The 57,004-nt window shown below is 62.8% G+C and carries 62 protein-coding genes and 1 pseudogene (2 of these 63 only partly in view); 14 read left to right on the forward strand and 49 right to left on the reverse strand.

The genetic code is table 11. The features are described 5' to 3' along the window. From HPY55_06440 to HPY55_06450, 3 genes and pseudogenes are all read right to left on the reverse strand, one after another. Positions 1–822, reverse strand: the 5' portion of a protein-coding gene (locus HPY55_06440) for a 2-hydroxyglutaryl-CoA dehydratase (protein ID NPV70269.1). It extends 165 nt beyond the left edge of the window; only the first 822 of its 987 coding nucleotides appear in the window; its start codon is at positions 820–822; its stop codon lies beyond the left edge, outside the window. 65 nt (positions 823–887) lie between these two features. Next, positions 888–1,901: pseudogene (locus HPY55_06445) on the reverse strand (CoA protein activase). A 59-nt stretch (positions 1,902–1,960) separates the two neighbouring features. Further along, positions 1,961–3,055 carry a hypothetical protein gene (locus HPY55_06450; GenBank protein ID NPV70270.1) on the reverse strand — a complete coding sequence of 365 codons (1,095 nt, stop codon included), beginning with the start codon at positions 3,053–3,055 and terminating at the stop codon, positions 1,961–1,963. Between the two features lie 21 nt (positions 3,056–3,076). On the opposite strand from HPY55_06450, the gene HPY55_06455 reads away from it, so the two are divergent. Together HPY55_06455 and HPY55_06460 are read left to right on the forward strand one after the other, a co-directional pair. Then, complete coding sequence (locus HPY55_06455) at positions 3,077–3,433, forward strand: DUF192 domain-containing protein (GenBank protein NPV70271.1); 357 nt, start codon at positions 3,077–3,079, stop codon at positions 3,431–3,433. A 364-nt stretch (positions 3,434–3,797) separates the two neighbouring features. Beyond that, positions 3,798–5,738 carry a diguanylate cyclase gene (locus HPY55_06460; protein ID NPV70272.1) on the forward strand — a complete coding sequence of 647 codons (1,941 nt, stop codon included), beginning with the start codon at positions 3,798–3,800 and terminating at the stop codon, positions 5,736–5,738. A 35-nt stretch (positions 5,739–5,773) separates the two neighbouring features. On the opposite strand, the gene HPY55_06465 is transcribed toward HPY55_06460, so the two are convergent. The 31 genes from HPY55_06465 to HPY55_06615 all read right to left on the reverse strand — a co-directional run bounded on the left by HPY55_06465 (position 5,774) and on the right by HPY55_06615 (position 34,609). Then, entirely contained in the window at positions 5,774–6,628 is an 855-nt protein-coding gene (locus tag HPY55_06465; protein NPV70273.1) for a pantoate--beta-alanine ligase, read from the reverse strand. 165 nt (positions 6,629–6,793) lie between these two features. Next, positions 6,794–8,173, reverse strand: coding sequence for a hypothetical protein (locus HPY55_06470; protein ID NPV70274.1), 1,380 nt, complete (start codon positions 8,171–8,173; stop codon positions 6,794–6,796). Positions 8,174–8,289: 116 nt separating this feature from the next. Beyond that, positions 8,290–9,585 carry an acetyl-CoA hydrolase/transferase family protein gene (locus HPY55_06475; protein NPV70275.1) on the reverse strand — a complete coding sequence of 432 codons (1,296 nt, stop codon included), beginning with the start codon at positions 9,583–9,585 and terminating at the stop codon, positions 8,290–8,292. Positions 9,586–9,611: 26 nt separating this feature from the next. Then, a complete protein-coding gene (locus HPY55_06480; GenBank protein NPV70276.1) occupies positions 9,612–11,066 on the reverse strand; it encodes a 4-hydroxybutyryl-CoA dehydratase in 1,455 nt (484 codons plus the stop codon). A 244-nt stretch (positions 11,067–11,310) separates the two neighbouring features. After that, positions 11,311–13,131: a sigma 54-interacting transcriptional regulator gene (locus tag HPY55_06485; protein ID NPV70277.1), complete on the reverse strand. Its 1,821-nt coding sequence runs from the start codon at positions 13,129–13,131 to the stop codon at positions 11,311–11,313. Between the two features lie 135 nt (positions 13,132–13,266). Then, the gene (locus HPY55_06490) at positions 13,267–14,328 is read right to left on the reverse strand and encodes an asparaginase (GenBank protein NPV70278.1); all 1,062 of its coding nucleotides are present in this window, start codon (positions 14,326–14,328) and stop codon (positions 13,267–13,269) included. Beyond that, the gene (locus HPY55_06495) at positions 14,256–15,659 is read right to left on the reverse strand and encodes a HAMP domain-containing protein (GenBank protein NPV70279.1); all 1,404 of its coding nucleotides are present in this window, start codon (positions 15,657–15,659) and stop codon (positions 14,256–14,258) included. Before HPY55_06495 ends, HPY55_06490 begins: the two co-directional genes overlap by 73 nt. Next, positions 15,656–16,375: a response regulator transcription factor gene (locus HPY55_06500; GenBank protein NPV70280.1), complete on the reverse strand. Its 720-nt coding sequence runs from the start codon at positions 16,373–16,375 to the stop codon at positions 15,656–15,658. The genes HPY55_06495 and HPY55_06500 overlap by 4 nt, the downstream gene beginning before the upstream one ends. Before the next feature lie 192 nt (positions 16,376–16,567). Then, positions 16,568–17,035 carry a hypothetical protein gene (locus HPY55_06505; GenBank protein ID NPV70281.1) on the reverse strand — a complete coding sequence of 156 codons (468 nt, stop codon included), beginning with the start codon at positions 17,033–17,035 and terminating at the stop codon, positions 16,568–16,570. A gap of 14 nt (positions 17,036–17,049) precedes the next feature. Beyond that, entirely contained in the window at positions 17,050–17,352 is a 303-nt protein-coding gene (locus HPY55_06510) for a peptidoglycan-binding protein (GenBank protein ID NPV70282.1), read from the reverse strand. 716 nt (positions 17,353–18,068) lie between these two features. Next, entirely contained in the window at positions 18,069–18,260 is a 192-nt protein-coding gene (locus tag HPY55_06515; GenBank protein NPV70283.1) for a hypothetical protein, read from the reverse strand. After that, positions 18,257–18,769 (reverse strand): hypothetical protein, encoded by a 513-nt coding sequence (locus HPY55_06520; GenBank protein ID NPV70284.1) that lies wholly within the window; start codon positions 18,767–18,769, stop codon positions 18,257–18,259. Before HPY55_06520 ends, HPY55_06515 begins: the two co-directional genes overlap by 4 nt. An 11-nt stretch (positions 18,770–18,780) precedes the next feature. Next, positions 18,781–19,959: a hypothetical protein gene (locus tag HPY55_06525; GenBank protein NPV70285.1), complete on the reverse strand. Its 1,179-nt coding sequence runs from the start codon at positions 19,957–19,959 to the stop codon at positions 18,781–18,783. 11 nt (positions 19,960–19,970) lie between these two features. Next, positions 19,971–20,456: a hypothetical protein gene (locus tag HPY55_06530; GenBank protein NPV70286.1), complete on the reverse strand. Its 486-nt coding sequence runs from the start codon at positions 20,454–20,456 to the stop codon at positions 19,971–19,973. Next, the gene (locus HPY55_06535) at positions 20,450–21,931 is read right to left on the reverse strand and encodes a hypothetical protein (GenBank protein NPV70287.1); all 1,482 of its coding nucleotides are present in this window, start codon (positions 21,929–21,931) and stop codon (positions 20,450–20,452) included. The genes HPY55_06530 and HPY55_06535 overlap by 7 nt, the downstream gene beginning before the upstream one ends. 4 nt (positions 21,932–21,935) lie before the next feature. Further along, the gene (locus HPY55_06540; GenBank protein NPV70288.1) at positions 21,936–23,759 is read right to left on the reverse strand and encodes a hypothetical protein; all 1,824 of its coding nucleotides are present in this window, start codon (positions 23,757–23,759) and stop codon (positions 21,936–21,938) included. A gap of 128 nt (positions 23,760–23,887) precedes the next feature. Beyond that, a complete protein-coding gene (locus tag HPY55_06545) occupies positions 23,888–24,361 on the reverse strand; it encodes a hypothetical protein (GenBank protein ID NPV70289.1) in 474 nt (157 codons plus the stop codon). 11 nt (positions 24,362–24,372) lie between these two features. Then, positions 24,373–25,311: a hypothetical protein gene (locus HPY55_06550; protein NPV70290.1), complete on the reverse strand. Its 939-nt coding sequence runs from the start codon at positions 25,309–25,311 to the stop codon at positions 24,373–24,375. Between the two features lie 15 nt (positions 25,312–25,326). Further along, positions 25,327–25,785 (reverse strand): hypothetical protein, encoded by a 459-nt coding sequence (locus HPY55_06555; protein NPV70291.1) that lies wholly within the window; start codon positions 25,783–25,785, stop codon positions 25,327–25,329. Positions 25,786–25,789: 4 nt separating this feature from the next. Next, entirely contained in the window at positions 25,790–26,221 is a 432-nt protein-coding gene (locus HPY55_06560; protein NPV70292.1) for an HK97 gp10 family phage protein, read from the reverse strand. Beyond that, a complete protein-coding gene (locus HPY55_06565; GenBank protein ID NPV70293.1) occupies positions 26,218–26,625 on the reverse strand; it encodes a hypothetical protein in 408 nt (135 codons plus the stop codon). Before HPY55_06565 ends, HPY55_06560 begins: the two co-directional genes overlap by 4 nt. Before the next feature lie 3 nt (positions 26,626–26,628). Next, positions 26,629–26,886, reverse strand: a complete 258-nt coding sequence (locus tag HPY55_06570) for a hypothetical protein (protein ID NPV70294.1) — start codon at positions 26,884–26,886, stop codon at positions 26,629–26,631. Between the two features lie 40 nt (positions 26,887–26,926). Further along, positions 26,927–28,096, reverse strand: a complete 1,170-nt coding sequence (locus HPY55_06575; protein ID NPV70295.1) for a phage major capsid protein — start codon at positions 28,094–28,096, stop codon at positions 26,927–26,929. A 65-nt stretch (positions 28,097–28,161) separates the two neighbouring features. Next, positions 28,162–29,442, reverse strand: a complete 1,281-nt coding sequence (locus tag HPY55_06580) for a hypothetical protein (protein NPV70296.1) — start codon at positions 29,440–29,442, stop codon at positions 28,162–28,164. 13 nt (positions 29,443–29,455) lie between these two features. Further along, positions 29,456–30,295, reverse strand: coding sequence for a minor capsid protein (locus HPY55_06585; protein NPV70297.1), 840 nt, complete (start codon positions 30,293–30,295; stop codon positions 29,456–29,458). Continuing rightward, positions 30,292–31,725: a phage portal protein gene (locus tag HPY55_06590; protein NPV70298.1), complete on the reverse strand. Its 1,434-nt coding sequence runs from the start codon at positions 31,723–31,725 to the stop codon at positions 30,292–30,294. Before HPY55_06590 ends, HPY55_06585 begins: the two co-directional genes overlap by 4 nt. Positions 31,726–31,842: 117 nt before the next feature. Further along, on the reverse strand, positions 31,843–33,126 hold the full coding sequence (locus tag HPY55_06595; protein ID NPV70299.1) for a hypothetical protein: 1,284 nt from the start codon (positions 33,124–33,126) through the stop codon (positions 31,843–31,845). Continuing rightward, positions 33,116–33,655, reverse strand: a complete 540-nt coding sequence (locus HPY55_06600) for a DUF3486 family protein (GenBank protein ID NPV70300.1) — start codon at positions 33,653–33,655, stop codon at positions 33,116–33,118. Before HPY55_06600 ends, HPY55_06595 begins: the two co-directional genes overlap by 11 nt. Before the next feature lie 2 nt (positions 33,656–33,657). Further along, positions 33,658–33,966 (reverse strand): hypothetical protein, encoded by a 309-nt coding sequence (locus tag HPY55_06605; protein NPV70301.1) that lies wholly within the window; start codon positions 33,964–33,966, stop codon positions 33,658–33,660. Further along, the gene (locus tag HPY55_06610) at positions 33,957–34,304 is read right to left on the reverse strand and encodes a hypothetical protein (protein ID NPV70302.1); all 348 of its coding nucleotides are present in this window, start codon (positions 34,302–34,304) and stop codon (positions 33,957–33,959) included. Before HPY55_06610 ends, HPY55_06605 begins: the two co-directional genes overlap by 10 nt. A 167-nt stretch (positions 34,305–34,471) precedes the next feature. Continuing rightward, positions 34,472–34,609, reverse strand: a complete 138-nt coding sequence (locus HPY55_06615) for a hypothetical protein (GenBank protein NPV70303.1) — start codon at positions 34,607–34,609, stop codon at positions 34,472–34,474. A 251-nt stretch (positions 34,610–34,860) separates the two neighbouring features. Between HPY55_06615 and HPY55_06620 the strand changes: the two genes are divergently transcribed. Next, positions 34,861–35,226: a hypothetical protein gene (locus HPY55_06620; protein NPV70304.1), complete on the forward strand. Its 366-nt coding sequence runs from the start codon at positions 34,861–34,863 to the stop codon at positions 35,224–35,226. A gap of 541 nt (positions 35,227–35,767) precedes the next feature. Here the strand turns inward: HPY55_06620 and HPY55_06625 are convergent. The 12 genes from HPY55_06625 to HPY55_06680 all read right to left on the reverse strand — a co-directional run bounded on the left by HPY55_06625 (position 35,768) and on the right by HPY55_06680 (position 42,969). Further along, complete coding sequence (locus HPY55_06625; protein NPV70305.1) at positions 35,768–36,271, reverse strand: hypothetical protein; 504 nt, start codon at positions 36,269–36,271, stop codon at positions 35,768–35,770. Between the two features lie 18 nt (positions 36,272–36,289). Then, positions 36,290–36,511: a hypothetical protein gene (locus HPY55_06630; protein NPV70306.1), complete on the reverse strand. Its 222-nt coding sequence runs from the start codon at positions 36,509–36,511 to the stop codon at positions 36,290–36,292. Then, a complete protein-coding gene (locus HPY55_06635) occupies positions 36,489–36,947 on the reverse strand; it encodes a DUF1018 domain-containing protein (protein NPV70307.1) in 459 nt (152 codons plus the stop codon). The genes HPY55_06630 and HPY55_06635 overlap by 23 nt, the downstream gene beginning before the upstream one ends. Then, positions 36,895–37,194 (reverse strand): hypothetical protein, encoded by a 300-nt coding sequence (locus HPY55_06640; GenBank protein ID NPV70308.1) that lies wholly within the window; start codon positions 37,192–37,194, stop codon positions 36,895–36,897. Before HPY55_06640 ends, HPY55_06635 begins: the two co-directional genes overlap by 53 nt. A gap of 133 nt (positions 37,195–37,327) precedes the next feature. Continuing rightward, the gene (locus HPY55_06645) at positions 37,328–37,825 is read right to left on the reverse strand and encodes a host-nuclease inhibitor protein Gam (protein ID NPV70309.1); all 498 of its coding nucleotides are present in this window, start codon (positions 37,823–37,825) and stop codon (positions 37,328–37,330) included. Beyond that, positions 37,812–38,270 (reverse strand): hypothetical protein, encoded by a 459-nt coding sequence (locus HPY55_06650; protein ID NPV70310.1) that lies wholly within the window; start codon positions 38,268–38,270, stop codon positions 37,812–37,814. Before HPY55_06650 ends, HPY55_06645 begins: the two co-directional genes overlap by 14 nt. Positions 38,271–38,402: 132 nt before the next feature. Further along, entirely contained in the window at positions 38,403–38,669 is a 267-nt protein-coding gene (locus tag HPY55_06655) for a hypothetical protein (GenBank protein ID NPV70311.1), read from the reverse strand. Beyond that, on the reverse strand, positions 38,666–39,076 hold the full coding sequence (locus HPY55_06660) for a hypothetical protein (GenBank protein ID NPV70312.1): 411 nt from the start codon (positions 39,074–39,076) through the stop codon (positions 38,666–38,668). The genes HPY55_06655 and HPY55_06660 overlap by 4 nt, the downstream gene beginning before the upstream one ends. Before the next feature lie 262 nt (positions 39,077–39,338). After that, complete coding sequence (locus tag HPY55_06665; protein NPV70313.1) at positions 39,339–40,316, reverse strand: AAA family ATPase; 978 nt, start codon at positions 40,314–40,316, stop codon at positions 39,339–39,341. Positions 40,317–40,330: 14 nt separating this feature from the next. Further along, entirely contained in the window at positions 40,331–42,223 is a 1,893-nt protein-coding gene (locus tag HPY55_06670; protein ID NPV70314.1) for a DDE-type integrase/transposase/recombinase, read from the reverse strand. Next, on the reverse strand, positions 42,220–42,564 hold the full coding sequence (locus HPY55_06675; protein NPV70315.1) for a hypothetical protein: 345 nt from the start codon (positions 42,562–42,564) through the stop codon (positions 42,220–42,222). Before HPY55_06675 ends, HPY55_06670 begins: the two co-directional genes overlap by 4 nt. 171 nt (positions 42,565–42,735) lie before the next feature. Next, positions 42,736–42,969, reverse strand: a complete 234-nt coding sequence (locus tag HPY55_06680) for a hypothetical protein (GenBank protein NPV70316.1) — start codon at positions 42,967–42,969, stop codon at positions 42,736–42,738. Positions 42,970–43,107: 138 nt separating this feature from the next. Between HPY55_06680 and HPY55_06685 the strand changes: the two genes are divergently transcribed. Continuing rightward, positions 43,108–43,737, forward strand: a complete 630-nt coding sequence (locus HPY55_06685; protein NPV70317.1) for a helix-turn-helix domain-containing protein — start codon at positions 43,108–43,110, stop codon at positions 43,735–43,737. 1 nt (position 43,738) lies between these two features. Here the strand turns inward: HPY55_06685 and HPY55_06690 are convergent, their stop codons facing one another. Next, positions 43,739–44,002: a hypothetical protein gene (locus HPY55_06690; GenBank protein ID NPV70318.1), complete on the reverse strand. Its 264-nt coding sequence runs from the start codon at positions 44,000–44,002 to the stop codon at positions 43,739–43,741. 844 nt (positions 44,003–44,846) lie between these two features. Here HPY55_06690 and HPY55_06695 point away from each other — a divergent pair. Beyond that, on the forward strand, positions 44,847–45,737 hold the full coding sequence (locus HPY55_06695; GenBank protein NPV70319.1) for a radical SAM protein: 891 nt from the start codon (positions 44,847–44,849) through the stop codon (positions 45,735–45,737). 67 nt (positions 45,738–45,804) lie between these two features. Here the strand turns inward: HPY55_06695 and trxA are convergent, their stop codons facing one another. Then, positions 45,805–46,137, reverse strand: a complete 333-nt coding sequence (trxA, locus tag HPY55_06700) for a thioredoxin (protein NPV70320.1) — start codon at positions 46,135–46,137, stop codon at positions 45,805–45,807. Between the two features lie 1,453 nt (positions 46,138–47,590). Continuing rightward, positions 47,591–49,009, reverse strand: coding sequence for an MATE family efflux transporter (locus tag HPY55_06705; protein NPV70321.1), 1,419 nt, complete (start codon positions 49,007–49,009; stop codon positions 47,591–47,593). A gap of 186 nt (positions 49,010–49,195) precedes the next feature. Between HPY55_06705 and cotE (HPY55_06710) the strand changes: the two genes are divergently transcribed. The 9 genes from cotE (HPY55_06710) to HPY55_06750 all read left to right on the forward strand — a co-directional run. Continuing rightward, on the forward strand, positions 49,196–49,699 hold the full coding sequence (cotE, locus tag HPY55_06710) for an outer spore coat protein CotE (protein ID NPV70322.1): 504 nt from the start codon (positions 49,196–49,198) through the stop codon (positions 49,697–49,699). Between the two features lie 48 nt (positions 49,700–49,747). Further along, on the forward strand, positions 49,748–50,407 hold the full coding sequence (gene cotE, locus HPY55_06715; GenBank protein NPV70323.1) for an outer spore coat protein CotE: 660 nt from the start codon (positions 49,748–49,750) through the stop codon (positions 50,405–50,407). A 141-nt stretch (positions 50,408–50,548) separates the two neighbouring features. Then, a complete protein-coding gene (locus tag HPY55_06720; protein ID NPV70324.1) occupies positions 50,549–50,767 on the forward strand; it encodes an amphi-Trp domain-containing protein in 219 nt (72 codons plus the stop codon). Between the two features lie 87 nt (positions 50,768–50,854). Beyond that, on the forward strand, positions 50,855–52,042 hold the full coding sequence (locus HPY55_06725) for a glycosyltransferase family 4 protein (protein NPV70325.1): 1,188 nt from the start codon (positions 50,855–50,857) through the stop codon (positions 52,040–52,042). Beyond that, positions 52,039–53,364 (forward strand): UDP-glucose/GDP-mannose dehydrogenase family protein, encoded by a 1,326-nt coding sequence (locus HPY55_06730; GenBank protein ID NPV70326.1) that lies wholly within the window; start codon positions 52,039–52,041, stop codon positions 53,362–53,364. The genes HPY55_06725 and HPY55_06730 overlap by 4 nt, the downstream gene beginning before the upstream one ends. Continuing rightward, entirely contained in the window at positions 53,300–54,382 is a 1,083-nt protein-coding gene (locus HPY55_06735) for a CotS family spore coat protein (GenBank protein ID NPV70327.1), read from the forward strand. The genes HPY55_06730 and HPY55_06735 overlap by 65 nt, the downstream gene beginning before the upstream one ends. A 5-nt stretch (positions 54,383–54,387) precedes the next feature. Continuing rightward, complete coding sequence (locus tag HPY55_06740) at positions 54,388–55,452, forward strand: CotS family spore coat protein (protein NPV70328.1); 1,065 nt, start codon at positions 54,388–54,390, stop codon at positions 55,450–55,452. A gap of 34 nt (positions 55,453–55,486) precedes the next feature. Then, positions 55,487–56,497, forward strand: coding sequence for an NAD-dependent epimerase/dehydratase family protein (locus HPY55_06745; protein NPV70329.1), 1,011 nt, complete (start codon positions 55,487–55,489; stop codon positions 56,495–56,497). Between the two features lie 237 nt (positions 56,498–56,734). After that, positions 56,735–57,004 carry the start of a hypothetical protein gene (locus HPY55_06750; GenBank protein ID NPV70330.1) on the forward strand. 378 nt of this gene lie beyond the right edge of the window, so 270 of the gene's 648 nt are visible here — the first part of the coding sequence; its start codon is at positions 56,735–56,737; the stop codon falls past the right edge of the window.

A 57,004-nucleotide genomic window follows, 5' to 3' on the forward strand; every position in this document is an offset into this window, starting at 1 on the left:
GCCGGCCGCCTCGAAACCCCTGAAGCGGGTCCCGGCTGCCGTGGCAGACTCACGCGCGATTATGGCGGCCCCAATGGCGCCCATTACGCTGTAGTACCGTGGGATGATGACCTCGACGCCGAGCGCGTCCTCGAACGCCCTCTTTATCCCGGCGTTCGCAGCTACACCACCCTGGAATACGACGGGGGGCTTTATGTCCTTGCCTTTCGCCACGTTGTTCAGGTAGTTTCTCACGAGCGCCTGGCAGAGCCCGAAGAGAATGTCGGGTATCTTGTGGCCCATCTGCTGTTTGTGTATCATGTCGGATTCGGCGAACACGGCGCACCGGCCGGCTATCCTGACCGGAGACGTGCTCTCCAGGGCGATGCCCCCGAAATCCTCTATCGGGATGCCCAGCCTGGCGGCCTGCTGGTCAAGGAATGAGCCGGTCCCAGCCGCGCAGATGGTGTTCATGCCGAAGTCGGTGACCACGCCGTTGCGGAGGACTATGACCTTGGAATCCTGCCCGCCTATCTCGAGGACTGTGCGAGTGCCCGGCACGGCCCATAGCGCCGCCACCGCGTGGGATGTGATCTCGTTCTTGACGACGTCGGCCCCCGCGATGACGCCGGCGAGCTCACGGCCGCTTCCGGTGGCGCCGACACCCGCCACGACACCGCCCGCGGGGACAAACCGGATTGTCTCCCTGAGGCCCTCCTGCACCGCATCTATGGGCCTGCCCCTGGTGCGTATGTAGAGGGAGCCCAGTACGTTCAGGTCGTCGTCAAGCAGGGCCACGTTGGTACTGACCGACCCGGCGTCTATTCCAAGATACAGATTCATGAAGCAACCCTCCCGCACGACCCCGCCGCCCCTCTACCGGAGCGGCCCCTCTTTCCTCGGCCCTCCCGCCTGCGCTTGAGGAGGTCGACAAACGCCTCCAGCCTGGTGCGGACCCCGGCCTCGCCCGTCTGCTCGTCCAGGAAGAACGAGATGACCGGGATGTCAAGGTCTTCCGAGACACGTGGGAGTATCGACTTCGCCACTATTTCCGGTATGCACGTGAATGGCGCCAGGTGGACAACCCCGTCTATGCCCTCGGCGGCGTAGATGACGGTGTGACCGACCGAGTCCTGGCCGTGCCCGCCGACCATCTCGGGGAGATAGCGCAGCGCCGCCTTCTTTACGTCGTGGCCGCCACCCTCGTGTATGGCGTTGTCCATCGTCCACCCCGAGAGGAAGATGGACCTGTGAACCTCAACGCCGAGGTTGCCGAGGATCCCTTCCATGTTCAGGTTCGTCGCAGGCTCGAGTACGACGTAAACCTCGCCCACTATACCCACCTTCACCGGGTCGGCGCCACGGTCCCAGTCCACCGAGTTCATGGACTCGAGCCCGGCCTCCCTGGCGTCGCGGATGTCTCGCACAGTCCTGGCGCGGCCGACCCAGTTGACCGCCTCGTCGAATGCCTTCTCCACCTCACCCTTGACCGCCTCGCGCGGCCTCAGGAAATGCAGCCGGCGCTCCAGGTCGTCGAACGCCTTCACCTGTTCCCAGCACCTGTTGACGAGCTGGGCAACGGCGAGCGGTGACCGCCTCGCGGGGTTCAACCTGGCCATGTTGGAGAGGAACCTGAAGACGCCGCAGCTCAGCGGCTCGAACGTCACCATCTCGAACGAGTAGCCGGCTGCCTCGAGGATCGGCCGTTGTACAGCCGTGTACCAGCCCGCCCTGCACGGGCCCACTCCGCCGGTCGCCACTATGAGGCCGGCTCCCCTCTGAAGCGCATCGACGTACGTGCCGAGGGTGATCTTGAGCGGCAGGCACGCGAACTCCGGCGCGAGGGACACCCCCAGCGAGAGGGTCCGGCGGTTCGGCCTTGCTGGCAAGACGACCTCATTGCCGAGGTCTTCAAGCAGCATCTTGAAGGCCAGCCGCGACGCGCCGAGGTACGGGAACGTGACCTTCTTCGAGGAACTGTTCAAGCAAATCCCCCCACGCGGTGGGCGGCGGGGCGTCTTGATAAGGCGCCGGACCTCCTGACCATGTCGACGAATGCCTCGAGCCTGGTGACGAGTCCGGCCTCGCCGGAGTTCTCGTCTATAAGGAGCGGCATGAATGGCATACCGTTCTTCGAGGACTCAAGGTCGATGAGCCTGTCCGCGAGGGCGTCGGGCCCGCACCCGAATGCCGTGACGTGAATGAGCCCCGCCACGGAGGAGGTATCTATCAGGCGAAACGCGGCCCGCACGACGCGGTCGCTATAGTGCCAGAACAGCCTCTTCGCCAGCCTACCCGCGCTGCTGTTCAGCAGGGTTGACGGGAGAGACTCGACCGTGAGCACGTCCACACCGAGCCGCGCAAGCTTCCGGAGGAGGTCCATGTTCAGGAAACGGTCGTATACGGCGTACGGATACCCCAGGACCGCTATCCTCAGGCGCGAGCCGGCCGGCGCGGCGCCGGCGCCCCCTTCCCGCGAAGACGCCGCAACGATGGCCGGTTCCTCGCCCGCCGCGCGCGCGGCGGCGGGCCGCCCGGCTGAGGCCTGCGACCTCGTGGCATAGAGCCAGGCGGATATCGCCCGGGTCCTCGGAAGCCCCAGCTCGGATGCGACCGAAAGGCACGCGAACCCGAGTCCCAGTCTACCTTTGCGCATGTCAACCCTGGGCGAAACCACACGCGGGATGTCCTTCATGGAGAACCGTATCATGTCTGGGAGTCCGAGGAACTTCGGGCAGAAGACCGTGCCGCGGTCCACGCTCACGTATCGGGGTATGAACAAAGCATCCGATCTGGACGCCAGGTTGCGCACGTGACCGTGGTAAACCTTGATGGGGACGCAAGCCTCGCTGACAGCCTCGCGGACGCCGTCGTCCAGCATCTCCCTCGTGGTAGGGCCCGAATGGACGACTTCGACTCCGAGCGCCTCGAAGAATCGCTCCCAGAACGGGTTGAAACTGTATGAAAAGAGGGCTCCCGGCAGACCTACGCGAATTGACGTAACCGACACTCCCATGGGCTTATTGACCAGAAGGATATTCGTCCCGCCGGGTGTGATTCCTTCAGGGACTGCCATCCGCTGGGAGGGTGGGATTACTTGAGGATCCTGAATGCCACAACAGGCGATGTGCTGGCCCAATGTGCGGAGACGGCGAGCACACCGCTCCGGCGTCTCCGGGGGCTGATGTTCAGGGCAGGCATGCTGGCAGGTTCGGCCCTGGTAATCGAACCCTGCAACGGGATACACACGTGCTTCATGCGGTTTCCGATCGACGTCGTATTCGTCGCGCGGGACATGAGGGCAATCCTGTCAGCGCGCTCCGTCGCCCCGTGGAGGTTCATACCGTGGGTAAAGGGTGCGCGGCTTGTCGTGGAATTCCCCGCAGGGACCCTCTCGCGTGCTCCGGTAAGGCCCGGAGACGTGATGGTGCTCGAGAATCCACCGGTGGGATAATTTTGCAGGAGAACCGTAATCCGCACCGAACACGGTAATTATGACAACGGCAAAGGAACGATTGCTCTGAGCGGGAACCACACTCCTGCAGCGTCCAACCCCCGGAAGTGGTTCGACCTTCGCTCCCTTGGGGCGAAGACCGTAGTCCTTCTACTCATCGGAACCCTTCTCCCCATCACAGGCTACTACCTGTCAGTCACCCGGATCGTGACCTCGGCCCTGATCCGCCTGGAGGACCAGGAGGCCGCCGCTGCGACGCAAAGGGCGGTAACGGCGTTTTCGGAGGAGGAAACTCATCTGAAGAGGCTCGCTCTCGTCTACGCAGCCTGGGATGACACGTACGCGGCGATGTCCCGGGGGGGACATGGGCTGGATCAGGGAAAACATCACCGGTTGGCTGCCCAGCGGCCTCGGTGTGGACATAGTGCTTGTAGCGGGCAGGGACGGGAAACCCGTCGCCATCTACGGTACCCGTAACCTCGACCACGATGTCGAGGTTACGCGCGCGCTCCGTGGGGAAACCGTGAGCGGTATCCAGGGTTACTCACAGGGCATCTATCTCATGGTGGCGATGCCCATCGTTCACACCGACGGTTCGGGGCCGCCATGCGGCTGCCTGCTCATCGGAAGGCTCGTTGATGGCAGGTATCTGGCGGGTCTGGAGAAGGTCGTAGGCAGTCACCTGGCCGTATCGTGGCAGGGAACTTATTCGCCCTCGTCCTCGTTCTCCAGGGCCATCCCGCAGCCGCCGTTCGCCGGCGCCGGGGATGATCCGGGACCGGTGCGGCTGGGAGACGAGTTCATCGTGGCAAGGACGGACCTGAGGGACGCGCGAGGGCAGAACGCCGTGACTGTATACGCCGCCAGCTCCCGTGTGATGTTCAACACGACGCTGAAGAACATCAGCGGGATCGCGGCGGCAATGGCCTGGGCCGTCATCCTGGCCGTACTCCTGGCCAAGGCGCTGCAGGTCATCGCGATAAGGCCGCTGAGTCAGCTCGAGTGCGGCATATCCAGCATACGCGAGAAGAAGGCTTTCGAGAGGCTCGATGAGGCGGGCCCAACTGAGGTAGCCTCTCTCGCCCGGGCGTTCAATGAGATGGCGGCGTCACTCGAGGAACACATGACCAAGAACGCGGCCCTGACCGCGCTATCGTACACGGACCCTGTGACCGGGCTATACAACTACCGGTACTTCCACGAATACCTGTCCAAGGAGATAGAACGGGCCAAGCGACACCTTAAACCACTTGCCCTCGGGCTTCTCGACGTGAATTACTTCAAGTACTACAACAGCACGTTCGGCCACGCCCGCGGGGACGAACTCCTGCACGCGGTCGCCGCCATCATCACGGAAGCCGCGGCCGGCCGCGCGATCCTTTCGAGATATGCCGGCGATGACTTCGGGCTCGTGTTTCCAGATATGGACGCGAGTTCGTGCAGACAAACCCTGCAGGAGACGGCGGCGAAGATCGAGCAGTTCCCGTTTTACGGGCGAGACCTGTTGCCGAACGGGCGCGCGACCGTCTCGTTCGGTGTCTCGGTCTTCCCCGACGACGGCACGACCAAGGAAGCCTTGATAAGATCGGCCCAGATGGACCTGAACCTGTCAAAGACCACAGGGATAGGCAGGGCTTTAAGATATTTCAACGCATTCACCAGCGTCCTCCGGCCCGGCGGCGATCCCACCGACCTGCTTGCATCCGCGCAGGTACTGCTGGCGATCATCGACAGCGTTGACCGGTACACATACTGGCACACCCAGCGCGTCGTCAGGTACACCGGCTGGATAGCCTCGAGAATGGGCCTGGACCCTTCATTCGTCGAGAACCTCCGCCTGGCCTCATTCCTTCACGACGTGGGTAAGATCGAGATCGACAGGGAGATACTCACGAAGGCCGGCGCCCTGAACGCCGAGGAGTGGAGCCTCATGAAAATGCACCCCACCTGGGGGGCGGGGATGGTCAGACCCGTCGAAAGGCTCACCCTTACTGCGCCGGTGATCGAAACCCACCACGAGCGGTACGACGGGAAGGGGTATCCGAATGGAATAGCGGCGGACGACATACCATTGGGAGCCAGGATCATCGCGGTAGCGGACGCGTTCGACGCGATGACCACCGACAGGCCCTACAGGAAAGCGTCGAGGCCCGAAGAGGCGCTGGCTGAACTACAGCGGTATTCCGGAAGCCAATTCGACCCCCGCGTGGTGGACACGTTCGTGTCCTCGGCCAACGACCCCACCGTCATGCAGAAGCTGTTTGACGAGCCTTCCAGGCGCCGGCAGCAGGCTGAGTACGCGTAGTAGACCACCCGCGGCGGAGCCTGGGCCCTCTACTCTCAGCCGCGGAGGGGCGGCAGCGCCACGTTGTCGATGAGCCTGGTCTTTCCGAAGTACACCGCCACAGCCAGCACTGCGCCATCGCCGAGGTCCTCGATCTCTTTCAGGGTGACAGGGTGCCTGATCTCGACGTAATCGATCCTCGCCAGTGGCTCGCGGGCGATGCTGTGCGCTACCAGGTCACGCAGTCTCCGGGCGACGCGTTCTCCCGAGCGCGCCATCTCCAGCGCCTGTCGCAGGCTGCGATTCAGGACGAGCGCGGCGCGCCGTTCCTCGGGCGACAGGTATACGTTCCGCGAGCTCATCGCGAGCCCGTCCGGCTCGCGGACCGTCGGGACGGGGACTATGTCGAGGGGCATGTTGAGGTCCCGCACCATCTGCGTGACCACGACCACCTGCTGGTAGTCCTTCTCTCCGAAGAACGCCACGTCGGGCTGGACGATGTTGAACAGCTTGGTGACGACGGTGGCGACACCCCTGAAATGCCCGGGTCTCGATCGACCGCAGAGGACCCCGGTAATCTCGCCGACCTCGACGTGCGTCTTGAAGCCTTCCGGGTACATCTCTTCAGTTGACGGTATGAACAGCACGTCTATTCCGGTCGACTCTGCAAGCCGGGAGTCCCGCTCGGGGTCCCTGGGATAGTGGGAGAAGTCTTCGGACGGCCCGAACTGGAGCGGGTTGACGAATAGGCTCACGACCACGAACCCGCACCGCTCCCTCGCCCGCCTCATGAGCGTGAGATGCCCGTCGTGGAAGTAGCCCATCGTCGGGACGAACCCCACGATCTTGCCGGCCGCGCGCGCGGCGGCCACGTTTAGCCGGACATCCGCAACCGTGTTCACGACCTTCACGAGCAACGCCTCCAGATGTGCCGAGTACCGTCTACCCCATTGTAACTCACGGGGACAGGCCCCGTACACAACCAGCGCAGGCGACGGGCCTTTCACATAAGGCGGTTCCGGCCCCATGGCGGGGCCGGAACCATTCGTGGAGTGTGTGATTGCATGTGGGCTCATTCAGCCGGCGGTCGCCTTCGCGGACACCGCATTCCAGACCTTCTCCACCACCAGGTACAACACGACGCCCGCGCCAAGTCCCCAGGCGGAGCCCTTGAGCACGAGCATGGCGCCGGTCAGCACCGCGACGGCGATGGAGTTCTTATTGCCGCCGAGCGCCAGCATCGAGATGTACGCGCAGGCGAACGCCTGGACGAGCAGCGTAACCGAGTACGCGATCGGGAGGGCCGGACGGACGACGCACACGATCGGGTAGATGAACAGCCCGAGGAACGTCATCGTGCGGAACGTGCCTACGCCACCCCAGATGGAGTACATGGCATCCTTGCCTTCCTTGTAGCGCTCCGCGACGGCCACGGTCATTGCGGCCCACAGCGGGCCGGCGTTCTGGGTGTACGGCGCGAACAGGCCGAGGCAGACGTTGCGGACGCCGCTGATGATGCTGGACCTGTTCACGTTGAATTCGATGTACTCGTCCTTGCGGGCCCTGTCGGCCTCGCCGATGACGGTCTTCGCGAAGACGAAGTCGCCGAACGCGATGACGTACACCGCAACGAGCAGGGGCAACGCCTCAATGAACAGGTTGGGAGCCGGGAATCCGATCCCGAACGGCGAGAACCTGGAGAATACCTCGCCGAACCTGGTCGGGGTGATGCTCCAGATGATCTGCGGGACTTTCAGCTCACCGACCATCGGACCTACGATAATGCACGCGATGATCGCGGGCACCATGCCGAGGTTCCCCAGCATCTTGAGTATCGGGTTCTTTGCCGCGAGATTCTTGTACCAGCCCGCGAACAGCGTCACCATGGCAATGCCGATCCCCACGAGCACGCTGACAGGGGCGTTGTCAAAACGGCCGCCCTTGGCGAATATCGAGTTGAAGGCCGAAAGGCCGGCGCCGAAGATGATACCCGACTTGAGCGACTCAGGGATGAGGTTCGCAAACCACTCGGCCAGGCCGGTAACACCCAGCACGATGAGCAGGATGCCCAGCATGAGGTTCAGGGCGATGAGGGCCTGGGTACGCACGGGGCCGATCGGGTACCTGGTCAGGTGCACAACCACCAGCGGGATCGCAGGTGTCACCCAACCCGGGATCACGGCGTCACCGAAGTACGAGTGAAGCATGTACAGGAAGCCGTTGATGATGACCATCGTCACCGCAACCTCAAAAGAGCAACCCAGGGTCTCCGTCAAGACCGGAATGGCGCCCAGGCAGGTAGCCATCATGACAAGAGCGGAAATCGCCTCGGGCCACTCCCACTCATAGTGGACAAATGGCAATCTCAGTTTGAATATCCCGAGCGGGATATACGGCTGTTCATTTTCAGGGCCTTCCTTGCGCTTCAGGATCGCTGGAACGTATACTCCCACAATTTGGCCTCCCTTCGCTCATTTCTGGTTCCACACAGAATTGGAGCCTGAGACGACTTGCGCGAGCCGGTAACCACCTCCTTCGAAAAGGACCCCGGGCGGGGCCTGCAGCCGGGCAGCTACAGGATCCCCGCCTTCTTTGCGCCTTCCTTGAGGCTCTCCCGGAAGTCCGGGTGCGCGACGGCGATGAGCTCCTGCGCGCGCTGCTTGATGCACTTGCCCCTGAGCCGGGCTATTCCATACTCGGTCACCACAACGTCGACGTCGTTCCTCGACGTTGTGACCGCGGCCCCCTGGTCCAGGGAGATGACTATCCTCGAGTACTTCCCGCCGCCGGCGGTCGACGGCATCGCGATGACGCCCCTGCCGTTCTTCGCCTTGCCGGCGCCGCGAATGAAGTCAACCTGGCCGCCGGTCCCACTGTACTGCCTGAACCCGATGGACTCGGAGCAGCACTGGCCCTGCAGGTCCACCTGAAGGGTGGAGTTGATTGCGACGAGGTTATCGTTCTTCGCGATGACCCACGGATCGTTGGTGTAATCAACCGAATACATGCTCACCATGGGGTTGTCGTTGACAAAGTCGTACAGCTTCTTCGTCCCCATGAGGAACGTGCACACCATCTTACCTGGGTGGAGGCTCTTCTTGCGGCAGGTGACCACGCCGGCCTCGACGAGCTCCACGACGCCGTCCGAGAACATCTCCGTGTGGATGCCCAGGTCCTTCTTGTCTTTAAGGAAGCTCAGGACCGCGTCCGGTATTGCGCCGATGCCGAGCTGAAGAGTCGACCCGTCGGTGACGAGCGAGGCGACGTTCTCGCCGATGGCCCTCTCCACCGGCGTTATTTCCGGCCTGGGCAGCTCGAGCAGGGGCGAGTCGGCCTCGACAATGAAATCGATATCCGACACGTGGATGAACGAATCACCCAGCGTCCTTGGCATATGTTTGTTGACCTGGGCGATAACGTATCCCGCCCCGTCGGCCGCGGGTTTGGTATAGTCCACCGAGACTCCGTAGCTGCAGAACCCCGACGCATCAGGGGGCGACACCTGGATCAGCGCGACGTCAACAGGAAGATAGCCCTCCCTGAACAGGTTCGGGATCTCGTGGAAGAAGCATGGTGTGTAATCGGCGCGCCCCTCGTTGACGGCCTTCCGCGTGCTACCGCCGACGAACAACGCGTTGTGCCGGAAGTGGGGGGCCATTTCGGGCTTGCAGTACTCCGCCGGGCCCATCGCCACCATGTGTACGACCTCGACGTTCTCGAGCTCGGCCGCGCGGTTCACCATGGCCGTGGTCAGAACCTGCGGTTCACCGCACGCGTGGCCGACCACTACCCGGTTGCCCGGCTTGATGGCCCTGGCCGCGTCTTCCGCGCTGCAAAGTCTCTTCCTGTATTCGTCTCTCCAGTGCAACCTCTTCGTCCCCCCTGCTCAGGCGGTTATTCCTTCTCGATGCCCGCGATGACTTTAGCCAGCTTCTTCTTTGCGTCGATGTTGGCTTGCCTGTTGATCATGATCCTCTGTGCCTGCGGCGAGCCGGCGCCGTGCATGGATTCGGTCCTGTAGCCGACGGCGGCCGCGCCGAGCGTGAGGTTCTCGACCAGGCGGAGCATCCTCATCCTGTGCTCGGTCGGGATTCCCTTGACGCCGCAGAGGTACTTGTCGATGAAGGGCCCGATCTCGGGGTTCTTGTAGTCCTGCTCGGACGGCATCGTCACCATGATACCGCCCGCGATGTCCTCGGCCAGCCTGGCGATCTCGTACGGAAACCTGGTGACGTTCTGCTTGCAGACGTTCGCGAGCAGGAGGTCGATCAGGTAGGTGCCCGACGACATCTTCTTGCCCTCGCAGGAGCATGCAATGCCACAGGCGTACAGGGTCTCGTTCAGGTGCACCATTTCGATGAGCTTCTCCCTGATGTGGGAGACCTTCGCGCAGCCGTTGTAGTCGGCCATCGTGGCCGCAGCACCGATCAGGATGTCGCCCACGCCGACCTTGCAGCCGCCGTAGCTCTGCCTGTGGTAGCCCGCGAACCTTTCGACGAGAGCGCCGGAGAACTCGTACTCCCCGCACATGAATACCCTGTCCCACGGGACGAAGACGTTCTCGAATATGACCAGGGCTTCATGCCCGCCGTACTTCGCGTTTCCGACGTCGATGTCGCCGCCCTCAATCTTGCGGGTGTCGGATGCCTGGCGGCCATAGATGTAGATAATCCCCTTCGTGTCGGTCGGCACGGCGAAGCACACCGCATAGTCCTTGTCCTCCTCGCCCATCGTGACGGTGGGCATCACGAGCACCTCGTGGGAGTTGAGGATGCCGGTCTGGTGACACTTCGCACCCTTGACGACGATGCCGTCGGATCTTTTCTCCACGATGTGGAGGTACAGGTCGGGGTCTTCAAGCTGGAACGGCCTGAGCGACCTGTCACCCTTGGGGTCAGTCATGGCCCCGTCAACCGTGAGGTCCTTCTCCTGGACGTACTCGAGGTAGTCCCTGAACTTCTTGTTGAAGTTAGTTCCGAGCGCCTGGTCCATTTCGAATGTCACGGTATCGACGGCATTGAACGCGTCCATGCCCACGCAGCGCTGGAAGCACGAGGCGGTCTTCTGCCCCATGATCCTCTGCATCTTAACCTTGCTAATGAGGTCGTTAGTGTTCTGGTGGAGATGGGTGAAGCGGTTGACAACCTTGCCGTTGATGCTGGATTTAACCGTGAACAGCTCCTGGTACTGAGGGTCCTGCGCCATCTCGTACGTCTTCGCGACGGAATTCAGCGAGGGCCTTACCATGGGGTGGTCGACCACGTTGTCGACCTTCTGCCCGAGGATGTAGATGTCTCTCTTCAGTCTCCTCAGGCTGTCGATGTATTGCTCTCTGGTCATCAATGCCATGAAGGCAATCCCCCTTTCGGTCCGGGTGAGTAGCAAGGTTCATGCCGTGGGAACCACAGCCGGGGATCGCGCCGCCAGCCCTGCTGGCAGGCGGTTCGCCGGGGGAAGGCCTGGCAACTCGAGGCGACACGCAAAACGGCGCTGTGCAAACTGGCACAGCGCCGCGCGCGCTTCGTCCCAAGATCATCATCGATTTACCCTTGTAGCGGCACGGACTCCGGTGTGCCGAATTGCACACACCGGATCAGATATGCACAATCCTGCCCTCACCCGGCACATTCAGCTTGTGCCTGGCAGCCTTTCTTATGAATGTCGTTCGGTGCATCCCCAGGGCTTCGGCCGCCTTGGTCGGGTTGCCCCACGTGGTGAGGGCGTGAAGGAGGAGACTCTTCTCCGCTTCCCTCATCGTAGCGCGGTAAGAGACCGGAGCAGCGTTTCCCGTGGGTCCGGACGTGGCCGAGATGATCGCGGCGGGGAGCGACTCCGGTTCGATGACGTCCCCTTCAGTGAGTACTACCGCTTGCTCCACCACGTTCTCCAGCTCGCGGACGTTCCCCGGCCAGTGGTACTGGATCAGCCTGTCCATCGCCCTCGGCGAGATGCGCTTGTCCAGGCCGTACTTGGAATTCAGTCTCGCGAGAAGATTGAGTACCAGCGGCGGGATGTCGTCGCGCCGCTCGCGGAGCGGCGGGATCCTTACCATTACCACGTTCAGCCTGTAGTACAGGTCCTCGCGGAATCTTCCCTCGTCGACCATCTTCTTCAGGTCCCTGTTCGTAGCGGCGATTATCCTGGTGTCAACCTGGATCTCCTTGGAGCCCCCCACTTTCATGATCTCGCGCTCCTGCAGGAGCCTGAGCAGCTTCACCTGGAGGTTGGTGGAGAGCTCCCCCACCTCGTCGAGGAACAGGGTCCCGCCAGCAGCCATCTCGACGAGCCCGATCTTGCCTTCCCTGCGGGCGCCCGTGAACGCGCCCCCCTCGTAACCGAACAGCTCGGACTCGAGCAAGGATTCGGGTATCGCCCCGCAGTTGATCTTCATGAACGGGCCGTCACGCCGCCTCGACCTGAGGTGTATGGTCTTCGCCAGCACCTCCTTGCCGACCCCGGATTCACCGAGTATCAGCACTGTGGAGTCAACCCTCGCCACTCGAGCCGCCAGATCCAGCGCCTTCCGCATCTCGGCGCTCTGGGCGACCACGTGACCGACGTCCAATTGCTGCGACCGGAGTTCCTGGAGCTCCGAGTAGTATCGTTCGCTCAGTCTCATGGTCTCCTCCAGCTGGGTCTTGAGGTTCTCCAGCTCCGTGAGGTCGCGGACGTTGGTGACGACGCCGACGATGTTCCCCCACTCGTCGTATATGGGGTTACCGGTGACGATTACGCTCTTGCCCGTAGGCCTTATCTCCTGCATGATCGTCACCGACTTTTTCTCCCTGAGGACGATCAGCGTCACAGACTGGTCGAAGAAGCCCGCGTCGACCAGGTCCTTCATGTGACGGCCCAGGACTTGCCGGCGCTTGAGACCGGTTATCCGCTCGTAACCGGAGTTCACCCTGGTGGTTACGCCCTTGCCGTCGGTAACGTAAATCCCGTCGAAGCTCGACTCGATGATGGCGTCGAGCTCCTTGGATATCATCTTGTACGATTGCAGCTCCTTGCTGATAGATTCCAGTTCGGAGACGTCCTGAAATATGCCGACCGCGCCGACGACGCGGCCGTCCGATGCGAATATGGGAGTCCTGTTAGTGATGCACAGCCTGTCGTTGACGAATAATTTGCCACCCACCTGCGACTGGCCGGTTTTCAGCACCTCGGGGAGGCCCGTGGTGGGAATGATCTCGGTGATGTGCTTACCCAGGACCTCCGCCGCAGGTTTCCCCACCAGCCTCTCAGCGGCTGAGTTGAATATGGTGATCAGGCCACGGTCGTCGATGGCGACGATACCGTTGTGCGCCGACTCGAGTATCGCCTGGAACTGGGCGCGGCGTGCCGCCTCGGTGGGGATCTCGCCGTGTGGGGTCGCGGGTGGATTCCCGATAAAATCCTCACCGGGTTGGCGCATCCCCGAAGGATTCAGCGCCATCGTCGTGTTCGGCTGATGCTTGTTCATTCGCGAGCTCTCACCTACCTGGCTTCGCCTATTGCTTCCGTATGTCCGTGTCGAACAGTCCAGAGCGTTCCGGGTCGGGCAACGGCGCTAGTAACGCCCCTGCTCAAACGCCTCCCGGATCTGCCGGCGATCGAACCCCGCACCGAGGGCCGCCATGAGCTTCATTCGCGCCTTCTGGCCGTTGAGATTGTCGCCGAAGATGACCCCCATCTCCCTCAGGCGTCTGCCCCCGCCATCATAACCGTAGGTGTCGAGGACGCGCCCCCGGGGACACCTCGATACGAGGACGACTGGTATGTTTCGTGAGATGGCGTAGCGTATCCCTTCCGCCATGGGAGGCGTCACGTTGCCGCACCCCGTGCCCTCCACCACGATCCCGTGTGTCCCGCAATCGACCGAGTACCTGATCAGCCTGTCGTCGACGCCTATAGCCGCCTTAAACAGGTCAACCCTGGCGTCCAATCGCGCGGTGGGGATGTGTACCCGCGGCGGAGCGTCCCTGTAATACAGGACGCGGCCCTTTTCAACGATGCCGAGCGGGCCGAAGTCGGGGCTGCGGAATGCGTCGACGCATTCGGTGTGGGTCTTGGTGACTTCCGCCGCGGCGTGGACCCCCTCATTCATCACCACTAGCACTCCCCTGCCTGTGGACGACTGGGACGCGGCTACGACCGCGGCCGCCATGAGGTTCCCGGGACCGTCCCACGACAGCTCCGAAGCGTTGCGCATCGCCCCGCAGAATACCACGGGTTTCGCGGGGTCGAGTACCAGGTCAACGATGAAGGCGGTCTCTTCCAGCGTGTCGGTCCCGTGAGCGACGACAACGCCCGTGACGCCAGAATCCGCCAGGGCCGAGCCAATATCGCGGGAGAGCCTGAGGCAGTCATCGGGGGTCATGTGCGGCCCAGGCAGCCGGGCGAAGTCGCGGATTTCCACCTGGGCAATGCTACGTATCCCGGGCGCGCTGGCGACGATCTGCTCCCCGGACAGCGCGGGGATCACCCCGCCGGTAACGGGGTCGACCACCATCGAGATGGTCCCCCCCGTGAAGAACAATACGAGCCTCGCGGTCACGTTTAGCCCTCCTTTTCGGGCGCCACGGGAAGTGTAAAACAGAACCTGGTCAGCCCGGTGGAGGCGTCGACCCATATCCGGCCGCCCATCGCCTCCACGAGCGCCCTGGCGACGGCGAGCCCCAGACCCGTGCCGCCGCTTTGCCGGTTCCTGGACTTGTCACTCCGGTAGAACCTCTCGAACAGGTGGGGAATTTCCTCCCCCGAGATGGGCTCTCCGTTGTTGGATACGCACACCTGGACGAACCCGGCGTCCGCCGGCTCCGCCTCGATTCGCACCTCCCCGCCCTCCAGGGCATAGCGCAACGCGTTGCTGAGCAAGTTCATCATCACCTGCATGAGGCGGTCCCCGTCCGCCAGGGCAGCCGGGACTCCCGCCGGGACGGCGACGCTGACCTCGATTGAGCGCGAGAGCGCCTGCGGCCCGACCGCCTGCGCCGCGCGCTCCAGCGCGGCCGCCAGTTCGATTTCTTCAGTCACCAGTGGCAACTTGCCGGCCTCACTCAGGCTGAGGTCCTGGAGATCAGCCACCAGCCTCGACATCCTCAGAACCTCGTCGTGGAGGGACGCGACCGCGTCGGGCGTCGGCTCGACGAGGCCTGCCTGCATCGCCTCGAGGTTCGACCTCAATATGGCCAGCGGGGTGCGGATCTCGTGGGCCATGTCGGCAACCATGTTGCGCCTGACGGCCTCGGCCTTCTCAAGGGCCCCGGCCATCTCGTTGAACGCCGACGCCAGCTGTCCGAGCTCGTCCTGTTCCCCGGTGGGCAGCCTCACCGAGAGGTCCCTCGCGGCGAGCCTGCGCGACGCCTCCGCGAGCGAGGCGACCCTTCGCATCAGGTCCCTGCTGTATGAGGCGCCAAGCACGAATGAGAGCAGGATGCCGGCCGCCGCTGCCAGCAACGCGGCGGCAAGCACCGACCTCCTGAACGTGTTCTCCAGGGACGCGACCACCCTGCCGGAGGGGTCCGGCGCCCCTGGAACTATCGCCACGGCTCCCACGTTGCGCCCTCCTGCGGTCACCGGCACGGAGTCCAGACCCCGCAACTGGATCCTGTCCCCCACCTGCATCCCGTATGAGTCGGCCACAACGATACCGGTTTCATCCATGAGCAGGATGCGGTCGATCATCCCGCCGGGGACATTTGTTGCCCACCGTCTCTGGCCGTACATGCCCATCCCGGGGCCGCGAAACACGAGCAACGCCTGCACGCCTTCCCACGAGCCGGCCCGCTCGTAGTACAGAGAGAACAGCGCGGCGAGCTCCCTGGCGCGGGCGCGGCGCTGGTTCGATGCGTAGTCGGAGAAATACACGGAAGTAGCGAACAGGGAAAAGCCGGCGGTCACCGCCGTCGCCACCAGCGCCACAACGAGTAGTGAAACGAGGATCCGCGACCGGAATTTCACCCGTTATCCCCTCCGGTCTTGCCCGCCTGAAACGCCTGAGGGACCATCTTGTACCCTATCCCGTAGACCGTGAGTATGTGAGCCGGGTTTGACGGGTCAAGCTCGACCTTCTTCCTCAAGTTGAGGATGTGCGTGTCGACCGTGCGCTCGTATCCTTCAAAAGCGTCCCCAAACACCGCGTCGAGTATCTGAAGTCGCGTGAGCACTCTTCCCGGATTGCGCATGAGTAGCGAGAGTATCTTGAACTCGGCCGGGGTCAGCGCTACCTCCTGCCCACGCACCTTTACCGTGTGCGACGGCACGTCGAGCTCGATGTCCCCGGCCTCAAGACGCTCTATGACGCGGGCCTGCTCGGACTGGTATCTTCGCAGTACAGCTCTAACGCGCGTGGCGAGTTCGCGAAGGCTGAACGGTTTGGTTATGTAGTCGTCGGCGCCGATCTCGAGGCCGACGAGCTTGTCGGCCTCCTCGGACCGCGCGGTAAGCATGATGATGGGGACGTTGCTGGTCCGCCGGATCTCCCTGCAGACGTCTAGCCCGTTCATGCCGGGGAGCATGAGGTCCAGCACGACGAGTGATGGGTTGCCGTTCCTGACCGCGGCCAGGCCGGAGGGGCCGTCGGACGCGACCTCGACGGTGAAACCCTCCGACTCGAGGTACCGTGCGATAACGGAACTCAGTTTGCGCTCGTCCTCAACCACGAGTATCTTGGGCAACAATGCCGCCTCCCCAGTGCGCTAACGCCGCACCCCAACCAACCAGTACTTCCTCACAGTGCACTCCTCCTTCTTCATTGTTGCGTCTCACGCGGTTTGCGACAAAATCTCAGACCCATGCGACAGACCCATGGGCGCATACCTATGCACAGCGAGTGCATAAGCATGCGCCCCTTGTGTATAGCGCATGCATTAAGGTGACGAGCCCACGGCGTCGGCGGCCTCGGTGGAACGCTTCGTCTCACCCGTCATATCGCCCCCATATAGCGTCCGACGGGGCGGCGTGGTGGCCACGAAGGGATTCGCAGGTGCCGTGTGCTGCTCTACCTGTTCCTCCCCTGCAGGCGGAGCGGAGGCGTAGCCGAATTTGCCCGCGATGTCCTTCATGAACTTCAGGGTCAGCGCTGTCACAGCGGCCCAAAAGACGGCCAACAGGGGTGCATAGAACATGCCCCCCAATCCGAGGACCGCTACCAGGTAGCAATCCTGGTAGTGCGTTGCCAAAGCTTGCGGCAGCTTAGTCCACGAGAACTCGCCCTGGAATAGGGCTCGTCCGATCCCGAGGAGCCAGTCGATGGTGGCCAAGGCCACCAGCAGCAGTATGCCATTGACCACCCATGGATTGTACACGAGCTGCAGCGGAATATAGTCGGTCGGCACGATCTCAACCTCCCTTAGTTGATTATCTCTCTAACACGCGTCAGCTTCTCCTCCGCCTCCAACGCCCTAGCCCTCCATGCCGCAGCGTCGCAGACGAGAATCTCCTCGATGATGCTTCCCCAGGTCTTCGGTCCCACGATGCCATCCACGACCAGGCCGTGCTCCCGTTGGTAGTCCCTGACGGCGCCGTCGAGCGCGTCGTCGAAAACATCCCTCTGCAGGCGGAGTGCAGCTGCCAGGAGCGGCACAGCGCCGCCGACCATCCCCTTCTTGAGCGTCGGAAGACCTGGAGCGGGCGTGATTCCTTGCGCCGGCATCGTCAGCGCCTCCCAGTATTCCGCCCGCATATGCTGCCAGGACCACAGACTGTGCCCTGGCAATCCGCGGCCAGCGACCAGTGAGCGGAACAGCGCGATCTCCGCGGCGCCGGCAAGGTCGTATGCCTGCCCTGCGGGGGCGATTGGCCTCTTCAGCCCCAGGTCGGCGTGCGACCGGAGCGACTTCTCAAGGCACGCGGCTGGGTCCGTCCCGATCGTCGCCCAGTATACCTGCGGGATTGCCACGTCGCAGAGGGCATCGTACACGGCGTATGGCAGCCGGCGGTGCAGGATTGGGTAGGCGAACGACGAGTACCCAACGCACGCCTGCGGTGCCTTGTTCCTGATTGCCTCCAGGAATCTCCTGGCCAGGTCGACGTTCCCCTGCGCGCGCTCGATCTCCGCTTCGACGTCGGCTATGTACCAGTCCGCGCCGTTCGCCAGGGCATCCAGGGCCAGCGCAGCTTCTCTATCGGGATACGAGTGATAGAGATATCCCCAGGCGCCCACCACGAGGCCGGCCGCCTTAAACACCGGGAGAGCGCGGAGGAACGGTTCTCTGAACTGCTGGGGACCGCCGCCCTCGTGGAACTTCACCAGCAGGCCACGGATGCCGTGCTCCCGTGCTTTTTCGGCTATGGCACGGGCGTCGCCACCCTCGCACTTCTCCAGTTCCCAGATCCAGACATGCCCGCCCTCATAAGGCTTCATGGAGTTCACTCCTGTCTCCGTTGCAGCCCCTGCGGCGGGTCTGGGACGCGGAACTGCGGGTTCTTCCGCCGCGCCTCGGCCTCCAGGGCCTCCAGGCGGGCGAGCAGGTCCTGGCGCTCCAGTTCCTCCTGCGTCGGCTCGCGGTTGATCTTCACGGCCACCCTGCCAGCGGCTTTCATAATCACCTGCTTTTTCATTCAGCCCTCACCTCCACACCCGCACGCCCGTGTCTGGCAGATATCGCCTCGATGCCATACACCCCGGCTTCCGCACTCGAAAACTCAAGGGTCGCCATGCGATTGACCGTTGTCGTCACAGCAGCCTGCTCTCCGTTGACCTCGAAGATAACCTCGCCGTCCTCTGCCCCATCCGGCAGCATGACGGTCACTGTTGCGGTATCCACGCCATCTGCAACGATCTGTGCCTTGTCAGTGACCACGGCCAGCCGCTCGTAAATGATGACGCCGGATGGTTGCCCCGCCTCGTCGAAGGTCAAGTCATACGAGCCGCTGGCGAGAATCGCGGCGACAGTCTCAGCACTCTCGTTGTCGTTGAGCCGGTATTCCCCATAGTCCTGGGCGGTTCCGCCGAGCTTGCGGATAGCGTTCTGGACCTCGGCCTCGAACGCAGGGCCGTCGGGCAAATTGGAATTCGTGCCCGAATTGGAGGCAATCGCTCCATCGGTCCTGCGATAAACGACAAGCATCGGTATCCCTCCTAGCCGAATGCGACCCAGCTGTATGTCTTTCCGCTGTAATTCGTCCACCCGCTGCCGCCCACACCGTCAACTTGAAAACCGTTGGCAGTAATGATAGGAGCCTGTGTGTCGATCACTTCTCCGGCCGTCACCGAACCAGTGGTGCCGGTGGTACCAACCGCATACATACCGCAAGAGACCCCCGTATCAGATCCCAACCCCCAGTAGAATCCAGCACCGCCCCAATCAGAACCGAGGACTACGAGTTTCGGCCGGAAACCCACTGTAATCACCCTATCCGCAGCGCCATCCCCGACGTATGAACCGCTCGCCTGCCTGCAATAGGCAGAGGCCGCGACCCCGCCGAGCTGATCCGCAGTCGCCGCCGCCCCCACCCTCCCGCTCGCGTTGGTCACAGGGATCCTTCCCGCCTCGGTCCCGCCGGGGGAGGTCAGAGCTGCCGACGCGATCTTCGCCAAAGTCACCGAGCCGTCGGGGTGGTCGATGGTGGCAGCGGTCTTATGAGTCGTCAGACTGGTAGACACGGCGTCCACTGTATCCTTCCTCGCAATATCGTCCGCCGCCGCCGGCGCCGCCACCTTGGCCCGGCCCTGGGCGTCGCGCTGCATGATTGCTCCAGCGGTCGCCGCCGATGTGGAGGCATCCAGTTTCGCCTTGTCGGCGGCCGCCATGAAGCCGGCAACCGATCCAGTCGCGGCGGGATGCTCGGAGCCGCCGGCAGTCCTGTGACTCTGCAAGTCGGAGTCAAGGGCGTACTGCGGGTGCGGGTCGCCCGCGCCAATATGAGACTCAACAACATCGAGGGCCTTCCTGCCCATGGCGTCAGGCAGCATGCTCCGACCATCTGCAACGGTGATCTGGGAGAGCGTCGCGCCTGTGGCCACCGTCCCGAGCAGCACGCACCCTGTAGCGGCCGCCGCGTTCGTCGTGTACTGGAATGTGGAGTCGCTCAACCGGAGCCATATGTAATAAGTAGTATTGGGGGCCGGAGCATTGATATCCAGGGTTGAGACGGCCGCCTTGGACACCGTGACATCTCCATACCTGGCGCGCCCACGGCCGATCGTGACGACTATCTTCGAGCCGTCATAGGCAGCCGAGCGGACATCGAACGGCTCGTTCAGCCGCTCAGCCGATATTCCCGGTGCTCCCCCGTTTGTGAACCTGTCGAAGAACATGGCCGCTCTCCTTATGGCGCAACGCGCCTGAGATAGTCACGCCTTGTTATGGTGAGGCTTTCCTGGTCGGTCTTGTTGATGTCCACAATGGCCCTGGCCACCAAGATCCCACTGTTCGGGTCCAGGGTCGCACTGGCCCCGCCGAAAAGGCCGATCTCCCGTATGTGCACGTTCGCTTCACTATCAAGGTAGAAGACCGTTCCGAGCAGTTCTCCGAAGGTCGACTCGAATGACATCTGCTTTCGGGTACCCGCGACCTCGGCGCCCAGACGTGTATCTCCATCGGCCGCCGGCGTCGGGTCTGTCCCGACCGCTATGTACTTGAACCCTTCGGCTGCGGTTCCGGCCCATAGGTCCTGGGTCAGCTGGATGCCGGCATCGGTGATGTGATTGGCCACCCGGTAACGTCTAATCTCACCGCATGGCCCCCAGAGCGTTATCTCGAACGCCCCTCGCCAGGCCCATCGCTCGCTGAACCCCAGTCTCCGCCTCAGCATGGTAGCAACTCCTCCGACGGATAGAGATCCTCTGACGGGATCGGGCAGGCGTGCCTCACATAGATAACCTCACCGGCCCATCCCCAGTCATCCGACACGTCCATGTAGCGTTCAATCCGCTGGTTGCGGCTTGTCTCCTTTGCCTCCAATCGGTTGACCCTCTGAAAGAGGTCGAATACTGCATCCTCATCGGTCACCGGGGCCTGGTTCAGAGTGACGGTTATGTGGAGCTGCCCGCCAGCGGTCTCCCTGGTGACCGAAACACACGGCATGAGATGATCGATGCCCTCGGAGGGAATCCGAACCTGAGCATACATACCCGACCTCAGCCCGAACGCCGTTATTCCCATGCCAACCGGCCTGATGGGATAGGCGCGCTCACGCAAGAACGCGTCGGCGATCTGCTCCGCCTCCGCTCTGACTGGCCGGGGGTCCTTGACGACCTTCTCATGGCGCTCACCAAACAGCGCGATGCTACCGGCATCCTCCCGGCGCACGATAACCGGCATCTCAGCAGTGTAGACCGCCTTGACTTCCTGGCCGTCTACCGCCGGCGCCACAGCGAACCGGATGAACCGGTTCTCCACGTTATAGACCACCTGGGCGGTAGCCGCGTCGGCGGACCCGTCCTCGGCGACCGTCTGTTCGACCCCTCCGAGATATACCTGGGGCGGGGCATCCAGGTAGACAGTCTGGCCGCCTGCCTGGAATTGTCGGATAAGGGGCTGGTACTGAAGCATATATTGCGCCTGGCCAGCCTTCGAGGCTTGTAGGTCCTCGAAATCCGTATCCCTGACTTTCGCCGGCACAAAGACGACGTTTGCGACCTGGGGCATCTCCTCGGTTATCACTAGGGAGTCTGGTACGATGTTCATTTCCTCGTCCAGGACGGTCCCGAAGACTGACCTCTGGGGATCCCAGAATTCTAGAGCGTCGTTCCGGATGCGCCAGGCCCAACCGGTTCGCCGGCATATCTCCTCCATGAAATCAAACAGGGTATCGAGGTTCGAACTGATAGCCCCGATTCTCTTGGAGCAGACTCCAACGCTCGCTAGGCTCACGCTGGCAGGGCCGTACCGCGTCCAGGCGTCGATGACGATATCGGAGGCGGTCTGGACATCCTGCTTCGGCCACGAGTCGATGAACCTGTAGTGGGAAGCAAGTATGGTGTCATCCACGCAACTCAGTTCAAGGACGGGGACCCCTTCGAGTCGCTTTCTCGGCTTTGTGACGACAGTGCCGGTGAATTCGTCAATGGCGGTCCCGACCTGCTGGAAGACCTTGACCCGCGCATTCAGCGTGAGCGCGTTCCATACCTCATCAGGCACGTCGGGAGTCTTCACCACGCTGAAGGAAAACGCCGACACGCGGCTCTTGGTGCTGTCCTCTATCTTGAGACCTTGAGCCGGGATCGCCGCCCACGCGCCGGCGACGTAGACTGAGACTATCTCGGTAAACGGTTCAGTCACCGGCATGCGCTCACCCCGCTACTCCGTAGCCCAAGCGAATTCCACGCCTACCAAGACCTCGCACGATCTGGTTTGCCGCGTCGCGTCCATCCTGGAAGGTCGAGCCCCTCATATCGATGTAGACTTCCGTCGCGCTGCCGGCAGCCCTCACGCCCTCGGCCACAATGGGCACGATCCTGTCGAGCGGGAGGATCGCCTCATCGCCAGCCTCACCCATCATGCCGAGGACCGGCTGTGTAGCAATACCGCCCGCGGCGAGGAGAGGGATCTCGCGTATATTGAAGCCCCACGACCTGCCCCCGAGGACGGGAACCCAGTCCGGAATGGAGAAATGCACTCGGTTGAGGCCCCTGATCATAGAGTTAATGGCCCCGACAATTGAGTTAATGACCGACTTGATTGACGAGAGAATGCCGTTCCAGACGCCGGCGGCAGTATCCTTGATTCCCTGCCAGGTCTTGCCCAGGAAGGCGCTGATGCTGCCCCAGGCATTGACGAGCCAGTCCCAGGCCCCCTTTACCGGCGTGATGATGTGCTCCTTTATCTCGCTCCATACAAGGGCGGTCTTCTCCTTGATCCAGTCCCAGTTGGCGACGATGAGTGCGACGAGGCCGATGACGGCCGCAATTACCAGCGCCACCGGGTTGGTGGCCAGGGATACCAGCGAAGCGCCCATGCTTTTCACCGCAGGTATAACGCTTTTCCCGATTCCACTTGAGAAGAACTCATGAGCCTGGTTGGCCGCGAGGATCGCGGGACCCAGGGTTGTCATTGCCTGGCCGACGTCGTCCAGCGGCTGCAGGTAGTCACCCATGGCGACCTTTGCGATGTCAAGTTTAGCCTTCAGCGCATCGTACCAGCCGAGGTTCTTCTCATTTGCCGCGGACAGCCTCTCGGTCATGCCGGCGGTCTGTTCGAGGCTTGCCCTTTGCTGGTCGATGATGGGTTGAGCGATCCCGAGCGAGGCCCAGAACTGCTCACCACTGCCCTTCGCCTCTGTGAGCGCCTGGCTGAGGAGAGTGATTGCCGGCCGGCCTCGAATGCCGCTGGCCTCGATGGATGCCAGGGCCACCGCGACATCCTCCATGGAGAGGTTGGCCGCCTTGATGTCGGGTGCCACCCTCGACATGTACATGCCGAACTCCTGGACCCCCACGCTGGTCTTCTTTTGCAGGAATGTGAAGGTGTCCAAGTGCTCGTTTATCTGCGTGAGAGGGATATCGAATGCCGAGAGGGCCCGGTCGGCGCTGTCGAGGTTGGCCGCCATCTCGCCGCCCAGGGCGTCCGTCATGAGGTCCACCGCGTTGACCATCGACTCAATCTCCTGGGCAGTGAAGTTGCCGCGGCGTCCGATCTCCTCGATGGACATGGCGATCTCGCCTGCGGACAGTCCGGCGTTGGCATTGCTGTAGGTGAGCTGCCTTATCTGCTCGTTAGTCATACCCGTAACGATTGCCGCCCGGTCCATCGCCGAGCTCACGTCGAAGGTATCGGAGGTGAGCTTGCCCAGGCCCACTCCAAGCGCGGTGACGCCGGTACCCAACTGGTTGATCGGGTCGCTCAGCCACTGCTTTATGACATCACCCAGGCCCTTCGCGCTGTTGCTGGCCGTGCCCATGGCGTCCGACATCTGTTGCCCGGCGCCCTGAGTAGTGTCTCCGACGTTCCGAATGGCCTCGGCTGCCGTCGCGGAGGCCTGGTCAATCTCGCTGCCGGCTTTTGAGTAAGCATCAGAAGCAGTGCGCGCCGCGTCGGTCGCGTTTCCCATGACCGCCTCGATGGCAGAGGAAGCCTGGTCTATCGCTCGCAGTGCTATCTCAACGACGGTTGCCACGCTTCCCCTGCCTCCCCTTCGCGATTTGCTTCGCTACCTGCTCATGCTTCCAGGCCCAGCCTTTCAGCAGGATCCGGCGCTGCAACGGGGTCAACTCTGCGGCCGTAGACGCCAGCGGCATCCCCAACTCACTGAGGATCAGCGACTCCTGGACCACTGCTGACGCCGCGAAAGGTATCCTCCTCGGCTGCCTCCTGGGCTGCCACCTTGGGACTTGAGACCTGGATACCCGAGATCCGGTAGACGGTCTTGGCTAAGTCGGCTACCCATCCCGGGGGCCAGGCCGCAGCGATCTCCGCCTCGGTCCATTTGTCATCGCTGACTATGGCCCTGGCGACAGCCTTTCGGGCAGCCAGCGCCTGGCTCTCGGTGATCTTGCTCAGGTCGCCCTTGACGAGGTTCTCTCCATCCTTCCGGGCGGCAGTGGGGTCTCCGGAAAGCTCGAGTCCGCCGGCGAGGAGCCCCCGAATGTCATGGGACTCTCCATCGGAGAGAGGACGGACCTGGACCGTCACCTTATCGCCGGTCGCCGGGTGCACGAGCTCGACCGTCTCGATATGCTTGATACCCCCCAAGAAAGCCTTTGTAAGTCTGTTCGTCATGTCATACCCTCCTACACAGCATCATACCTGGCCTGGTCGTTTGTGAGCGTCGCCTCTATGGGTCCATCTCCCGCGGTGGTTACGAGGGCGCGGAGGCTGCCCTTCTGGACGATCCTGTCACGCCCCGCAAGGGGCTGCCCCATGGCCGTGTACACGCACCTGGCTAATTCGATGACCAGCGACGTGCCAAAGTTAAGGGACAGCGGAAACTCAGTCAGGGTGGTGGACGTGGGTCCGGTGGCCGTGCCCCAGAATCGCTCAAGTTCGGCGGAGTCGATGAAGGACAGAGTGAGATCACCCGTTACCTCCAGGGCCCCGCGGTACCCGCGCCTGGCGAACCTGGACCCCACTGTCCTTCCGGACTTCAGGTCCGCGTTGTTCTTGATGGACAACTTCAGATCCTCGACCCTGGCCGACGCGTCAACCGAGTCTATCTCCGCGGTCACCTGATGGGGAGCGAATATGTTGCCCTCGCTCCAGGCAATCGCCCCGGCGAGCGCTGCCTTCTCATCCTTGGAGGCGAGGATGCCGAGGGTGGCCTTCACGAACTCCGCGCCGACTTCTATCTGGAGGGAGTCCAAGACGCACCCGGCGAACACATGCTCGAAGATGTCCTTGCCGAGCCTCACGGTGAATGGCGTGAGCAGCGGCGCCCTGCTCGGCGTGAACACGTGCGTGTAAGGCCCGGTACCGGTGGTCTCGTTCGCGCCCAGGAGCCACTTCAGGATCCATCCGGCCACGACGTCGTCGAGGGCGACGACCAGATCGCCGTCCATGACGTATGGCGCGGGGGCCACCTGGCGGTCAAGACCGGAGGCGCCTGGCCAGAAGAGCGCCTGATCTCCCGGGCTGTCAAGGCTACTCGACTCCGGATCCACGGTGACCGCGCCAGCCACCGCAGTGCCGTGCACCGCTTCCTCTCCCAGTTTCGCGTAACGCAGATAATTCATGCTGTTCCCTCCTGTTTACTCGCGCCGGCGCACTATGGCGTTGAACACGGCGGCCGCCGCGAAGGTGTTCTCCGAGAGCTGGTCGCCGTAGGACTGATCGAAACGAGCGGGCTTAAAGTCATGAACGGTGTTCCCGAGGAGCCTGTCCTCCAGCAGGACGGTGTACGCGCGCGCGGCCAGGTTGTTGGCCGCCTTCTGACCCTCCTCCGGGTCCGTGTTGCTTACGAGTGCAACGATGATGTACTCGATTTTGTGGACGTTCGTCGTCCCGCCGGCGCTCTCGATGTTGTCAGGACTGGGAAATACCCACAATGATGGCGGTCTAACCTTGCTCGTGCGCACCCTATCCCCTCGCACGATATGAAGGACATCGCTAAGAGCGCCTCCCGCCTGGCGGGCAGCCTCCAGGCGGTCCAGGATCGCCTGTATTATCTGCTCAAGATGCTGGTCCAGCGGGGTCTCAACGGTCTGCACTCTATCACCCCAGAGAGGCGCTTACCGCGCGCCCCACAAACTCGTCTATCCGTTTCTCAGTGCGGGAGATCGCCCGGTCTATGTACGGGTTTGCCTCAGTGCCCGGGTGCCTTACCCGCTTGGCGAATATGACCTGATTGCCGACCACAAACCGGAGAGACTTGGCGTTCCTGGGCCGGATCTCGTGCGGCTTCGACCCCTGGTTGACGGCCAGGGCATAGGAGACCGCGCTCCGGATCCGCCAGTCCAGATCGTCCACCTGTTCGATTTCCCAGGAGCCGGCCAACCGGCCATGTCTCACTGGAGCCTCCTCACGGATGTTGCCCCAGAGGTCGAGGGCCATCATCCGGAAGGCGCCGCCCAGGGCCCCCATGACCTTCTCCCTGAGGGCCCCGAGCTCGGACAGATCGATTTCGATGCCAAAATCAAGGCTCATAGCGTCTCCTCGTCGGGCTGGCCAACCAGGTAAAGCCCGATCCTGCTGCGCTTCTTGAACGGGGCCAGATCCCTCCGGAGCGCGGGCGTAAAGACGTCGTCTCCGCTTATCTGGATCTCGAACTGGCCCATCTGCACGACCGGGCTCCTTCTCCGCTGCAGGGAGACCGCGACCATGTTAGCCACCAGGCGGACGGCGACATGCTTGACGCCGCGAGGGACTTCCGGAATTGTCCCGGCCGCGACCTCGGCGTCGAAGTCCCTGCGGGTCTCCGCGTCAATAAGCGCCTTGGCGTCTTCGAGCCAACCGCCAATGAGCGTCTCCAGGGCGGCCTGGTCAGCGCACTCCAGGTCCTCGGGCTTGACGCCTGTTATCGCGATTACCTCCGCCTGGCTGCCGTACATGCTCTACTCCTTGCCGGTGTCGTCGCCGGCCTTCTCGTCGGTTGGTTCACTGGCCGCCTGAGCCTTGGCAGGCCCGCGCTGACCCTTCCCCTTGACCGCGGGCTTCTCGGGGACCGGGCGAACCTCGAGGCGGACAACAGCCTTGAGCGCGCGGTACTCGGTATCCGTGACATCAAGGGTGGTCTCCGACTTCGGCGGGAACTGCTTGCCGAGCCTGAAGACCGGCCGCTTCTCGTCCTTGTTCCTGACGGTCACTTTCACGCCGCTTACCTCCCGGTTGAGTCGCCTATGCTAGAGATGCCTAAACCCTGGGCGGGACCTCGTAGCCGGAGGCCACGACCGCGCCGTCCTCCTCCTCGTAGTTCGCGCCGGCCCTGAGGGACGCGACGAAGTCGGTCTGGAGGAGCTTGGCCTCGCGCTCGGGCTCAATCCTGACATCCCGGTAGACGCCGTAGGCCATGTTATCCGGATGGGCGAGGAGAGCCTTGCCAGCGGGCACTGAAGCGCAGGCCCTGATGGGCACGCCCTTGAATGCGAGCGGCGCCGAAGCCTGCTGCGCCTGGTCCCCGAGAGCCGTGCCGCGCGCGCGGAGCTTGTCGCGGTATGCGTTCTCGGTTGCCCACGGTACCCAGAACCGAAGCTGAGACGGGTCGGCCTTGTACTGCTCCGGAAGAGCCGAGAGCATCGCGTCAAACATGTCCTCCACGTCGTAGAGGTTGAAGTCGGGGAGCTCGGTGATCTCCACGACGGCCTCGCCCACGTAGTGAGCATGCTTGAGCTCCGAGGTGAACGTGAGGACCGCGCCAGCGACGCCCTGGATCTTGGCGTACTCGCGAGTGAGCCCCGCGCCGATCCGGACGAAGTCGTCCGCCGCGAAGTTGGCCGCGTCGGCGACTGTCATCTGCCTATCGCCCTTGGCGGTAGCCACGGCCACGGTCGAGTTCCCGCCGCCGACCTTGTCGGTGACCGCACCGCTCACGGCGTTGCCCGCGAGCTTCAGCCACCCGTCGAACTGCGCGAGGAAGGTGTCGCCCGAGCCTGTGTCACCCTGGAAGCAGACTTCCTGCAGATCCACACCGCAACGGTTGCCGATGAGCTCGTTCAGGCTGTCGGCGAAGTCGGCCTTCTCGATGTTGTCCTCCATCGTGGAGTCCTTGACTCCGACTACGGCCATGAACTCTTTTGCGACGATCTGGTTGGTGCCGATGGTCGGCTTTCTGTCCTCCGGGGCAACGCCCGCTGCGGGCGGTACCTGAAGGATCCTTGACCCGAACCCGATGCGGTCGATGTCCGCCGTATGCGACTTCATGTCGAGCCGGCGGCATTCGGCCAGTGCGACGGCCTTGGCCTCCATCGCCCGCACGAACTTCTGCTGTTTCTCGGGCTGGAGGACGGCCGATCCAAGGTCAGCCACCGTTATCGCCTTGATTGCGGCGTTGACCTTGGCCAGCAACTCTTCAGCAGTGTACATGCGCTTGATACCTCCATTGGGCCATCTGGCCCGATTCTCAGTGCCGATACCTCCGAGCCGGAACCCTAGCGAATCTTGCGGCCGAACCCGTCACGGTCTGGGGCCGCGGACTTCTTCGCCCCGCCGGCAGCGTCGCCAGTGACGCCGCCGTCCTGGCCTACGAGACCCTTTGTCGCCGGCGTGATGAGCCTTGACAGCTCATCGACCTTTGCCGAGAGCTCCTTGAGCGGGTCGTCCTGAGACTTCCCTGCGGCGCCGGCGTTCCCGGCCGCCCCAGCGGTACCCGCAGCGGCGCCATCCTGGCCGGCGGGCTTCCCTGCGGCCTCAACCGCCTTGAGCCTGTCGTCCAACGGCTTCAGGGCGGCCTCGACTGCCTGCTGAACCATGGTCTGGACCGTCTGCTGGACCGTCGCTTGAACGGTCTGCTGCACGAGCGCCTTGATTTCATCCGGAGTCACTGTCTCTACCTCCCCTGTGGACTTCTCTGCTCTTTCCGCTTCCGCGTCGGCGAGCAGCTCACCGATCAACCGGGCCGCCTCCTGCAGTTTCGAAAAGTCCTTGTCGCTGTACTTGCGGCCCGCCTTCGACGCGCCGGTACCCACCACGGCCGCGACCGCCTTCGTTATCCTGGCGAGCAGGCCGTCCTTTCCGGTCTCCTCCTGATGCTTCACGGCGATCCATTTTGCCTTGGGTACCGCCGGGGTCTTGACCAGCGACACGTGCGTCGCGATCCAGTCCGGACCGAGGTCCCTGAGAAGCACCCGTTTTGGCTGTGGCTGTGCGCCCGCCTTGGTGGCTCTCGACTGGGGCACTCCCATCACGCTGAATCCGGTCAACTCTCCGGATTCGACCCGCGCCCAGGTGGCGTCATCATTCACCTTGACGCCGAGCATCCACGACCCCTTGGGCACCAGGTAGTTGCCGAAGGTGAGGTCCATCGGCGTTATGTACGACTGGCAGGGCTTCCCGACGTTGTTGAGGCTGTGGATGACATCCACATTGCCATAGTCGGTGAGCCACGTCTCCGCGACCTCCGCTATCTTCTCGGCGGTGACGGTCTCGCCATCGGTGTCCGGCTCGCCCGGTACCAGCACCGGTCCGTAGACTTTCCGCTGCGCCGCGTCCTTGTGGACGATGGGGCCGGCAAGGGCGGCGCCCTGGGCGGGTACCCACTTCCCGTCCACGAGCTGGTATCCCATCTCGGCCACCGCTGCCCAGGCCGCCTTCTCGGCGACCGCGGGTTCGACCCCCTCCGGGATCCCGTTCGCAACCTCCAGCCACAGCGCCTGGATGTCGCCCGGGAGCGACCGCGCGCTATCGGGGAGCTTGTCCGCCGCGAATCTCATCGCATCTGCCTCCTCATGGCACGTAGGGGGTGGAGGTGATTACCTCGCCCGCCCCGGGTATGTACGGCCTCTGCCTGCACCGGCAGTTGATCCACTCCTCAATCGGGCCTGACCGGTCGCCCGGGTACATGAGCCCGTTGGGATAAGGCTCGTCCATCCGCATGACCACGCCGTGGAGCATGATGTGGGCGCTCCGGACATCGTCATCGACTGCCGTGAGCCACTGCTTGTACTCCACGCCGTAGTCGCGCATCGTCGTGTTTGCCGCCTCGTTCTGGTAACCGTTTATCTCAGTCCGCGCAATCGCGGTCAGCCGGTTCTCTCGGAGTCCCTGGAAGACCTCGGCGAGTTTGTCCGCCGCCTCGTCGATCCCCAGCCCTTCCCGCACGATGCGCTGGAACATCTCTCCCGCGTCACCTTTCAGCCGCTCCATAGTGGCCTTGGAGCCCTGGAATACGTAGTCCTGGAACTTCTCAAGGACCATCGAGTTGAAGTCCCCAAACCGGATCCGCATCCCGGCCTTGGCTAGCTCCTGCTGAACAGAACGCCTCGCGGAACCCGCCACTCCCAGCGCCTCTTCGACCATCGCGTCCGGCGCCTTCCGTTCGAGGTCGGCCACCAGGTCGGCGGCCATGCTCTCCCTCTCCGCCGATCCCGCCGGCATCCCTCGCCGCTTGACCTCGGCAATGACCTTCTCCGCGCCTTTCTGGAACAACGCCTGGAGCCTCCGGGCCAGGCGCTTCTCGGCTTCGTCGGCCCAACGCGCCTTCTCAGCCCAGGGAGGCATCGCGCCCTGCTCCACCAGGAACGCGACCACCCTGGCGTCTACCTTCACCGCCACGTCGCGCCTCATGACGCCTTCACCGCGGCGACCAGGTCCCGGTGGAGCCCCTTGATAGCGTCGAGAAGAGCCGCCGGCGACTGTCCCGTGATGGGCTGGCCGTTGAGGTAGTAGGCGTCCATGGCCGGGTCCGCCACCCTCTGCTTACCCAGTCGCTCCCGGACGTCATTGGGGCTGAATACAGCGATTCTGCAGTAGCCCTCGCTCATCTTGAGGTCGTGTTCCTCATCGGCGGTGTCTATCTCGTTGAGTTTCCACTCCCACGACCTGGCCCCAAAGCATCCCCATACCACGTGCCTGTTGAACCGCGTCTCGAGTGTCTCCTGGCGCGGGCGGATCACGCTGTTCTTGTATATCTCGGTCGTGCCCTTTACGTTGCTGCCGCCCAGATTGCCCGTCTCGCTAATACCCATGCGGTAGGGGGGGACCCCATGGGCAGCCAGGATCTCGTCGCGGTTATCCTGCCGGTAGAGCCGGAACGAAACGTCCCGCATCTCGACGTCCAATTTCTCGAACTTGATGTTCACCGTCTGGCCCTGCGACGTCTGGGCGGTCAATACCAGGGTGGAATGCGGGTTCCCCTTGACCTTATGCTCAAAGAAGTCCTGAATGGTGCGCTCCGTCTCTTCGTCCAGGTCCGCGCCCTCGACCACCACGGCATATGCCGGGATGGCATGATTCTCAAAGAATTTGAGCGTATAGTCCCGCCTGTATGCGTCGCCGAGAAGCACTCCCAATGCGGGGAGGACGTCGGGGACGCCGTAATAGGCGCTCTTGCTCGTGTAGTTCAGGAAGTGGATTACCTCGCTGGCCCGCCTCTCGAACGGAATAGACCCGAGCGCCGCGAAGGCGCCGGTATACATGTCCACGTCATACGGTACCCCGAACCGCTTGAACCACCGGCGCTGGTTCTCGACAATCTGGCAGTAGCGCATACGGTCCCTATGGACCCTCATCGTGTGCGCCGGCAGGTGAGCCAGGCCCGTGGCCGGCCCGTCGGCAAAGACGCGGAGCACCTCCAGATCGCCATTGCCGCACGCCTCATAGTCCACCATGACATGGTCCAGGATCTCGACGAGCGCCAGTTCGGGATGCGGCTCGTCGAGAAACGACTTCAGGGCCGCGATCTCAGTCTCTGGAGCGTCGTCGAGTCGCGGCCTGAGCGTCCAGCCAAGGCCGGCGGTGTCCCGGGCCTTGGTCTTGACCGCCCGCATGTGATATGTGTTCGCTTCGAGCAGGTCCACGAGCGTTTCGAGGTTATGGGGAGGGGCGACGAGGCCAAGCTCACCATATAGGCCGGTGAACCGGTCGGCCGCGAGTTGCTTCGATTCCGACGGGCTGCCCTTGACGGCATACTGCTCCAGGACGTCGGCCCGGATGACCTTGCCGTCGCTCAGGACATATGCCTTGACCGCGCTCTGCTTCTCGGCCGCTTTCGGCATCCCATACCCTCCGCGTTACTATAGCGTTACTTCGCGTTACTGGGGCGTTACTAGGCGTTACTGGCCCGCCCCTGGTATCTCTGTACCCCCCGAACGCTCCTGGGGCTTTCTAGAGCCTCAGAAGGCCACGGCCTTCACCTTGGGAGGCTTCGCCCGCTGCGCCTGGTCGGCCGCGTGGAGCGTGAGAGCCTTTGCCCAGAACCTGTCCGCGTGGCCGTCCTCGTCGCGCTCGGAGTCATACCGCACGTTTCCTGCCGACGTTGTCATCTTCCGGACCTTGTGAAGATCCTGCCGGATCTGCTTGTCTATGGGTACCCGCGTCCTCTTGTCCTCGAAGACGCGGAGCATCGTTATCGCCATGTCGCCCTTCACGGCCGGCGAGAACTCGACACACTCAACGCGGTACCGCCCGAAGTCCTCCTGGGCCTCCTCCGCGAGCTGCGCGCCGATGCCGGTCGAGTCGATGCAGGCCCTGATTATCCGCGGCATCCTCAGGAAGCCGTAGAGCTCATCGCGCTGGATCCTGAAGCGGGTCTTCGGCATCTCCACTACTGCCCGGGTCCAGAAGATATCTCCAACCAGTTCGTCCAGCCAGATGACCGAGAGGTCGCGCTTCCGGCCTATGTCCATCCCGAGATAGAGAGGCCCCGCCGGTTCGAACCCCATAGGCAGCGCCTTCGTGGCTGCCTCGTGCTCACAGGCGGCGATAAGGTCATATGTCAGTAGCGCCGTTGCCTCGTCGATGAACTTGCATTCGTATTCCTGAGCCCAGTCGTCTTCACACTCAATGCCAGCGCGCAGTTCCTCGATGTTGACGTCCAGGCCCTCAGCCACCGCCTGGTAGATATCGACCTGGTGCTTGGACCACTTGCCTGACGTATCAGTGCACAGGTCATAGAACTTGTTGTTCTTGCCTTGCGGCGTTGAGATAACCCGGATCTTGTAGCCCCTCGTGATGACGGGGAAGAGCGCAGTCCATATCTTCCTGCTGTCTTGGTGGAAAGCGAACTCGTCCAAAACGACGTTTCCCGAGAAGCCGCGGGCGGTGTCCGGGTTCGCCGGCAGGCCGATAATCTTAGACCCGTTCGGGAACCTAATCTCCAGAAGCTTGAAGTCCCGGTCGTCCACGGTGAAGGCGGACTCAAGGACGTCCAGGACATAGCCAACGGCCCGGGCGTGCTGCTGACACTTCTCCATGAGTTCCTTGCTCTGTCGCTCGCCGCGGCTGAGCAGAACCCATGTCGTGCGGTGTTCCAGACCGTCAAGGACCACTTCGAGGGCGACCGCGAAACTGAAGCCGGTCTGCCTCGCCTTATTGGCGATCTTGAACCTTGACTGGTCCTGTACCCAGCGCTGCTGGTAAGGGAGCAGCGGGATCGCCGGCGTCACGCTAGCTGGCAAGCCCATAGATCTGCTCCCGGATGTACTTGATGGTTTCGGGGTCGAGCCCGGCCGCGGCGGCCTTCTTCTCGACGTCCTGGGCGACCCTCTTAGCCTTCTCGCGGATCTCTTGCTTCAGCTTCTCCCTGGCGACGCCGCTCCGCTCCAGTTGTGCGAGGGCCTTCATGGCCTCCACGATCTTGAGGTTGAGACCACTTGGCCCCTTGTCGAGGCTTGCCATCATAGCCTCCATGATGAGCTGCATCGCCAGTTGCGAGGCCGCCTCGCCCATAGCGACCTCCGGGTCAGCGGCGGCCTGGTCGATGATGGCCTTGGCCTGATCCCGAGCGATCCGCAGCCTTTCGAGCCTGGCAAGCCAGTGCTTGCCGTAGCGGCCTACCGCGGACTTACTGACTGGATGCCCCATCTGGGCCAGCCACTCCGCGATCTCTCGGTAGGTATAACCCTCCGTGAGCCGCTGATTGACCGCCTCAGTGACCTCCTGGGGCAGGTCAGTCACGATTTTGGAGTGCCGGCGCCGATCGCTCATAGTCAACACACCACCGGCAGGAGGATCCCAGGATCCGCCGGGATGTTGCGCTCAAGCAGATCGATACCTTTTGCGGTGCAGTAGACAATCGTCCGCGATATTCCGAGGCGTTCGCTGTTCTGCTCCTCAACGCGGACGTAACCCTTCTCCTCCAAATACTCGATGTCTGCCTTCAACGCGGCAGGTGACGACATGAATTGGTTCTCCTGGAGAGTGATCTGCAGCAACTGCTCACTGCAGCCGTGGGGGTAGTTGATCTGACATACGCGCAGCACGAAACCGCGCAATTCGCGGGAGTCACTCAGTCGCATCTCGCGCCCTCCTTGCCCCTCAGCTCCGCCACGAGCCTGCTGGTGTTAGTGACCTCTCGCATCACCAAATCCATCTTTCTATCCAGCCCTGCGACGGCGCGCAGAAAGTCATCCCGCATGACAAACTTCTCAGGTAGCGTAGCCTTGAGATTTGACAGGTCCTTTGCCAGGCCATCGATCGTGTCATCCTGTTTCTGCTGCCCTCTCTCGAATGACAGCTTGAAATCCCGCAGGAGGTAGCCGATTACCGAGGCGGCAGCAATCAACAGCGCCATTAGTACCACGATGATGAGCGGATAGAGCGAACTCGGCGCGGCTGCCAGGATATCGCGGGCCATGTACTCACCCCTTTGCGTTAAGGAGCAGGGATCTCTCCACTTCCATTATGGGTCGATTCATCAGGTCTGTTGGCTGCGGATTATTCGGACACCTGCGCCGGAATTCTCGCTGCTTACAGGCCGATTTATGATTGGATTTCGGCGCTGCCGTGTCTCCAAACGACTCCTCAATGTTGTCCGCTAACTCTGTCTTTGCTCCTGGGCAGGAATAGCCGGCACATCTCGCAGGTCCCGGCAATCAGCACGAGCCCCACAGTCCAGGCCATCGCGATCAGGATGATCCAACCCGCGATCTCCTTCTGCATAGCCACCCTCCTTCTGACTAATCTGATGGGCGGGAGCCGGTCCTACCCCGGCCTGCCGTCTCACGACGGCGTTCCCGCGGTTACTAACGGAGTCATCGCCGCTCTTCTGCTCCCGCAGCGCATTCAAGCGTGCTCCGACTTTCCCGCGGCACTACGCGGGTCATCTCGCCACGCCGCCCCGCCCAAAACGACTACACACAAACCGTCTGACTGAGCCATTGAATGAGAGAATCACCGGATTCGAGAATGGCATGAGCCCAGCAGTGAACGGGACTCCTATCGCCAGGCCGTGGGTTACCGACTACGGCGGTGGTCTTGCCGCGGCCAACTGCATAACCCCAGTCGGCGTGAGCGTCACTGCCCGCCGGCAGCAGCAACACGGCCACATCGCAGCGGTCAATCGCTCGTTTGTTGTCGAACACGGCATCCCTGAACTCCTGGCGTGTGATGTAATCACGATAGACATGCTGTGCAGGATCGAACTGCTCCGGGAATGCCTCTGGAGGGAGTTCAGGAGTCGTGCGGCACCTGGCGTCCGTGAAGTCGAAGACCTCATGGCCGGCTTCTCGAAGAGCCTCCGCAAGCGCCCGCACCTCGTGGCGGTTTTTCCACGATGACAGAATGGCTACGTTCGTACCATCACCCCATTATCTTGGGCGGGCCCCGGCCGACTCCAACCCGCCCGCACTCGCCGATACCTGGATCCGGTCATGCTGGTCTATCTCCCCATGGCCCAGGAGCGGATGCTCCCTGGGACCCCCTCGGATCGACCGGGTACAGCGCGTCATCGGGGGTCCCTCTGCCCGTGCTATCACGTCAGCGCGGCGCCGCCGTCAAGCCTTCACCGGCAAACCGCCCCAACCGCCCCCAGTCGCGGACGGCACCGCCTCATCCGGGTTGTCAGTTGTGTTCCGTTTCCGCGCACCTGCACTCCTTGTCCGATGCGCCACACTCGCAACGAGCCCACTCACCACCGCACTCGGGACAGACGCCCCTCGTGCCATGGCAGGGCGGATCATTGCAGCACATGAAGTGCACTGGTCTGCTCCGCCGCTCGAACACCATCTCTGCACGAACATCCGGATCGTCATCGAGATACCTGTCCATGTGTCACTCCTCTGAGACGAATCGTTCGACAATTGGAAGGGGCTGACAGGTTCATGCCGAACTGATTGCATTGGGCGCCGGTTCGGGGGTCTCGCCGGGAGCGGGCGGGGCCCCCATCTCATCCACCCGGTAGCGCTCCGCTTTCTGGGCCCAGACGACCGCATCCACGCGTTCGAAGTCCTCTGCGGCATGCGCCAAGTCGAACGACGCCATGACGTGCTGGTGGCGGTCTAGATCCTGGACAGGCCCAAACCCCCAACTGACTGGCGAAAGCGGACGGGCAAACCCCTCATAGCGTTGGATGTAGAGGCTCTCTATCGTCTTGGGGTCGACCCACGCCTGATCTGCGATGGTTCGATGTTCCGGAGGGCAGTAGATGTTGAGCCGACGGACCTCGACCCACCCCTCGATGGGCCCCAGGGAATAGTGCAGTCCGAGCAGGTCGAGGTAGCCCTCGCACTGGACCGGCTGGATATGGTCCGCCCGGCCGGGGGCTGGACTGGCCGCTAACGTCGGTTCTGGGATGGGAAGGCTCATTTGGTTGGGGCTACGCATTGACGTACACCTTCGTCATCACTCCACCTTCGCCCCGATCTCTTTCAAACCGCGCCTGGCCGCGTAAGCGTCCAGGGCGCACTCGGCCTCGACCCTGTCCTCATAGACCGGCACCGCTTTGACTCGCTGGAGACGGCCGTTGGCCTTCCGCTTGAACGCTCCCCACCATCGCCCGTCGCTTATGCCATCGTGCACGAATACCTCGCGCCCGTCCTTGTCAATGAACCGTTTGTCTGGCATTGCCGGCCCTCCGATCGGTCTCCTGTCTCACCAGCGACTTCAGCCCCTCAATCACTGATGCTGCCTTGTCCCGCGTCAGCCACTCGATGCTGTCCGTGCCGGCGTACTTCTGGAGGAACCCCTGGAGCCGCTTGGGATCTTCCCAACCGAGCCGCGACGTCAGCGACTCTATGTAGCGTCTTTGCGGCCTCGTGGCCAACGGGATGTGACGGGGAAGCCGGTTGGGCCCCACGTCGTGCACGATGACGGATCGTGGCGGCTCCAACCGGTCCATCAAGTGCTCAATTACGAAGTGGGCCTGGCGCCTGGTGAGTTCAGAGATATGGTCGCGGCCGGTCATCTCCCTGACCAGGGCGTGAAGGAGGTCACTGTCAAAGCCCAGTTCACGCGCCGTAACCCATATCTTCTTGAGTTGGCCTTTCGTTACGCTCGCCATCCCACTGCCCCTTCAGTATCGTTATCCCAATCCACCAGCCACCCTCGAACGCCAGGATCGCGACGCGGCTACTGCCGCGGAGTCTCAGCGAATACTTGCCGTCTTTCTGTCGGCGCGGCCGGCGGCGAGCCAGGGAGTTGCGGATCCAGGCCGCCTGCTGGCGATATCTTGCCGGGCCGAACCTCTCCGCGCAGGCATCCATATAATGGTCGGTAAGCACCGCCCGAACATTGGCCGAGCGTCCCATAGCGAGACCTCCCGTCAAGGCAGAAGTCCGCGAGCCCGCGCGATTACCAGTTCGAAGAAAAGGAGTCCGAGAAACCAACCGCAGCAGGAGGCCACCACGAGTTCAGCCAGGGAATACCGGCGCCCTCCCATGTCTAGACCTCCTTCAGGGCCTCACGCTTTATCTCGTACCAGAAGACTTCATCCGTCTTCCGCTTCGCGCCGACAGCCTCGATGGTCGCGTCGTCGTACTTCTTGAGTTCCTCTTTCATGATGCTCTCCGTGGTCTTGATGCACTCCAGGAGGCCCCTGGCCTTCAGGGCCGCGATGGTTGCCTTCACCTTCTTGATGACCACCTGGGTCGACCGACGCAGTCCGACGGTCCCGAAGTTCAACTCGCGCGACTTCCCCGCCAGGCCCTCCTTGTTCGCCTCAACGAACTCGCGCAGGAGATGTCCGAGGAGGTCACGACGGTCCATCATGGGCTTGGCCTTCCTGGCCGTCTCGTCTTTCATCTCGGCGATCCGGCGGTTAAGGTCTCCCTCCAGCGCCTCGATCTGGATCTCGATCAGCCCGACTTCCCTGAGCGCCTGGTCCACGTCCTCCCAGGTCTTAAGGGCAGGGGCGTCGAACCGGACTCTACCCTTTGCCACCTGACACCCTCCCTCCGGATTGCACATCCACCACCAGACGCTGCCCGTCCCTGTAGCACGGATACTCACCGGCAGTGATGGCCCGATCTGACAGCCATGCCACCAGGAGCCGCCCGCCTACTGAGCAGGTCCGGTCCGGACTGATACTCAGCCGATAGCGCCCGTGCTCGGCCGGCTGGATCACCAGCCTGCGCGCCGCGCCCTCGTACCCAATATCAAGGCGCATTCTCTCGCCGCCGATCTCCCTGAGCAGCGCCGCCGCCGCCTTGTTCAACCGCAGTTTGCCTTTTAGCGAAACCACGGGCCTGGCCGCCGATGGGCTACGCCGGCAGTTTGGGCACCACTCGACGTCGCCAGGCTTGTACACACGAACAGGGGAGGAGGGCCCCTCCGCTCGGAGGTCGCATCCGGTCCCCCGCGCGAACTTGGAATACACCCGCTTCATCTCACGCGTGACCTCCCGAAATAGTCTCGGAGTGTTACCTTATCCCGCTTGCGCCTCACTCGCAGCGCCCAGCAGCCGAAATCCTTCCGATGGTAGACGCCTCGATGGGACCGCCCAAGCATGTCCGCGACTTCAATAATGGCTTCTCTGCAGGTACTGACCACGTAGTAGTTGCCACCCAAGCCTACGTATAGGGTTGCTTTGGGCGTAACCATGCTCGCCAGCACGCTCATCAAGCACCTCTCCAGTTCGCACGGTCTTGAGGATGTGCTGCAGCCGGGACTCTGCGGCCTTGATTTCGTAGATCGCCGCATTGATGAGGTCCTCTCCTTCGGCGCAGTTGAACCGGTTTTCCGCTGCTTCCCGGTCCGCAATAGCCTTCACGATCTCTGGATTCACTGCGAATCACCGTCCCACGAATCAAACACAAACCGTATCTGTTCCGACCTCGACCTCCGGAGACCCAGGCGGGCCGCGGCCGCATCAAACGTCCTCGCCACGACTGCGGTCTCGCGCACGCGGGCCCATAGGTGACGGCTGCACGCGTCGGCTTCTTCCTGGTTTGTCGGGATGAAGAAGCCCGATGGGGGTTCGACCGTCGACCCAACGAGAACGCCGGATACGCGGAGGTCATGGATGCATGAGCGGACATACCGCTCGGGGAGTCTCAGCGCCCGGGCAAGCCCCTTCGCCCCCACGGCGCGCTTCCGGCCGCGGGCCCGCGCCTGGAGGTACCCGAGCACGGTGCCGTGGTCCATCGTCAACGCTGGGGCGGTCTTGCCGGCGTGTTTCACTGAGCCACCCAACCGGGATCCCCCTTTCGTGGCTTATGCGCGCGTCTGGACGGCGCTGGGGGTCTCTGCCTTCTCCCGCGCTCAACGCCTCGCATGTACTCGACGAATGCGCGTTCGGATGGGGTGAGTCCAGGCTTGACAGGCTTATCGCGCTGAGTCACTGGCATCGACCGTCCCTCCAGTTGCCTCCATCCTGGCCGCCTGGTGGCGGCGCCGGCCGAGGACTTCGCACCGGTCTTCTCCGATGGCTTGGGCCGGTTGTCCGGCCCGGGGACTATCTGAGCGTCAACCCGTCGGCCGCCTCGACCATGTCCCGCGTGACATATCCTCCCTTCGCCTGGGCAACCGCCAGGGAGCGAGAGAGAAGGGTCGTCAGCCGGCGCATGCCGCCCTGGGCGTGATTGGTGGCCACCGTCACCAGGAGATCGCGCGCCCCGTCGGTCAGCGGGTAATCGGCCAGGATGGTGGCGGCCTCGTCGCGGCTGAGGCCGCGCAGCTCCCGGATGTACCCGACGCGGGAGTATAGCTGCGCCAGGTTCTCCTTGAGGGACGGGCCCTTCACCAGGAGGGCCTTCAGCCTGGGCATGCCCACGAGGACAATCGCGATGTGCGCCTGGTCATGCAGCGCCCGAAGGATCTCCATCTTCCGGACCGTGTACGACACGAGGATGTCTGCCTCGTCGATGATAATCATCTTGGGGTCCTGCTGGAGCCTCGCAACGATTCGTCTCAGCATGGGCCTGAGAGAGCCGGACTGCTCGACTCCGACAGCAGCCGCGATCTCCTCGACCAGGCTCTTCGCGGTCATGGTCACGTCGGCGGATATGTAGATGATGTCCTGGTGGGTGTCGCAGAACTGCTTCAGCGCGCTGGTCTTGCCCGCGCCGCTGTGCCCAATGACAACACCGATGGCCTTCTCGGCCTGGCATGCTTCGCAGACCCCGATCACCCGCCGGGCATCCTCTGTCCAGACCCAGTCCACCGAGGTCTTCATGGATCGGAGCAGGCGCTCCTGAACGGGCGGGGTCTCCTCTTTGGGGGTCGCCATGATCCGGTCCCTGAGCGCCAGGACCGCCACCCCGATCTGCTCTGAATCCTTCCTGCCGTGGAGGAATTGGGAAATCGCTGGCCTGCTATAACCTAACTTCCGCGCGACCTCGCTAACCTGGATGCCGTGGTTCTCGACCTGGTCCTTCAGCCATTCCCTCGCAACACCCTGAATGCCGATGTCCGTCGCCGCCGTTGCTCCCATCTTCAGCACCCCTTTCAGTGTTTGTTGGCCTCAGCCCGACGAATCGCACGCTCGGCGTAGGCCATAATCAACTCGTCCGCCATGTCACGGCCCTTCCTGGCCCTCGCCGGCGCGATATCAATAGGCAACCGGCTGCGCCCCGCGCGCTCCAGGCCGGTGAGCCGTGTCACCTTCGAACCCTTGTCCACGACTGGACCACAGAGAGCCGTCGCGCCGGCGTCCTGGGCCACGGCCACGATGTCCTCAAGGCCCCGGCGGTATCCCTCGATCTCCTTGCGGATCCGCCGTATCTCAGCCCGCTGCATCCTGCAGTGTTTCGCCAGTTGTTCCTCGGTCGCGTTCATGGAGAGCAGCTCATTGCAGGTGGCGGTGCAGAGATACTGCCTGCCCTCAAAGACCAGGAGTTCGCCGATCCGGTTCGGGTCGAAACGTATTACTAACTCGCGGCCCACGTGGTTGGCCAGCTCGTCCGCCCAGAAGACATGATTGAATCTGCGTATGCCCTGCGGGTAGACGGCAGCCCGATCGGTCTTCATTAACAGAACGTCCAGAGCGCGGGCGTCAGGCATATCCTCGCGGGCTTTCTTTGTCGTCTCGTATGCCTGCAGTGGGGGCATGTGAAGTTCCGAGTGGATCCTGACATGATAGTCCGTGCTGAGCCACTTCCCAAACGACTCCACGACCTCGGGAAGGGTGACGAGTTCGCCCTTGGCGTCCATCTCCTTGATTCTGGCGTCGTTGTTGCAAGCCGGTCGCTCCTTGGGATTGCCCCCCAGGAAGCCTGGTTGGAAGCGCGAGAATCGCTCCTTGACCGTCCCGAAGAAGCGTTCGATTGCCTTCGCCTCTGGGTAGTAAGATTTGCAGTGATGTACCTCGATGTCGAGCATGGAGAAAACCCCATCGAGGTCGTTAAGCCTGTGGCTCTTATAGTCGTTGCCGTTGTCCATATATGCGCAGGCTGGCAATCCGCTGAAGGGAACTCCAGGCTTTGCGAGAACCCCATGCCGGAATGCCATGCATATCGTCTCGGACGACGGTTGCAGGTTGATACACCAGCCGACTATGACCCTGCTCCGAAGATCCATCCAGGCGGTGAGCGAAGGCCGGATAATACGTCCGCCGTAGCTTACAGGAAAGTCAAACTCGTGATGGTCACCGACCCACCACTCATTGACCGCGAGGTCATCATAGGTGCGCCGGCATTTCGGCATGCACTTGTGCTTATATGCTTCTTCGCCCTCGCGGCCCATCACCATGAGTGGCTTGGGCTGGCTGGCGACAAAGCGGAATACCGTGGCTCGGCTGGCGATCGGCCAGCCTCGTTCTTGCGCTTCCTTTATATACTGCTCATACACCCACTGGATGGGGGGTTGCAGTTCCTGGAGTGCGTGGCCCAGGATGAACTTGCGCGCCTCTTCGGTCAGGGTACGGGCCCCGTGTCCCGGTCTGTCAGGGAGGTTGGGCAGCATGGCTATGAACCCGCCTTCCTCATATTCGCTTATCCACCGGTAGAGAGTCGCCAGACTTATCCCCGCCTGGGCGGCCAGGGCGGCCTTACCCTCCCGGCCGGTGCTCATCGCTATCTTCACGGTCCGCTCGCGCTGGAGGGCCTCTCCGATCACCTGGTCCCCCAGGCGGTCCTTGTACTCCGCGAGGTTGACGGTCCGGATCGGCTTCGGCTCAGGGTCGCGGCCACCGTTCAGGTACCGCGCGCGGATCGGTTCGGGCAAGCTCGAGAGTGCGATCTCGTATCGCTTGCCACTTGAGCCGCCGCGCCCCAGGGCGCTCCGGACTTCGAATTCACCCAGCCGTCGTTGAATCGTCCATCTGCTCCATCCGAGGAGCCGGGCCACTTCTTCGGTTGGCAGCCAGGCATCGGATTGTCTCGGATTGCCGGACTCGGTCATGCCCTCTCCCTCATGTGCTGCAAGAACTCGCGAATTGCCCGCTCCTTTTGAGTGAGCTCGCGCTTGGTCTGATCGATGCGGCCGATCTCCGCCAGCAAGGCTTCCTCGCTTTCGAGGACATAACAAGAGACGAGCTCCGCCATGAGACGCAAAATCTCACTGGAGCCCGTCACCTTGAGAAACGCCGGCAGGTACTCGGCGGGGAATCGATGGAACTCTTTACTCTCGGCAGTCCAGGAATCCAGTTGAGCCTTGGTGATCTCGGCGCCCACGAGTTCGCTCATGCGGGCGGCCGCCTCGTACCGGCTGAAGGGGCATTCTTTGAGGGCCTGGCTAAGCATCTCCCGGAGTCTGCTGGAGATATTAAAACTACCGGGGGCGCTGTGGCCGCAGGCCGCCAGGTGGCGGGCCCGGACTACGTCAAAAAGACTCATCTGCGCAGACGACGGCTTGCCTAAAACCCGTGTCCTCCTAGACATTGCCACCCTCACCTCGGACGACTATAATCGGAGTTAAGATGTTGACTTAGCGGATCGCCCACGAGAGGCGGCCGGGCCGAACACCTGCTCGACGGTCAGGCCCAGCCGCCTGGCGATGGCCAGCCTGATCCTGTCGTTGCACCGGTATGAGGGAGACCGGCGCAGGACTTGGCTGACCGCGCTTAGGGTGACGCCGCACTCATCCGCGATCTCGGCGAAGGGTATGCCGCGCCGGATGAGTTCGGCTTTGATTTCGTTCTTGGACATTGGCCGGGACTCGCTGCGAGTCACGGAGCGACACCTCCATGTCTATCCTACAACCCAATATAGACTATCCATAGAGGGCATGTCAAGTACATGAATGGGTACAGTACCCAATGATATGTGAGAGGGGGGTGATGGGAAGTGACTCAGGATCTGCGCGACCGCTTACGCGAGGCATTGACGAGAGCAGGTTTAACCCAGAAGGAACTCGCGGAGAGGGTTGGCATTCAACCTTCCTCTATATACAACATCAGCAAGGGTAAGAATGCATCGGAGCTACTGATCCGCGCAATGGCCCGCGAACTCGGTATAAGCCCTGACTGGCTACGCGATGGCACCGGGATACCTGAAGTGCCGGTCGGCAGCGCCCTCCTGGATGTCATCAAGAGGTATGGGCTGGAGGCGACGACTCAGGCTTTCGAGGCACTCGTGAAGCCTCGGGTTTCGGTGCGCGGCGTCTTCGAGCCCGATATCGTCACAATGACTGAGCAGTTGAAGGCTCTATGGATAGCAGCAGACGAGGATACCCGGACGTGGATCAAAGTGCAGTTTAGGAAAGCCTTCGGCGACAGCCTTCCGCCATTGGGGCCAGGCACGCACAGGGACTATATGATGCCTGTAGTACATAGACGGCTCGACCGGCTGCCACCGGGCGATCTGGCGCGAGTGGCCGAGGGTGCTGAGGGATACGAGGCGACAGTGGTACCTAACAAGGCCGACGGGTCCCCATCCGGCGACCTCAAGAAAGAAGGGCAAGAAAGTGGGGTCTGAGTCAGCCAGTGAGGTCGGCCATCACCTGATATATCACCTCTCCGAGGATAGTCGTGTCTCTGTGATCCAGGCCGATCCTATATATAGTGGAAGCTAAATCGAGGACCTCGTGTAGAAACGCGGATTCTTGCAGCGATTTCGGCCATCCGGAGTTTACGACGATCTCACCATCCAGCAATGAACTGCGGCTCCCAGACTCCGGTGGTAGCTCTGCGAGGTGGACGGTGAATACATGCCCCCCAATCTTGACATCTGGAGGCAGCATTCTGATTCACCCCAGTATGCGTAGGTGCATATCTTCGCTGAGTTTTTATGCAATGAGCGCCCATCTTCTGGGTGCCGGAGTGCACCCAATGACTTTATGGGCACATTCAGCCCTGGCCGCCGTCTCCATGCCTGCTACATGCCTATATTCCTGCTCCGCCGTCTCTCGTAACCATACCCCTCCCCCCGTATCACCGGGCTGCACCCAATCGCCCTGTCACCGTCCGTTACTCAGTGCCAACACCTACCACGCCGATCTCAACATCCACCTGGCCGAATACTCCAGTAACGCCCGGGTAACGCTCCGGCCCTCTCTCCCTCTAATGTCGTCCGCTCTGCCCGAGAGTTCCCTTTTTTTCGTCACTCTCATGAGATCCTGCACCCAATGCCAAGTAGCTGGCACTTCCCGATCTCTCCATATGTCCCGCTCAAACCCTCAAAATCTCGGGTTGTCCCGCTTTCTATCAGGTACCCCCATTCTCATTCCGTGTGAGACTTGACATTCATCCTTGCTGGCATCAGCATTGGGATTTGAGCCCCCATAAAGGACCGCGTAGGACGACCCGGCGCAGTTGGGTTGCCCGTGCAGTCTTAGAATCGTACAATGAGAGTGGGCGCCGCACATGGTGAAAGTGTGTCAGTATGCAATTAGGTCTTGATCCAAGTGTACTCCAAGATCGTTTGGGCCGGAACACACATGAAGTCGGTCAAGACCCCGGGTCGTCATGAGCGACGTCCGCTGGCTCTGCGAGAAAGGATACGCAACTGTATGTTGAGTGTGGCGGACTGAGGCCGGCCTCATACTTCATCCTGGGGGGTCTTACCTTACGCGGCTGAGCGCTGGCATGCTGAAATCTTGCAGGTTGTGCCCGAGACGCTGCGGGGTCGACCGCACGCAAGGGCAGGTGGGATTCTGCGGGGAGGGCGAACTCCCGCGCGTGGCCAAGGCGTGCCTTCACCACTGGGAGGAACCGTGCATAAGCGGGACCGCGGGGTCGGGCACGGTGTTCTTCTCGGGCTGCAACATGCGGTGCGTATTCTGCCAGAACCACCCCATCAGCCAGGGCGGTGCGGGGATCGAGGTCAGCGTCGACAGGCTCGGGGATATCGCCGCGCGGCTGTTGAGCATGAATCCGCACAACCTCAACCTCGTCTCGCCCTCGCACTTCCTCCCCCAGGTCGCGGAGATGCTTTCCCGCATCCGGCGCCGGCATCAAGTCACGGTGATCTGGAACTCGAACGGCTACGAATGCGTGGATGCCATTCGCCGCCTCGACGGCCTGGTTGACGTCTACCTGCCGGACTTCAAGTACTTCGACGACGGGCCGGCCGTGCGACTTTCATCCGCCCCCGGGTACTTCGAGGCGGCCACCGCCGCGATAGCGGAGATGCTGAGGCAGGCCGGAGAGCCGCGGTTCGACGCGGACGGGATCGTCAGGCGCGGGCTGATCGTCCGGCACCTCGTCATCCCCGGCCATACCCGCGACTCCCTGATGGTGCTGAGATGGATCGCGGACAACCTGCCACGCGGGGTCTACGTGAGCCTGATGGCGCAGTACGCCCCGATGAACCGCGCGAGGGAGTTTCCCGGGGTAGATCGCGCCCTCACGCAGGAAGAGTACGACGAGGTGGTCGACGAGTTCTTCAGGCTAGGCCTCGAAAACGGCTACTGCCAGGAGACCTCGTCGGCCACCCAGGAATATACCCCCGCCTTTGACCTGGAGGGGATAACGTAGGTCTTCCTCAGTGCCGCCGGCTGCCGGCAGCGCCCGGCGGCGGCGCAATTCCAGCAGTCTGTGGCGGTTACGCCGTCGGGGCCAACGAGTCAATTCTGCGCTCGAGTTCCTGCTTCGACACCACGCCGACCATCTGCGACACAGGCTTCCCGTCCTTGAAGATGAGCAGCGTAGGTATGCTCATTATCCCGTACTTCCTCGCGAGCGCGGGGTGCTCGTCGACGTTCACCTTACCCACCTTCACCTGGCCGTCGTACTTCCCGGCCACCTGATCGACCGTGGGACCCATCATCCTGCAGGGCATACACCATGACGCCCAGAAATCCACGAGCGCGACGCCTGCGCCCTGCAGGATCTCCTGTTCGAAGTTGTGGAGCCCGAGTTCCAAGGTCCTCGACATGTTCGTTCCCTCCGTTCGGTGTGCGCCACCGGGGCCCTCCGGCCCGCGGTTGGCCTGATACCATACCAGGGTATCCTACTACGAGTATAGCGCTGAGTGCTTCGCCTGTAAATAGGGGTCTCGCAGAAGGAAAACGATACTCCGGCCCAATAGTATAGGTAATCCAGAGCCGGTTATCAGAGGCCGGCGAAATGGGGCCGGGCCGCTCGAGCCCGACCGTACCGAGGCGAGCGAGCAATTGGTGTCGAACGAATCCCCACAACCCGCACAGAGACCCAGCGCCTTTTCGGCGTTCAAGCACCGCGACTACACGCTCTACTGGTTCGGGATGTGCATTTCCACCATCGGCACGTGGATGCAGGTGGTCGGCCAATCGTGGCTCGTCCTGGAGCTGACCGATTCGGCATTCCTCCTCGGGCTGCAGACCGCGTTGCAGAATATACCAGTTGTGATCCTGTCGCTCCCCGCGGGATGCATCGCGGACCACGTATCGAAGCGCCGGATCCTCGTTGTCGCCCAATCCGTGATGATGGTGTGCGCGTTCGTCCTGTCTGCCGTGACCTACCTCGGACGCGTGGAGTTCTGGCACGTGGCGGTGCTTTCATTCATAACGGGTGCGGCGACGGCGTTCGACGTCCCCACGAGGCAGTCTTTGATGATCCAGCTCGTGGGGCGCGACGACCTGATGAGCGCCATATCCCTCAACTCAGCGATGTTCAACGTGGCGCGGACGCTGGGTCCGGCCCTGGCGGGACTTGTGCTGGCAACGTACGGTGCGGCAACCGCTTTCCTCTTCAACGGGATTAGCTTCCTGGCGATCATCTTCGCGCTGCTGATAATGAGGTCATCGGAAATCGCGACGGTAAACACGGGGAAGGGATGGGCTCAGGACCTGCGAAACGACATCCTGGAGGGCGTGCGATTCATAACCTCCAGCCCGGTCCCACTGTTCGCGATATCCGCACTGTTCCTGGTGAGCGTGTTCGCGTTCAACTTCCAGGTGCTCACGCCGATAATCGCAAAGCAGGTGCTCGGGGAGGGCGCGTCCGGATACGGCATGCTCATGTCGGCACTGGGGGCGGGAGCGCTGGTTGCGGCGCTGATCATGTCGTACCTGAGCCACAGGGGACCGCTGCCATCCATGATGATAGCGGGGGCTTTCGCGGCTCCACTTACGCTTACCGCGATTGGGTTCGCTAATTCGCTCCCTGCGGCCATGGGCCTCATGGCCGTCTACGGCTGGTGGATGATAGCGTTCGTATCGCACGCGAACAGCCTGCTGCAATACAACACCCCCGATCACCTGCGGGGGCGCGTGATGGGGATATACTCCATTGTGCTGCTGGGTTCCGCCCCGGCGGGCGCGCTTTACGTGGGAGCTGTATCGGGGTTCCTGGGCGGAAGGGCCGGATGCTTCGCCGCAGCCTCCGGGGGTTTCGTGTCCGCCACGCTGCTAGTACTCTGGGTCCGCCGGAGAAGCATGTTCTCGCGGTCTGACAGCGATGGCCTTCTTCCTCCAACCACCCCTGAGGTAGTAAGACCATGCCAGGACCATACCGACGACCTGGCCGGCGGCGACAGATAGCCATATTCCCGAGCTGCCGAGGGACGGAAGCCTCGACAGCACCCAGGCGAGCGGGACCCTGACCAGCCACAGGGCCGCGAGGCTGTTGAACATCGTCGGCACGGTGTCGCCGGCCCCGCGCAGCGCACCGTTCGCCACAAACATCAACGCGAATGGTATGTAGCTCGCTCCGACTATCCTCAGGTAGTTGCTGCCGACCGTAAGCACTTCCCGGTCCTGTGTGAAAAGCGCGAGGAGGAGAGTCGGCCTTATAAGCGCCACGACTGCGACCGCGGCGGCGATGGACGCCGCGAGGATGCTGGCGACCCGCACCGTCTCTCCCACCCTGTCGAACCGCCCGGCCCCGATGTTCTGCCCGACCATTGTGGACACCGCGAGCGAGATCGACATCGACGGCATCAGGGCGAACTGGTCGAGCCGCGTGCCGGCGCCGAACGCCGCGAGCACGGACGAGCCGAACGAGTTGACTACCCCCATGACAGCCATCGCGCTCAGGGCCACCAGCGTCTGCTGAGCGCCCGACGGCAGCCCGATCCTGAGGATCAGCCTGATTATGCCGCGATCTATGACCCAGCCGTCGCCGCACGGGTCACCACTGAGTGAGACGGGATACCCCAGCCTGCCGAGCCGCCTCAACAACAGGTAGACGGAGAACGCCTGCGAAATTACCGTGGCCCAAGCGGCCCCGGCCACCCTCATCTCCGGGAACGGAAACACCCCGAATATCATGAGGGGATCGAGTATCATGTTGAGGACCGTCGCATAAGCGAGCACCTCGACAGGCGACCGCGAATCCCCGAGGCCCCGGTAAATCGCACCCAGCACGTTGTAGAGGAACGTGAACGTGAGTCCCGCGGAGTAGATCCACAGGTAGCCCGCCGCCATGGGCATCACGTCGGGCGGCGTGTTTACGAGGCGCAGGAGCGGCCGGTGCACCACGACACCGATCACGGATGTCACCGCCCCAAGCACCCCGAGGAAAGCTATCGACGTATACACCGTACGCCGGACCATTGCCGTGTTGCCGGCGCCGAAATGCTGCGACACGAGTACAGTCGTGGCCATGGATAGCCCGACGGCAAGCGAAATGAGCGTGAAGACGATCGGGAAACTCAAGGACACCGCGCCGAGAGCGCCCGCTCCAAGAAACCGGCCTACCCAGATACTGTCAACGGTGTTGTAGAGCGCCTGCAGGAGGTTGCCCAGGAAGAGCGGGGCCGAGAAGGTCAGAAGGTGCCGCATGATGCTTCCGCTGGTGAAATCGGTGATTGTGCGTTCCCTCGACACTGGCACACCCCTCTGTGAAATTGACAAATACCTTTTCCCATTATATCACCAACCTGCCGCTCAAACCCCCGTTCGTTTGGGGGGGGAGGGGGGGGCCGCGCAGTCGCAACGCCGGGCCGAGGTTCATATTATGTTGTAACAGCGAGGGGTCTCGCCGCCTATTTCTGATTCAGGGGGTGAACCGGGTTGGCGGAAATCATGGGGCGCAGGTCCGGGCCGTATACGACCCGCGAGATCATAACCAAGGCCGTCTGTGGATTCGGGGAGAAGTCGTTCCAGTACATGAAGTTGCTCAGGCTCCCGGAGAACGAGGTCCTGACGAGAGTGCTGGGCGCTTCGATCACCCGGGTAGTGCTGCCGGAGCCGAAAGAAATGACCCTGCCGACGAGGGGCGAGATGTACGTCCCGGTAGCAGGCTCCTTTGACATCAACGTCTGGTATGCCTACAACGACCATCTGGACACGGCGGTGTTGAGGGACCGCGTCACGGTCTCGGAGATGTTGCCCACTACCATAACGAGTACCCTTGCGGGCGACGAGGTACGCGCGCGGGTGGCGCTCACACGGCCTCCCGAGTGCACGCTGGCGGAGGCGGAGGACGAGGGCACGATCAAGGTCGTCGTGGTTTTCGACGTTCAGGCGGAGATTATCGCGGAAACCAAAGTGGCGGTGCAGGTTATAACGGACTAGCGCTGCCCGCTCGGGCGGCCGGTTTCACAACTGGGAGGACGCTGGAAGGTGGGTAATATGAGCGGCGTCGGGGTAGGGGGAGCCACGACACAGAGTTTCAAGGAGATCATTACGAAGGCGGTTTACGGCCGGGGCGAGGGAACGGCTCACGGGGTAGTGACCTTTCCACACCTGGCTGACGTCAAGAAAGTGCTCGGCGCCACCGCAACCGAGTTCCGCGTGGGCGACGTGTCCATAGACAACACCGGGGGTGACGTGGTCGCGTCGGTCAACGGACAGTTCAACGTGCACGTGTGGTACATGTGCGGCGAGGACACCGCAGTCGCGAAGCAGGTGGTGTCGGCCACGGTCGAGATCCCGGTCAAGCCCATGGGCAGGGAGCAGTATAACGGCCTGTCCGTGCGTGTGTGGGTCGTGAAACAACCGGAATGCGGCACAGCCACGATCAGCGCGGTGAAAGACAGCGTGGAAGTGGAAGTCGATGCCACCCTCGCCGCCGAGCTGACCGGAGAGACCAAACTCAAGGTCGCGCTGTTGCCACCGGCGGGCCTGGAGCCGGTGAGTTCGGACCGCGCGGTGGAACGCGGGTCCGCGAAACCCAGGCCCACGGGTTCACCGCCAAACCCGCGCGGGCCGGCGCCGCAGCCCTCGCCGCCACCGCTGGACTGGGACGACGAGGTACCGAAGAGTACGGACCACGATGACTGAAAACAGCGACACGCAGCGACCTGTGACGGTCACGAGCCATGACGGTTGAATTCGGCGGCGAATTTACACAACGTGTCGACATATTCGGGCCGGGCGGCATATATATGATTAACCGCGGGAGGCGAAGGGAGGAGCCCAGTCGTGAAGTGGACCGATGAATACGTGGGGAGTAAGTCGGACCTTATCCAATACCTGAAGGCGTTCGTGGGACAGGTGAACAGCAACACGCTCTCCGTGCAGGCACAGCCGGTATCGGTTCCGGACGGCACAGAGATTACCTTCAAAGTGAAGTACAACGAGGATGAAGAGGAAGGCCAGCTCTCCATCAAGGTGTCCTGGTCGAAGGTACCGGAAGAGTAACCGAAGGGACCCGTGACGCACTGAGGCAGGGGTTTCCCCTGCCCCTTTTTGTCGGCACGCCAAGGCACTGACCATGGAGTGAGGTAGTTGAAAGTCGCGCTGGTCTGCACCGAGAAGCTGCCGGTCCCGCCCGTTAAGGGCGGGGCAATCCAGCTGTATATAGACGGGGTGCTCCCGTACCTCTCGAACAAGCACGACCTCACGGTTTTCGGGATCGAGGACCCATCGCTTCCCGGCAGGGAGGCCGGGCCATACGCCGAGTTCGTACGCCTCCCCGCAGGCAGCACTACGGAATACCTTTCCGAAATAGCGAGGGCGCTGGAGTCCACGCCGTCCGACATCGTACACGTTTTCAACAGGCCGAAATGGGTCCCGGCGCTCAACCATGCGTCGCCCGAATCAACATGGCTGCTCAACGTGCACAACGAGATGTTCAACAGCGGTAAGATAAGCCGCACCGACGCCGAGAACTGCATCGCCCTGGTACGCGGGATAGCCACCGTGAGCGACTTCATCAAGAGATCCATCACGGCGCTCTATCCCGAGGCAGCCTCGAAATGCCGGGTCGTGTATTCGGGGGTAGACACTCTCCTTTACCGGCCCGCGTGGGAATCGGAGCAGGCGGCGGCCCGGCGGCGTGAGGTAAGGTCGAGACTCGGCCTGGAGGACCCCTGGGTCCTCCTGTTCGTCGGCAGGCTCACCGACAAGAAGGGCGCCCACATCGTGCTCAAGGCGATGCACGAGATTCGCCGGCTCCACCCCCGCATAGCGCTGGTCGTGGTGGGCAGCAGGTGGTACGGCGGAAATACGAGCGACGACTATGTGCGCTACCTCGACCGAGAGGCCGCCAAACTGGGCAAATCCGTAGTTTTCACGGGTTTCGTTCCGCCGTCCGAGGTGCCCGCCTACTACGCGGCGGCGGACGCGTTCGTCTGCGCGTCGCAATGGACCGAGCCTCTATCGAGGACCATATACGAGGCCATGGCGTCGGGGTTGCCCGTGATCACCACGTCGAGGGGCGGGAACGCTGAGATTATCCGCGGGACGGGCGCCGGCCTCATAGTAGACGACTACACGAACCCCGGCGAGTTCGCCCACCACGTATCCTACCTCTACAGCAACCCCGCCCACGCGGAAAGGATGGGCCGGACCGGTCGACAGCTCGCAGAGGGCTGGTACGGCTGGGAGCGGGTGGCCGCCGACCTCGACGAGATGTACCGGTGGGCGGCCCCGGCTAAACGGCCAGGCCGCGCGGCGGTGGGGATAACCGTATGAACGTGGCGGTGATCGGGTGCGGGTACGTCGGGCTTACGACGGGCGCCGCCCTCGCCTGGATGGGGCACCGCGTCTACTGCGCCGACAGAGACCCCTCCGTCGTGGGGCTGCTCAACGACGGGAAAATACACTTGTACGAGCCGGACCTCGACAGGCTGGTGTCGTCGGCGGCCGGAGCCGGCAGGCTTCGTTTCACAACATCCACCGCAGAGGCCATCGTGGGGGCCGAGGTGGCGCTCGTGTGCGCCGGCACTCCCTCGTCCCCTGACGGTTCGGCGGACCTGTCCCAGGTGAAAGACGCATACGAATGCATCGCGCGGGCGCCGGGTCCACGGCGAGGCGCGCTCGTGGTGGCGACAAAGAGCACTGTGCCACCGGGAACGTGTTCATCGTTGGCGGCCAGGTACGGGTCCTACGGGATGCGGATCTGCTCCAACCCGGAGTTCCTCAGGGAGGGAACGGCCGTCCGTGACGCCCTGCACCCCGACCGCGTGGTCATCGGCTCCGATGACCCGGTTTCTACCCAGGTGTTATGTGAGCTGTATATGTCGCTGGGGCGCCCGTTGTTTGTCGTCTCTCCCATCGAGGCGGAACTGATCAAGTACGCCGCCAACTCCTTCCTTGCCGCCAGGATATCGTTCATTAACGAATTCGCGGAGTTGTGCGAGGCCGTCGGGGCGGACGTTACCAGGGTGGCGGCCGCGGCCGGCGCGGACCCGCGCATCGGAGCCTCGTTCATGCAGGCGGGGATCGGGTTTGGGGGGCCGTGTCTCCCGAAGGACCTGAAGGCTCTCGTGTCCGCCGGCAGGGACCACGGGGTGGCAATGGACATTCTCGAACAGGTAGAGAGGCGAAACTCCAGGCAGCGCGCCAGGGCGGTCGAACGGATAGCGCGCGCGCTGGGCGGGCTCGAAGGCAGGATCGTTGCGGTCTGGGGAGTGACGTTCAAGCCGGGCGCGGGCGATACGAGGGAATCACCGCCCGTGGACGTCGCGCGGGTCATTATGGAGTCAGGGGCGTCGGTCAGGTTCTACGACCCGGCAGTCGAGACCCCCGTCCCCGGCATTGAGGGCGCCGTGTGCTGCGATAGCCCGTATGAGGCAGTCCGCGGCGCGCACGCGCTGGCGTTGCTTACCGAGTGGGACGAGTTTCGCTGGGTCGATTGGGGCCTCGTCAGGCGCCTGATGGAGGGCGACTTCGTGTTTGACGGGAGAAACGCCCTGTCCCCCGCCGTCGTGCGGGCAATGGGGTTTGAGTATGCCGGCGTTGGCCGGCGAACCGGAGGTACTGAATTCCGCCATGTCCATCCCGGAACGCCTTGAACCGGTGCTGAGGCTGTACCCGTTCGCCGTAGAATCCATCACCGTCGAAAACTTGAAAGAGAAGAAGTCGGTGTGGTGGCTTGACACGGACATCGGCCGCCTCGTGATGAAGTTGTCCCCGAACCCGCCGCGGCAGATGAGGTTCGTGCTCGCTGTCGCACGTCACCTGCAGGAGCGCGGAGTGAGGATTCCGGAAATGCTGCCCACCCGCGCCGGTGAGTTTTGCGCCGAACTGGACGGGGCCTGCTACGTCGTCTCGCGGGCCGCCGGGGGCCGCACGCCGAGCTATTTCGTGAAGCGCGAACTCGAGGCGATCATTCGTGGCTTGGCCGGTTTCCACAGGGCCTCGAGGGGGTTTGCGGCGCCGGACGGCGCTTACGTGAGGTCTCACCTTGGCACGTGGCGGCACGAGTACGCCGGACGGCTCGCCGACCTGGAGCGCTTCGCCGCGCAGGCCTCCCCGGGGGGCTCCGAATTCTCGAGTATAGTCAGCCGCGAGTCGGTCGTAATGGTCGACCAGGCGCGTCGCGCCCTGTCCGGCCTGGACGGCCCCGCGTACGAGCGGTGCGTCAAGAGGGTGGCGTCTGGGTGCAACATCTGCCACCAGGACTTCGCCGCCGGGAATCTTGCGCTCGCGGGGAACGACCTGTACATCTTCGACCTGGATTCCGTGACAGTGGACCATGAGGCGAGGGACCTCAGGAAGATAGTGAACAAGGTGATGAAGAAGTCGGGCGGGTGGGACGCGTCGCTTCTCAGGGAGATGCTCGTCTCATATCACGCGGTCAATCCCCTCGGTCGCGACGACTACGAGGCGCTGAAAACAGACCTCGCGTTCCCCCACCTGTTCCACGGTGTGGTCAGCAAGTACTACGAACGGCGCGAGTCCGAATGGTCTCCGTCCAAGTTCCTGAAGCGCCTGAAAGACATAGTCAGGCTCGAGAAGGCGAAAGGCTCCGTGCTCGCCCGGTTTGACGAGATCGTCGATTCGCTCGGGTGCACTCACCGCGGGGGATGAAGCACATGAAACCAGTCGAAAACGAAGCGGAAACCGCCCTGGAATCCCTGGCAACCGAGGCGCTGGGGTACTATGGGTTGGGGTGCGATTCCCTGACCCTGACCCCGATCCAGTCGGGTGGGCCGAAGGCGCTGTGGAAGGTAGCCTCGGGGAAGAACACCTACGTATTGAAGAAGTTCCGCCACGCTCCCGCGAAGGTGGCTTTTACGACGGCGGCCCAGAGGTACGCGCACAGGATGGGAGCCAGGGTGCCCGCCGTAATCAGATCGCGGGCGGGCGGGGATTACGTCATGGCCGGAGGGCAAGTGTTCGCCCTCTACGAGTTCATCCATGGGAGGCCGGTGTCCTGGAGCAATCCGGCCCAGTTCAGGCGCGGCGTGGAAGCCCTGGCGGAATTCCACGTCAGGTCGCGCGGGTACGCCCCGCCACCCGGTTGCCAGGTGTCGTCGAAGCTCGGCCGTTGGCCTCACCAGTACCGGAGCATAATCGACCGGTCCAGGGAGTGGTCGGTTGCAGCGAGAGGCTCGACGGAGCAGTTTTGCCGCCTGTTCGAACAGAACTCCGGCTGGGCGGTTGCGCTGGCGGAGTTCGCGTCCCGCCTCCTGGAGCGGTTTGACTACACAGGATGGGTCCGCGAGTTCGAGAAGCGACCCGGCATTTGCCACCAGGACTACGGAGAGGGCAACTGCATCGACCGGGGCGGTGACATATACATCCTGGACCTGGACGGCGTGACGTTCGACATTCCGGCGAGGGACATCCGCAAGGTCGTAGTCAAGACGACGGCCGGCTGCGGCCGCTGGGACCAGGACCACGCGGATGAGGTTTTCTCATGGTTCCAGAGAGTGAACCCGCTCCGCCCTGCGCAGGAAGCGGTGGCTTTCGCGGACATTCTCTTCCCCCACACCTTCCACGACGTCGCCAAGAACAGATTCCTCAAGGGCAAGCCAACATCGTCGGGGAAACTCGCTGAGGCGATCGGGCTCGAACTCGCCAAGGCGTCCTCGCTCAAAACCGTCTTCCGTGAGCGATTCGGCGTGCCCGCGGCCGAGTGGCCCTCCCTACCGTGACGGCGCTGGCCCCGCGCGAAAGGTGTGGTGACGGATGCCGAGGTGCGTTGTGACGGGCGTAGCGGGGTTTATAGGGTCTACACTGGCCCGGCGGCTACTGGCTGATGGGTGGGGCGTGACGGGGATCGATTCGTTCGACCCTTATTACCACCGGCCGCTCAAGGAGAACAACGTCCGCGACGCGGTCACAGCCGCGGCCGGCGCTGGTGAGACAGGACGGTTCACCTTCGTCGAGGGCGACGTAACAGGCATGGACCTGGAGCCGTATTTCGACGGATGTGACGCCGTCTTCCACCTCGCGGCTCGCCCCGGCGTCAGGGAAAGCTGGGGGCGTGATTTCACCCTCTACGACAGGAACAACATCCTCGGAACCCAGCGCGTGCTGCTCGCCGCCGCGAGCCTATCATCACCCCCGCGCAGGATGGTGTTCGCGTCATCGTCGTCGGTGTACGGCTCCGCCCAGGGTGGCGCCTCACGCGAGGACGACCCGTTGCGCCCCGCCTCCCCTTACGGCGTGACGAAGCTCTGCTGCGAGCACCTGTGCCGGGTTCACGCCGACGCATTCGGCCTCAGCGTCGTGATGCTGCGGTACTTCACGGTGTACGGGCCGCGGCAACGGCCTGACATGGGGATCCAGAGGTTCATCGCGGCGGCCCTCTCGGGCGAGCCGGTGACGCTGTTCGGCGGCGGGGATCAGGTGAGGGACTTCACGTACGTGGACGACGCCGTGGAGGCAACCGTGCGGGCCGCGACGAGCGACCGGATCCCCGCAGGAGTGGCCTTCGCGCTCAACGCCGGCGCCGGGAGTCCGGCGACCCTGAAGCGCGTCATCGATCTGGTCGGCGCCGCCACGCGACGCCGCCTGCGAGTGGAATACGGGCCCCCGCAACCCGGCGACGTCGATGCGACGATGGCGGACACGTCTCTCATGCAGAGAGTGCTGGGATTTCGCCCGGCCACCCCTCTCCCAGATGGCATTGCGGCCCAGGTTTCGTGGGCGGAAAGGGCTATGGGCGGCGAAGGACGATGTCCTGCAGGGCGATGATCTTCACCTGGTGTCCGGAAAACTCCGCGCACTTCAGGAGCTCGGGGTTTCTCCAATTCGCCCTTCGAGAAGCGACGCGGCCTCCGGCCGTCAACCTGGGGTGGGGTGTATCCTCGCAGCCGTGCCAGGTTGCTCGTCAGGTTACTCGTTCGAAGTCCTACCTGCAAATACGCTTGTAAACCAGCGCCCCCGCCGTGTATCCTGGAGACGTCAGTCGATGGAAGTGGAGGAACGAGCGTGGGTCGCACACTTGCCAGGTATGCCGTCATGATCGCGGGATTCTTCGTTATCGCCGTTGGAATCGTCCTCAGTGTCAGGGCCGGTCTCGGCCCCGGGCCGTGGGACGTGTTTCACGTCGGGGTGTCCGGCGCTACGGGGATCCCGCTCGGGCGCACGATTACATACGTCGGGCTCGTGGTGATAGCGCTCGGCCTGCTCATCAGGGTCAAGCCCACCCTGTGCACCGTGCTGAACATGCTGCTCATAGGGCAATTCGTGGACCTCGTG

The sequence above is a fragment of the Bacillota bacterium genome (genome assembly GCA_013178305.1).
In the GTDB taxonomy this organism is placed as follows: domain Bacteria; phylum Bacillota; class Sulfobacillia; order JABLXB01; family JABLXB01; genus JABLXB01.

Excerpts from the sequence above, each read along its gene's own strand:
- HPY55_06640 (NPV70308.1), bottom strand. The coding sequence starts at position 37,194 with ATGGGACGCTCGGCCAATGTTCGGGCGGTGCTTACCGACCATTATATG.
- HPY55_06520 (NPV70284.1), bottom strand. The coding sequence starts at position 18,769 with ATGCTTGTCGTTTATCGCAGGACCGATGGAGCGATTGCCTCCAATTCG.
- HPY55_06545 (NPV70289.1), bottom strand. The coding sequence starts at position 24,361 with ATGACGAACAGACTTACAAAGGCTTTCTTGGGGGGTATCAAGCATATC.
- HPY55_06460 (NPV70272.1), top strand. The coding sequence starts at position 3,798 with ATGGGCTGGATCAGGGAAAACATCACCGGTTGGCTGCCCAGCGGCCTC.
- HPY55_06650 (NPV70310.1), bottom strand. The coding sequence starts at position 38,270 with ATGAAGCGGGTGTATTCCAAGTTCGCGCGGGGGACCGGATGCGACCTC.
- HPY55_06735 (NPV70327.1), top strand. The coding sequence starts at position 53,300 with ATGCCGGCGTTGGCCGGCGAACCGGAGGTACTGAATTCCGCCATGTCC.
- HPY55_06530 (NPV70286.1), bottom strand. The coding sequence starts at position 20,456 with ATGCTGAGGCGGAGACTGGGGTTCAGCGAGCGATGGGCCTGGCGAGGG.
- HPY55_06585 (NPV70297.1), bottom strand. The coding sequence starts at position 30,295 with ATGAGGCGCGACGTGGCGGTGAAGGTAGACGCCAGGGTGGTCGCGTTC.
- HPY55_06610 (NPV70302.1), bottom strand. The coding sequence starts at position 34,304 with ATGGCCCGCGATATCCTGGCAGCCGCGCCGAGTTCGCTCTATCCGCTC.
- HPY55_06675 (NPV70315.1), bottom strand. The coding sequence starts at position 42,564 with ATGCTTAGCCAGGCCCTCAAAGAATGCCCCTTCAGCCGGTACGAGGCG.
- HPY55_06515 (NPV70283.1), bottom strand. The coding sequence starts at position 18,260 with ATGAAAAAGCAGGTGATTATGAAAGCCGCTGGCAGGGTGGCCGTGAAG.
- HPY55_06450 (NPV70270.1), bottom strand. The coding sequence starts at position 3,055 with ATGGCAGTCCCTGAAGGAATCACACCCGGCGGGACGAATATCCTTCTG.
- HPY55_06695 (NPV70319.1), top strand. The coding sequence starts at position 44,847 with ATGCTGAAATCTTGCAGGTTGTGCCCGAGACGCTGCGGGGTCGACCGC.
- HPY55_06485 (NPV70277.1), bottom strand. The coding sequence starts at position 13,131 with ATGCGCCAACCCGGTGAGGATTTTATCGGGAATCCACCCGCGACCCCA.
- HPY55_06550 (NPV70290.1), bottom strand. The coding sequence starts at position 25,311 with ATGAATTATCTGCGTTACGCGAAACTGGGAGAGGAAGCGGTGCACGGC.
- HPY55_06600 (NPV70300.1), bottom strand. The coding sequence starts at position 33,655 with ATGAGCGATCGGCGCCGGCACTCCAAAATCGTGACTGACCTGCCCCAG.
- HPY55_06740 (NPV70328.1), top strand. The coding sequence starts at position 54,388 with ATGAAACCAGTCGAAAACGAAGCGGAAACCGCCCTGGAATCCCTGGCA.
- HPY55_06605 (NPV70301.1), bottom strand. The coding sequence starts at position 33,966 with ATGCGACTGAGTGACTCCCGCGAATTGCGCGGTTTCGTGCTGCGCGTA.
- HPY55_06560 (NPV70292.1), bottom strand. The coding sequence starts at position 26,221 with ATGAGCCTTGATTTTGGCATCGAAATCGATCTGTCCGAGCTCGGGGCC.
- HPY55_06580 (NPV70296.1), bottom strand. The coding sequence starts at position 29,442 with ATGAGATTCGCGGCGGACAAGCTCCCCGATAGCGCGCGGTCGCTCCCG.
- trxA (NPV70320.1), bottom strand. The coding sequence starts at position 46,137 with ATGTCGAGGACCTTGGAACTCGGGCTCCACAACTTCGAACAGGAGATC.
- HPY55_06730 (NPV70326.1), top strand. The coding sequence starts at position 52,039 with ATGAACGTGGCGGTGATCGGGTGCGGGTACGTCGGGCTTACGACGGGC.
- HPY55_06620 (NPV70304.1), top strand. The coding sequence starts at position 34,861 with ATGAGCCCAGCAGTGAACGGGACTCCTATCGCCAGGCCGTGGGTTACC.
- HPY55_06635 (NPV70307.1), bottom strand. The coding sequence starts at position 36,947 with ATGGCGAGCGTAACGAAAGGCCAACTCAAGAAGATATGGGTTACGGCG.
- HPY55_06525 (NPV70285.1), bottom strand. The coding sequence starts at position 19,959 with ATGTTCTTCGACAGGTTCACAAACGGGGGAGCACCGGGAATATCGGCT.
- HPY55_06665 (NPV70313.1), bottom strand. The coding sequence starts at position 40,316 with ATGGGAGCAACGGCGGCGACGGACATCGGCATTCAGGGTGTTGCGAGG.
- HPY55_06510 (NPV70282.1), bottom strand. The coding sequence starts at position 17,352 with ATGCCGGCGCAAGGAATCACGCCCGCTCCAGGTCTTCCGACGCTCAAG.
- HPY55_06745 (NPV70329.1), top strand. The coding sequence starts at position 55,487 with ATGCCGAGGTGCGTTGTGACGGGCGTAGCGGGGTTTATAGGGTCTACA.
- HPY55_06490 (NPV70278.1), bottom strand. The coding sequence starts at position 14,328 with ATGGGTCGACGCCTCCACCGGGCTGACCAGGTTCTGTTTTACACTTCC.
- HPY55_06535 (NPV70287.1), bottom strand. The coding sequence starts at position 21,931 with ATGCCGGTGACTGAACCGTTTACCGAGATAGTCTCAGTCTACGTCGCC.
- HPY55_06590 (NPV70298.1), bottom strand. The coding sequence starts at position 31,725 with ATGCCGAAAGCGGCCGAGAAGCAGAGCGCGGTCAAGGCATATGTCCTG.
- HPY55_06565 (NPV70293.1), bottom strand. The coding sequence starts at position 26,625 with ATGTACGGCAGCCAGGCGGAGGTAATCGCGATAACAGGCGTCAAGCCC.
- HPY55_06690 (NPV70318.1), bottom strand. The coding sequence starts at position 44,002 with ATGCTGCCTCCAGATGTCAAGATTGGGGGGCATGTATTCACCGTCCAC.
- HPY55_06615 (NPV70303.1), bottom strand. The coding sequence starts at position 34,609 with ATGCAGAAGGAGATCGCGGGTTGGATCATCCTGATCGCGATGGCCTGG.
- HPY55_06480 (NPV70276.1), bottom strand. The coding sequence starts at position 11,066 with ATGGCATTGATGACCAGAGAGCAATACATCGACAGCCTGAGGAGACTG.
- HPY55_06625 (NPV70305.1), bottom strand. The coding sequence starts at position 36,271 with ATGCGTAGCCCCAACCAAATGAGCCTTCCCATCCCAGAACCGACGTTA.
- HPY55_06670 (NPV70314.1), bottom strand. The coding sequence starts at position 42,223 with ATGACCGAGTCCGGCAATCCGAGACAATCCGATGCCTGGCTGCCAACC.
- HPY55_06680 (NPV70316.1), bottom strand. The coding sequence starts at position 42,969 with ATGTCCAAGAACGAAATCAAAGCCGAACTCATCCGGCGCGGCATACCC.
- HPY55_06630 (NPV70306.1), bottom strand. The coding sequence starts at position 36,511 with ATGCCAGACAAACGGTTCATTGACAAGGACGGGCGCGAGGTATTCGTG.
- HPY55_06575 (NPV70295.1), bottom strand. The coding sequence starts at position 28,096 with ATGTACACTGCTGAAGAGTTGCTGGCCAAGGTCAACGCCGCAATCAAG.